At 45.3% G+C, this 57,671-nt stretch carries 58 protein-coding genes and 1 other annotated feature (2 of these 59 only partly in view); of the genes, 45 read left to right on the plus strand and 13 right to left on the minus strand.

Annotation, left to right across the window (positions count from 1 at the left end):
• The 9 genes from MKX36_RS09780 to MKX36_RS09820 form a co-directional block, all read left to right on the plus strand.
• Positions 1-429, plus strand: partial view of a dipeptidase gene (locus MKX36_RS09780; RefSeq protein ID WP_117289508.1) — the 3' portion only. It extends 639 nt beyond the left edge of the window; only the last 429 of its 1,068 coding nucleotides appear in the window; its start codon lies off the left edge, out of view; its stop codon occupies positions 427-429.
• A gap of 187 nt (positions 430-616) precedes the next feature.
• Entirely contained in the window at positions 617-1,702 is a 1,086-nt protein-coding gene (locus MKX36_RS09785; RefSeq protein WP_117289506.1) for a low temperature requirement protein A, read from the plus strand.
• A 144-nt stretch (positions 1,703-1,846) separates the two neighbouring features.
• On the plus strand, positions 1,847-2,419 hold the full coding sequence (pduL, locus tag MKX36_RS09790; protein WP_016821010.1) for a phosphate propanoyltransferase: 573 nt from the start codon (positions 1,847-1,849) through the stop codon (positions 2,417-2,419).
• A 298-nt stretch (positions 2,420-2,717) separates the two neighbouring features.
• Positions 2,718-4,271, plus strand: a complete 1,554-nt coding sequence (gene miaB, locus MKX36_RS09795; RefSeq protein WP_019687016.1) for a tRNA (N6-isopentenyl adenosine(37)-C2)-methylthiotransferase MiaB — start codon at positions 2,718-2,720, stop codon at positions 4,269-4,271.
• An 83-nt stretch (positions 4,272-4,354) separates the two neighbouring features.
• Complete coding sequence (locus MKX36_RS09800; RefSeq protein ID WP_016821012.1) at positions 4,355-4,807, plus strand: RicAFT regulatory complex protein RicA family protein; 453 nt, start codon at positions 4,355-4,357, stop codon at positions 4,805-4,807.
• A gap of 122 nt (positions 4,808-4,929) precedes the next feature.
• Positions 4,930-5,352: a PaaI family thioesterase gene (locus MKX36_RS09805; protein ID WP_340864576.1), complete on the plus strand. Its 423-nt coding sequence runs from the start codon at positions 4,930-4,932 to the stop codon at positions 5,350-5,352.
• 65 nt (positions 5,353-5,417) lie between these two features.
• Positions 5,418-6,206 carry an NUDIX domain-containing protein gene (locus MKX36_RS09810; RefSeq protein WP_013370763.1) on the plus strand — a complete coding sequence of 263 codons (789 nt, stop codon included), beginning with the start codon at positions 5,418-5,420 and terminating at the stop codon, positions 6,204-6,206.
• Positions 6,207-6,273: 67 nt separating this feature from the next.
• The gene (locus MKX36_RS09815; protein WP_017427958.1) at positions 6,274-6,840 is read left to right on the plus strand and encodes a cysteine hydrolase family protein; all 567 of its coding nucleotides are present in this window, start codon (positions 6,274-6,276) and stop codon (positions 6,838-6,840) included.
• 126 nt (positions 6,841-6,966) lie between these two features.
• Positions 6,967-8,430: a nicotinate phosphoribosyltransferase gene (locus MKX36_RS09820; protein ID WP_019687018.1), complete on the plus strand. Its 1,464-nt coding sequence runs from the start codon at positions 6,967-6,969 to the stop codon at positions 8,428-8,430.
• Between the two features lie 64 nt (positions 8,431-8,494).
• Here the strand turns inward: MKX36_RS09820 and MKX36_RS09825 are convergent, their stop codons facing one another.
• The gene (locus MKX36_RS09825; RefSeq protein WP_016821016.1) at positions 8,495-9,010 is read right to left on the minus strand and encodes a MogA/MoaB family molybdenum cofactor biosynthesis protein; all 516 of its coding nucleotides are present in this window, start codon (positions 9,008-9,010) and stop codon (positions 8,495-8,497) included.
• A 263-nt stretch (positions 9,011-9,273) separates the two neighbouring features.
• Here MKX36_RS09825 and MKX36_RS09830 point away from each other — a divergent pair, with 263 nt between their 5' ends.
• The 3 genes from MKX36_RS09830 (at position 9,274) to MKX36_RS09840 (ending at position 12,970) form a co-directional block, all read left to right on the plus strand.
• Entirely contained in the window at positions 9,274-9,603 is a 330-nt protein-coding gene (locus MKX36_RS09830; protein ID WP_016821017.1) for a four-helix bundle copper-binding protein, read from the plus strand.
• Positions 9,604-9,680: 77 nt separating this feature from the next.
• Positions 9,681-9,939, plus strand: a binding site (T-box leader).
• 61 nt (positions 9,940-10,000) lie between these two features.
• Positions 10,001-11,725, plus strand: a complete 1,725-nt coding sequence (gene argS, locus MKX36_RS09835) for an arginine--tRNA ligase (protein WP_340864577.1) — start codon at positions 10,001-10,003, stop codon at positions 11,723-11,725.
• A 276-nt stretch (positions 11,726-12,001) separates the two neighbouring features.
• Entirely contained in the window at positions 12,002-12,970 is a 969-nt protein-coding gene (locus MKX36_RS09840; RefSeq protein WP_340864578.1) for an S-layer homology domain-containing protein, read from the plus strand.
• A gap of 112 nt (positions 12,971-13,082) precedes the next feature.
• Here the strand turns inward: MKX36_RS09840 and MKX36_RS09845 are convergent, their stop codons facing one another.
• On the minus strand, positions 13,083-15,173 hold the full coding sequence (locus MKX36_RS09845) for an ABC transporter ATP-binding protein (protein ID WP_340864579.1): 2,091 nt from the start codon (positions 15,171-15,173) through the stop codon (positions 13,083-13,085).
• A complete protein-coding gene (locus MKX36_RS09850; RefSeq protein WP_025364676.1) occupies positions 15,173-16,930 on the minus strand; it encodes an ABC transporter ATP-binding protein in 1,758 nt (585 codons plus the stop codon). The genes MKX36_RS09845 and MKX36_RS09850 overlap by 1 nt, the downstream gene beginning before the upstream one ends.
• 50 nt (positions 16,931-16,980) lie before the next feature.
• Between MKX36_RS09850 and MKX36_RS09855 the strand changes: the two genes are divergently transcribed.
• Positions 16,981-17,181, plus strand: coding sequence for a hypothetical protein (locus MKX36_RS09855; RefSeq protein ID WP_340864580.1), 201 nt, complete (start codon positions 16,981-16,983; stop codon positions 17,179-17,181).
• A gap of 334 nt (positions 17,182-17,515) precedes the next feature.
• Complete coding sequence (locus tag MKX36_RS09860; protein WP_016821022.1) at positions 17,516-17,818, plus strand: HesB/YadR/YfhF family protein; 303 nt, start codon at positions 17,516-17,518, stop codon at positions 17,816-17,818.
• Between the two features lie 133 nt (positions 17,819-17,951).
• On the opposite strand, the gene MKX36_RS09865 is transcribed toward MKX36_RS09860, so the two are convergent.
• The 3 genes from MKX36_RS09865 to MKX36_RS09875 form a co-directional block, all read right to left on the minus strand.
• Complete coding sequence (locus MKX36_RS09865; RefSeq protein WP_013370774.1) at positions 17,952-18,464, minus strand: hypothetical protein; 513 nt, start codon at positions 18,462-18,464, stop codon at positions 17,952-17,954.
• Positions 18,465-18,603: 139 nt separating this feature from the next.
• Positions 18,604-19,047, minus strand: a complete 444-nt coding sequence (locus MKX36_RS09870) for a DUF441 domain-containing protein (RefSeq protein ID WP_013370775.1) — start codon at positions 19,045-19,047, stop codon at positions 18,604-18,606.
• Positions 19,048-19,069: 22 nt separating this feature from the next.
• Positions 19,070-20,041 carry a YpdA family putative bacillithiol disulfide reductase gene (locus MKX36_RS09875; protein WP_016821023.1) on the minus strand — a complete coding sequence of 324 codons (972 nt, stop codon included), beginning with the start codon at positions 20,039-20,041 and terminating at the stop codon, positions 19,070-19,072.
• 260 nt (positions 20,042-20,301) lie between these two features.
• Between MKX36_RS09875 and MKX36_RS09880 the strand changes: the two genes are divergently transcribed.
• From MKX36_RS09880 to MKX36_RS09890, 3 genes are all read left to right on the plus strand, one after another.
• The gene (locus MKX36_RS09880) at positions 20,302-20,898 is read left to right on the plus strand and encodes a DUF2087 domain-containing protein (protein WP_013370777.1); all 597 of its coding nucleotides are present in this window, start codon (positions 20,302-20,304) and stop codon (positions 20,896-20,898) included.
• A 472-nt stretch (positions 20,899-21,370) separates the two neighbouring features.
• On the plus strand, positions 21,371-22,468 hold the full coding sequence (gene rsgA / locus MKX36_RS09885) for a ribosome small subunit-dependent GTPase A (protein WP_016821025.1): 1,098 nt from the start codon (positions 21,371-21,373) through the stop codon (positions 22,466-22,468).
• An 82-nt stretch (positions 22,469-22,550) separates the two neighbouring features.
• Positions 22,551-22,889 (plus strand): L,D-transpeptidase, encoded by a 339-nt coding sequence (locus tag MKX36_RS09890; protein ID WP_340864581.1) that lies wholly within the window; start codon positions 22,551-22,553, stop codon positions 22,887-22,889.
• 31 nt (positions 22,890-22,920) lie between these two features.
• On the opposite strand, the gene MKX36_RS09895 is transcribed toward MKX36_RS09890, so the two are convergent.
• A complete protein-coding gene (locus MKX36_RS09895) occupies positions 22,921-23,943 on the minus strand; it encodes a flagellar motor protein MotB (protein WP_258957356.1) in 1,023 nt (340 codons plus the stop codon).
• A gap of 215 nt (positions 23,944-24,158) precedes the next feature.
• Here MKX36_RS09895 and MKX36_RS09900 point away from each other — a divergent pair, with 215 nt between their 5' ends.
• The gene (locus MKX36_RS09900) at positions 24,159-24,308 is read left to right on the plus strand and encodes a hypothetical protein (RefSeq protein ID WP_016821028.1); all 150 of its coding nucleotides are present in this window, start codon (positions 24,159-24,161) and stop codon (positions 24,306-24,308) included.
• Between the two features lie 128 nt (positions 24,309-24,436).
• Here MKX36_RS09900 and MKX36_RS09905 read toward each other — a convergent pair whose 3' ends face one another.
• Positions 24,437-24,676, minus strand: coding sequence for a hypothetical protein (locus MKX36_RS09905; RefSeq protein ID WP_013370782.1), 240 nt, complete (start codon positions 24,674-24,676; stop codon positions 24,437-24,439).
• Positions 24,677-25,065: 389 nt separating this feature from the next.
• Here MKX36_RS09905 and MKX36_RS09910 point away from each other — a divergent pair, with 389 nt between their 5' ends.
• The 12 genes from MKX36_RS09910 (at position 25,066) to MKX36_RS09965 (ending at position 39,881) form a co-directional block, all read left to right on the plus strand.
• The gene (locus MKX36_RS09910; RefSeq protein ID WP_013370783.1) at positions 25,066-25,386 is read left to right on the plus strand and encodes a hypothetical protein; all 321 of its coding nucleotides are present in this window, start codon (positions 25,066-25,068) and stop codon (positions 25,384-25,386) included.
• Positions 25,387-25,453: 67 nt separating this feature from the next.
• The gene (gene essC / locus MKX36_RS09915) at positions 25,454-29,449 is read left to right on the plus strand and encodes a type VII secretion protein EssC (protein WP_340864582.1); all 3,996 of its coding nucleotides are present in this window, start codon (positions 25,454-25,456) and stop codon (positions 29,447-29,449) included.
• Positions 29,450-29,465: 16 nt separating this feature from the next.
• Positions 29,466-30,308 carry a hypothetical protein gene (locus MKX36_RS09920; RefSeq protein ID WP_340864583.1) on the plus strand — a complete coding sequence of 281 codons (843 nt, stop codon included), beginning with the start codon at positions 29,466-29,468 and terminating at the stop codon, positions 30,306-30,308.
• Between the two features lie 5 nt (positions 30,309-30,313).
• Positions 30,314-30,850, plus strand: coding sequence for a WXG100 family type VII secretion target (locus MKX36_RS09925; RefSeq protein ID WP_013370786.1), 537 nt, complete (start codon positions 30,314-30,316; stop codon positions 30,848-30,850).
• 256 nt (positions 30,851-31,106) lie between these two features.
• Entirely contained in the window at positions 31,107-31,382 is a 276-nt protein-coding gene (locus tag MKX36_RS09930; RefSeq protein ID WP_007430133.1) for a WXG100 family type VII secretion target, read from the plus strand.
• Positions 31,383-31,584: 202 nt separating this feature from the next.
• Positions 31,585-33,630: a hypothetical protein gene (locus tag MKX36_RS09935; protein WP_340864584.1), complete on the plus strand. Its 2,046-nt coding sequence runs from the start codon at positions 31,585-31,587 to the stop codon at positions 33,628-33,630.
• Between the two features lie 85 nt (positions 33,631-33,715).
• Positions 33,716-34,468: a vWA domain-containing protein gene (locus MKX36_RS09940; protein WP_013370788.1), complete on the plus strand. Its 753-nt coding sequence runs from the start codon at positions 33,716-33,718 to the stop codon at positions 34,466-34,468.
• Positions 34,469-34,480: 12 nt separating this feature from the next.
• Positions 34,481-35,317: a hypothetical protein gene (locus MKX36_RS09945; protein WP_016821033.1), complete on the plus strand. Its 837-nt coding sequence runs from the start codon at positions 34,481-34,483 to the stop codon at positions 35,315-35,317.
• Positions 35,318-35,582: 265 nt separating this feature from the next.
• Positions 35,583-36,392, plus strand: coding sequence for an SDR family oxidoreductase (locus MKX36_RS09950; RefSeq protein WP_017427968.1), 810 nt, complete (start codon positions 35,583-35,585; stop codon positions 36,390-36,392).
• A 404-nt stretch (positions 36,393-36,796) separates the two neighbouring features.
• The gene (locus MKX36_RS09955) at positions 36,797-37,330 is read left to right on the plus strand and encodes a PadR family transcriptional regulator (protein ID WP_045243837.1); all 534 of its coding nucleotides are present in this window, start codon (positions 36,797-36,799) and stop codon (positions 37,328-37,330) included.
• Positions 37,331-37,335: 5 nt separating this feature from the next.
• The gene (locus MKX36_RS09960) at positions 37,336-38,718 is read left to right on the plus strand and encodes an MFS transporter (protein WP_340864585.1); all 1,383 of its coding nucleotides are present in this window, start codon (positions 37,336-37,338) and stop codon (positions 38,716-38,718) included.
• Between the two features lie 788 nt (positions 38,719-39,506).
• Positions 39,507-39,881: a DnaJ family domain-containing protein gene (locus MKX36_RS09965; RefSeq protein WP_025364688.1), complete on the plus strand. Its 375-nt coding sequence runs from the start codon at positions 39,507-39,509 to the stop codon at positions 39,879-39,881.
• Positions 39,882-39,945: 64 nt separating this feature from the next.
• Here MKX36_RS09965 and gluQRS read toward each other — a convergent pair whose 3' ends face one another.
• Positions 39,946-40,941 (minus strand): tRNA glutamyl-Q(34) synthetase GluQRS, encoded by a 996-nt coding sequence (gene gluQRS, locus MKX36_RS09970; protein ID WP_340864586.1) that lies wholly within the window; start codon positions 40,939-40,941, stop codon positions 39,946-39,948.
• 342 nt (positions 40,942-41,283) lie between these two features.
• Between gluQRS and hrpB the strand changes: the two genes are divergently transcribed.
• The 5 genes from hrpB (at position 41,284) to MKX36_RS09995 (ending at position 47,663) form a co-directional block, all read left to right on the plus strand.
• The gene (hrpB, locus tag MKX36_RS09975; RefSeq protein ID WP_340864587.1) at positions 41,284-43,812 is read left to right on the plus strand and encodes an ATP-dependent helicase HrpB; all 2,529 of its coding nucleotides are present in this window, start codon (positions 41,284-41,286) and stop codon (positions 43,810-43,812) included.
• Between the two features lie 119 nt (positions 43,813-43,931).
• Positions 43,932-44,516: a general stress protein gene (locus tag MKX36_RS09980; RefSeq protein WP_017428324.1), complete on the plus strand. Its 585-nt coding sequence runs from the start codon at positions 43,932-43,934 to the stop codon at positions 44,514-44,516.
• 270 nt (positions 44,517-44,786) lie between these two features.
• Positions 44,787-45,959: an acyltransferase gene (locus MKX36_RS09985; RefSeq protein WP_340864588.1), complete on the plus strand. Its 1,173-nt coding sequence runs from the start codon at positions 44,787-44,789 to the stop codon at positions 45,957-45,959.
• Positions 45,960-46,276: 317 nt separating this feature from the next.
• Positions 46,277-46,639, plus strand: a complete 363-nt coding sequence (locus tag MKX36_RS09990) for a helix-turn-helix transcriptional regulator (RefSeq protein ID WP_013310011.1) — start codon at positions 46,277-46,279, stop codon at positions 46,637-46,639.
• Positions 46,640-46,658: 19 nt separating this feature from the next.
• The gene (locus MKX36_RS09995; RefSeq protein ID WP_193190043.1) at positions 46,659-47,663 is read left to right on the plus strand and encodes a Gfo/Idh/MocA family protein; all 1,005 of its coding nucleotides are present in this window, start codon (positions 46,659-46,661) and stop codon (positions 47,661-47,663) included.
• 115 nt (positions 47,664-47,778) lie between these two features.
• On the opposite strand, the gene MKX36_RS10000 is transcribed toward MKX36_RS09995, so the two are convergent.
• Positions 47,779-48,348 carry a TraR/DksA C4-type zinc finger protein gene (locus MKX36_RS10000; RefSeq protein ID WP_016821044.1) on the minus strand — a complete coding sequence of 190 codons (570 nt, stop codon included), beginning with the start codon at positions 48,346-48,348 and terminating at the stop codon, positions 47,779-47,781.
• Between the two features lie 143 nt (positions 48,349-48,491).
• On the opposite strand from MKX36_RS10000, the gene MKX36_RS10005 reads away from it, so the two are divergent.
• From MKX36_RS10005 to MKX36_RS10030, 6 genes are all read left to right on the plus strand, one after another.
• The gene (locus MKX36_RS10005) at positions 48,492-48,869 is read left to right on the plus strand and encodes a DivIVA domain-containing protein (protein WP_016821045.1); all 378 of its coding nucleotides are present in this window, start codon (positions 48,492-48,494) and stop codon (positions 48,867-48,869) included.
• Positions 48,870-48,966: 97 nt separating this feature from the next.
• On the plus strand, positions 48,967-49,401 hold the full coding sequence (locus MKX36_RS10010; protein ID WP_013310015.1) for an Rrf2 family transcriptional regulator: 435 nt from the start codon (positions 48,967-48,969) through the stop codon (positions 49,399-49,401).
• A 24-nt stretch (positions 49,402-49,425) separates the two neighbouring features.
• Entirely contained in the window at positions 49,426-49,926 is a 501-nt protein-coding gene (locus tag MKX36_RS10015; RefSeq protein ID WP_340864589.1) for a metallophosphoesterase family protein, read from the plus strand.
• 35 nt (positions 49,927-49,961) lie between these two features.
• Positions 49,962-50,288 carry a (2Fe-2S) ferredoxin domain-containing protein gene (locus MKX36_RS10020; RefSeq protein WP_017428329.1) on the plus strand — a complete coding sequence of 109 codons (327 nt, stop codon included), beginning with the start codon at positions 49,962-49,964 and terminating at the stop codon, positions 50,286-50,288.
• A 129-nt stretch (positions 50,289-50,417) separates the two neighbouring features.
• Positions 50,418-50,696, plus strand: coding sequence for a hypothetical protein (locus MKX36_RS10025; RefSeq protein WP_025364693.1), 279 nt, complete (start codon positions 50,418-50,420; stop codon positions 50,694-50,696).
• A 106-nt stretch (positions 50,697-50,802) separates the two neighbouring features.
• Entirely contained in the window at positions 50,803-51,405 is a 603-nt protein-coding gene (locus MKX36_RS10030; RefSeq protein WP_340864590.1) for a nitroreductase family protein, read from the plus strand.
• A gap of 389 nt (positions 51,406-51,794) precedes the next feature.
• On the opposite strand, the gene MKX36_RS10035 is transcribed toward MKX36_RS10030, so the two are convergent.
• The gene (locus MKX36_RS10035) at positions 51,795-52,466 is read right to left on the minus strand and encodes a TetR/AcrR family transcriptional regulator (protein ID WP_243208200.1); all 672 of its coding nucleotides are present in this window, start codon (positions 52,464-52,466) and stop codon (positions 51,795-51,797) included.
• Positions 52,467-52,645: 179 nt separating this feature from the next.
• Here MKX36_RS10035 and MKX36_RS10040 point away from each other — a divergent pair, with 179 nt between their 5' ends.
• The 3 genes from MKX36_RS10040 to MKX36_RS10050 all read left to right on the plus strand — a co-directional run bounded on the left by MKX36_RS10040 (position 52,646) and on the right by MKX36_RS10050 (position 55,970).
• Positions 52,646-53,611, plus strand: a complete 966-nt coding sequence (locus tag MKX36_RS10040; protein ID WP_330721395.1) for an aldo/keto reductase — start codon at positions 52,646-52,648, stop codon at positions 53,609-53,611.
• 49 nt (positions 53,612-53,660) lie between these two features.
• Complete coding sequence (locus MKX36_RS10045) at positions 53,661-54,641, plus strand: aldo/keto reductase (RefSeq protein ID WP_107734197.1); 981 nt, start codon at positions 53,661-53,663, stop codon at positions 54,639-54,641.
• A 405-nt stretch (positions 54,642-55,046) separates the two neighbouring features.
• Positions 55,047-55,970 carry an NAD(P)/FAD-dependent oxidoreductase gene (locus tag MKX36_RS10050; RefSeq protein WP_167440913.1) on the plus strand — a complete coding sequence of 308 codons (924 nt, stop codon included), beginning with the start codon at positions 55,047-55,049 and terminating at the stop codon, positions 55,968-55,970.
• A gap of 10 nt (positions 55,971-55,980) precedes the next feature.
• Here MKX36_RS10050 and MKX36_RS10055 read toward each other — a convergent pair whose 3' ends face one another.
• Positions 55,981-56,310 (minus strand): hypothetical protein, encoded by a 330-nt coding sequence (locus tag MKX36_RS10055; RefSeq protein ID WP_250247184.1) that lies wholly within the window; start codon positions 56,308-56,310, stop codon positions 55,981-55,983.
• A gap of 143 nt (positions 56,311-56,453) precedes the next feature.
• A complete protein-coding gene (locus MKX36_RS10060; protein ID WP_014599691.1) occupies positions 56,454-56,774 on the minus strand; it encodes a winged helix-turn-helix transcriptional regulator in 321 nt (106 codons plus the stop codon).
• A 291-nt stretch (positions 56,775-57,065) separates the two neighbouring features.
• Between MKX36_RS10060 and zwf the strand changes: the two genes are divergently transcribed.
• A protein-coding gene (gene zwf / locus MKX36_RS10065) for a glucose-6-phosphate dehydrogenase (RefSeq protein WP_017428334.1) crosses the window boundary here: on the plus strand, positions 57,066-57,671 show its start. Its footprint extends 897 nt past the window's final position; 606 of the gene's 1,503 nt are visible here — the first part of the coding sequence; its start codon is at positions 57,066-57,068; its stop codon lies off the right edge, out of view.

The raw sequence follows: 57,671 nt of genomic DNA on the forward strand, positions 1-57,671 counted from the left end.
CAAGGCTTTTGGGAAGTGATGGAGGAGGCGGCCTTACCGCCCATCGCTTCGCATTCGAACGCCTTTGCGAGATGTGCTCATCCCCGTAACTTGCGGGACGAACAGATTCGGGCGCTGATCGCCCGCAACGGACGAATTGGGTTGACCTTTGTCACGATGTTTCTGAAAGAGCAGGGTACAGTACACGCTGAGGATCTGTTACCGCACATTGAGCACATTTGTTCATTGGGTGGTGAAAGACATTTGATGTTCGGCTCTGATTTTGACGGTATCGAGGCCCATGTGAGAGGACTGGAGCACGCGGGGAAATATCCGGCTTTTGCAGAACTACTGCTGAAACATTACTCTGAGGAGCTGGTCAAGGGATGGCTTGGAGAACATGCACTAGACTATTTAAGAACAAATCTGCCATCTAAAATGTTGTCCTAAATAGCTTAATATCGCAGTTGTTTTCGGCTGAGCATTTTCTTGACAAAGCGAGAACGATTACGAAATAATTGGAGCATCCGAGGATTGCATGGTGCTAAAATAACGCTTTCCGAAATTGGGCATACGTAGAAGCGAGCCTGAAAGCACCATGCTATACTGCCATACTAGAGGGGAGCTCCGTTACATAATGCTGATAAAAAAGGTTACCTGGCTTGAACTCTTTTATGATTTATTGTTTGTAGCAGCTGTGTCCAAGGCAACTCATGTTTTACTACATGTTGAGCATGGTAGTGTTGGTTGGCATAATTTAGAGAAGTTTATTTTGATTTTTATTCCGATCTGGTGGGCATGGGTGGGGCAAACAGTCTATAACAATCGTTTTGGTCAAGACAGTATAACGCATCGAATTTTTATGATTTTGCAATTATTTTTTGTGTTAATCATGACTGCTAGCCTTAATATAGATTTTGATGCGTATTATGTATCTTTTTTTGTTGGCTATATTGGCTTAAGAGGTTTGACTGTCGTTCAATATTTACTTTCGGCCCCCAAGGAAGCGGCTCATAAACAGGAAACAGCTCGTTTTTTTGGAACCTATCTTTGGGTTGGGATAGTCATCTCTAGCTTCTCCCTTTTCTTCGACTCGTGGGTACGATATTTGATTTTATATACTGGTATTGCTGTTGATATCCTCGTTCCATTAATCGGTCGTAAAAAATTGGTGATCACACCTATCCATACAGAGCATCTGTTGGAGCGTTTTGCACAGTTCACCTTAATCCTGCTTGGAGAATCAGTGATAAGTATACTTTCTGTTTTACAATCCGATCATTTCACGATCTCTTCCATTGGTTTTGCTGCTTTGACATTTGTATTGGTCATCGCAATCTGGTGGCAATATTTTGAGAATATAGAGAAGCGCGTAGACAAATCCAAACAAACAGCAGGACAGACTATTATCTATGGTCATTTGTTTATTTATCTTTCTCTTAGCATGCTTGCGGCTTCCATACAGCTCTTATTTTTAGGGCAAGCAGCCTATACTTTTGTGCTTTGCTTTACTTTTGCTTCTGTTTTTATTTATTTTTTGTCAGTTTTGCTGGTATTCCATCAGTACAGATTGAGTCATCTTAAACCTCGTCTCAGAGTCATTCTTTTCTTAACTGGAATCCTCTGTGCGCTGTTTATTCTGAATTTATTTATTGTAGTTCCTCATCTCATCGTAGCTGAGATCATGCTTTTCTTTCTTCTGTTTGCAAAAATGACGGTTTGATCCCAGTTTTATATGGACGATATGTATGGCTGGTTAGGGCGAAAAAGGGAACTTTATGCACTATCCTTTTCTTTCTTGTCGAAATAGGAGTATAATAGCATAGATGTGTAAAGTATTGTATAGAGAAAAAGGAGTGACCACACGATGACTAAAATCGTACCTGTCGGCGTTTCCGCCCGTCATATTCACCTGACTCAAGAGCATATTGAAATCTTGTTCGGAGCAGGCTATCAATTGACTGAATTTAAACCTTTGTCCCAACCAGGACAATTTGCCGCAAATGAAACGGTAGCTGTAATTGGTCCTAAAGGCCAATTTGATAAGGTTCGCATTTTGGGACCAGCTCGTCCAGCTTCCCAACTGGAAATCTCTCGCACAGATTCCTTTGCTATTGGTGTAAAGGCACCTGTACGCGAATCCGGTAGCATTGATGGTACACCAGGAATCACAGTGAAAGGACCAGCCGGAGAAGTGGAACTGCAAGAAGGCGTTATCGTAGCAGCCCGCCATATCCATTTCCATACATCCGATGCAGCTAAATGGGACATTAAGGACAAGCAGTTGCTGAAAGTACGTGTTGGCGGCGAACGTGGCCTTGTATTTGAAAATGTTCTTGCACGTGTGTCCGATTCTTTTGCTTTGGATATGCATATTGACACGGATGAAGCGAACGGAGCCGGTGTGAAAAACGGTGACACTGCTGAAATCGTAGACTAATACACGTATTGAATACACAAGTTGTAAAAGTCCGATTCTTGCAAAAGAGTCGGGCTTTTTTTATATACTATAAATACACCAATGCTCACCTTATACATAAAAAACTTTGTGCATCACACTGCATCTGATTCGTATCCGGGGATGATCTATGGCTATGACCTATAAATCATGCTATAATTTAGTGTAATGCCTTTTTCAAAGGTTTTTTTGGAGCATAAAATAAAATAACCAACTGCCTAAAGATACAGTAAATCACAAATTAGCTCGTGAAATAGATGGTGTAAGGAGTGACCAGCGAATGGCTAAGGAAACAAAAGATTACTCCAAATATTTTGATTTCTCGGATGCGAAGATTATTTCTGAAGATGAGCATAGCAAAAAGATTCGTATTCGCGGACGTGAAATCAACATTATGGCGGAGCCGAACCATAGAAAAGAAAAGCAGCGTGGTAAAGAGGACGTACAGGTATTGTATGATAACGCAGTCCCGGATGAGCTAAAGCATATCGGTGAGGGCAAGCATTATATCGTATATACATTCGGTTGCCAGATGAATGAGCATGATTCCGAAACAATCAAAGGTTTGCTGGAGCAAATGGGCTACCAGGCAACCGAGGATCGGAAGGAAGCAGACATCATTTTACTGAACACCTGCGCTATCCGTGAAAATGCGGAAGATAAAGTGTTTGGTGAGCTGGGTCACCTCAAGCATCTCAAAACAGAAAAGCCAGGACTTTTGCTCGGAGTGTGTGGCTGCATGTCGCAGGAAGAGAATGTCGTGAACCGCATTATGCAAAAACATGGTTTTGTCGATATGATCTTTGGTACCCATAATATTCACCGTTTGCCTCAGCTCGTTAAGGAAGCACTCTTTAGCAAAGAAATGGTGGTCGAAGTGTGGTCCAAGGAGGGCGACATTATCGAAAACCTGCCGAAGAAGCGCGAGGGTATGCGGGCTTGGGTAAACATCATGTACGGCTGTGATAAGTTTTGCACCTATTGCATCGTTCCCTTCACACGTGGTAAGGAAAGAAGTCGCCGACCAGAGGATGTTATTGCTGAGGTGCGGGATTTGGCCCGTCAAGGATTTAAAGAGATTACCTTGTTGGGTCAGAATGTCAATGCCTATGGCAAGGATTTGAAGGATATGAATTACAGATTCGGAGATCTGATGGATGATATGCGCAAAATCAATATTCCGCGTGTACGTTTTACGACCTCTCATCCGCGTGACTTTGACGACCATTTGGTTGAAGTCCTTGGTAAGGGTGGCAATCTGGTGGAGCATATTCATTTGCCTGTACAATCCGGTAATACGGATATATTGAAGAAAATGAACCGAAAATATACTCGTGAGCGTGTTCTGGAACTGGCCGCGAAGATAAAAGCAGCTGTTCCGCATGCTTCTCTGACAACAGATATTATCGTCGGTTTCCCGGGTGAAACAGACGAACAGTTCGAAGATACTCTATCTTTGGTGCGTGAAGTGGGCTATGACTTTGCCTACACATTTATTTATTCACCACGTGAAGGCACACCAGCGGCTTCGATGGAAGATAATGTGCCTATGTCGGTAAAAAAAGAGCGTCTCCGGCGTCTGAACATTGCTGTGAATCAAAACAGCCTTCGCTTTAATAGTCGATTGCGTGGCGAAGTGGTGGAAGTGCTGGTGGAAGGCGAGAGCAAAAATGACAGCAACGTGCTTGCTGGTCGGACTCGTTCCAATAAGCTGGTTCATTTTGAAGGATCGAAGGATCTGATTGGTTCCTTTGTCCAAGTTAAAATTACAGAACCTATGACCTTCTACATTAAAGGTGACTTGGTTCAAACGCCAGTAGCGGTTAACGGATAAAAAGAATAGTCTAGCGGGCTGCATGCGGTTTGAATAAAAGGCTGCGTGCAAGACCATCTAAGTGAGAAAAGGAGCGATGGACAATGACAGAGGAGCGGTTGCAACAAACAGAACTTCAATCGGCGGCGCGCCAGCATGATCATTTGGTCAATCGCGATATGATATTGGCAAAGGCCAAAGAGTTGGCGGGTATTCTGGGCAGCAGTGAGGAAGTACAGGTGTTCCGGAAAGCAGAAGAAAAGATTCAGGATCATGAGCGCATCCAGCAACTGATTGCAACGATGAAGAAGAAGCAAAAGGAAATTGTAGCATTTGAATCTTTAAAGAATCAAAAAATGATTGCTAAAATAGAGGCTGAACTTCAGGAGCTACAGGAAGAGCTTGACGGTATTCCAATTGTAACAGAGTTTCAGCAGAGCCAGGTGGAAATTAATGAGCTACTGCAAATGGTGATCACGGCCATCCGTGATACGGTTGCTGAAAAGGTGAACGTAGAAGAGGGGAAGGTCACTTCCTCCTCTAATTGCAGTGACTAGAATAAGATTTGTGGTGTGGAGGCTTAGCTTCCACGCCTTTTTTTCGGAAGCAATTAGTCATCGTATATGTTCATGGGACATCAAGAAAATTGCGACAGCATAGAAGGGATGGAAGAGAGGGAATGGACAAGTTGCGTAAGATGCTAGAAGGTGAAGATAATACCTTTTGGGAGTATTTAGGATGTGAGCTGATCACAGCTGATGCTAACGAGGCACATATCGCTTTGGAGGCCAAACAACATCATACCAATGTGATGGGGATTGTACATGGGGGGGTGCTCACTTCATTGATGGATCAGGCGATGGGGATGGTCAGTATGGCTTCAAGAAATATGGATCCATGTGTAACAACGAACCTGAATGTTCATTTTTTGTCAGCCATGGGACAAGGACGACTGGACGTTAAAGCACGGATTATTCATCAGGGAGGCCGCACTATAACCACCGAGGCAGAAGTAAGGGATAGCGAAGGTACACTCGGTTGTACAGCTACAGCAACGTTCCGAGTGTTGCGTCAACAAGCAAGTGAATCAGGCAAGGCCTAACGCTTGACAAAAATTTTTATTATGTCATAATGAATTTATCAAAACGATATAATATGGTGATGCCAATGGATAGCAATCGTATAAACGAAGAGGCGCAGAAGGCGTCTTATAACATTAAGAAATACCGTACCCCGGATGGTGCTCCGGCGGATATCGTAATGTTTACTTTAACGAAGCGTGAGCGCAAGACGGTAACAAAGACATTGCCGATTCGTGAGCTGAAAGTGATGCTCATCAAGCGCCGGAGTTGGCCGTTTGCGGGACGCTGGGCGTTGCCTGGAGGGTTTTGTCAAGAAGATGAATCCATATATGGAGCGGCCAAGCGGGAACTGTTAGAGGAAACTGGTGTAGACGGCGGGCATCTGGAGTATTTGGGCGTATATAGTGGACCAGGCCGTGATCCGCGCGGGTGGATCATATCGCATGCTTTTTTTGCGCTGGTAGAGGAATGGATGCTAGAGCAACGGCAGGCGGCTGATGATGCTTCTGAGGTCGGGTTATTTACGATCAGAGAAGCGTTGGAGGAATTGGAGCTGGCGTTCGATCACCGGGATATCATAGTCGATGCTTATCGCAAGATTCAGTTGCAGATGCTTCAGACAACGATAGCCAAGCAGTTTTTACCGCCACATTTTACACTGGGTGAATTGTATCAGGTGATTCAGAGCGTCGTACCGGATTTCGAAGAGCCGAATTTTATTCGCAAAATAACATCGACTCGTAGCAGACAGGGAATACTGGAAGAGGTTCGGGATGAGAACGGTAAACCGCTGAGTTCCAATCAATATTCACAAAGACCGGCCCAGTTGTATCGCTTTAGTGATAGAGTACCGCGTTTATCTATCTATACGTAACGTTTAATGGTATAGATTACGCATAGAGCGTACAATCTCACTTTGAGGATAAGGAGCTGACTGTACGATGAAAGCACTGATTGTTATTGATTACACGAAAGATTTTGTGGATGGTAGTCTGCCTGTGGGGCAACCCGCGATTGAGCTGGATGAACGGATCACAGCCATCACGCAGGCCTATGTAGAGCAAGGGGACTTTGTTGTCATGGCTGTTGATTTACATGAGGAGAATGACCCTTATCACCCGGAGAGTAAGCTGTTTCCTCCACATAATATACGTGGAACCGATGGACGACAATTGTATGGTAAGCTTCATAGCCTATATGAGCAACAAAGTGATCGTATCTACTGGTTGGATAAAACACGGTACAGTGCTTTTGCTGGTACAGATCTGGAACTCAGGTTGCGCGAACGCGGGATTCTGGAAGTACATCTGATTGGTGTGTGTACAGATATTTGTGTGCTGCATACGGCTGTAGATGCTTATAACAAAGGTTTTGCTATTACCGTATATAAGGACGCTGTGGCGAGCTTTAATCAGGCGGGACATGACTGGGCTTTGGGCCATTTTGAGGGAAGTCTTGGAGCCACGGTATGGTCGGCTGAAGATACGCTTTTGCGCCAGAAGAAGTAAAATAACTGAATGATTGTGCACCAATGTCCGATAACAAAATGGAGTCGGATATTGCTGAATCTGGGCAGATAAGACGGTATGCCGTCACCAAGCCAGGGACCAGGGACAGTCAGAGAGGATGATACGATGAAGTCAACGAGCCTCGCATTACATACAGATAAATATCAGATTAATATGATGTACGCCCATTGGGTGAACGGAAGTCACCAACGTAAAGCTGTGTTCGAGGCGTATTTTCGTAAGCTCCCTTTCGGTAATGGATATGCCGTGTTCGCTGGTCTGGAACGCATTGTGAATTACATCTCAAATTTGCGGTTTACAGAAGAGGACATTCGCTATCTGTCAGAGCAGGAGGAAAAGTACGATCCCATGTTCATGGAGGCATTGCGCCAGTTTAAGTTTGGCGGAACGGTCCATTCGATGAAAGAAGGGGCGCTTGTTTTTCCAAATGAGCCTCTGGTCCGTGTTGAAGGAACAATTATGGAAACGCAGCTTGTCGAGACGGCGTTGTTGAATTTTATGAATTACCAGACACTCATTGCGACAAAAGCATCGCGTATCAAGCAGGTGGCCAGTGACGATACACTGCTCGAATTTGGTACACGGCGTGCGCAGGAGGCAGATGCAGCCATTTGGGGAGCGCGTGCAGCTTATGTTGCAGGTTTCGATGCGACTTCTAATATGCTGGCAGGCGAACATTTTGGGATTCCGACAAAAGGAACACATGCCCATTCATGGGTACAAACCTTTATGACGGAGCAAGAGGCGTTTGACGTGTATGCGAAGGTTTTGCCAGATCAGGTTACATTGCTGGTAGATACCTTTGACACGCTGGAGAGCGGTGTTCCTCATGCGATTCGGACAGCAAAGATGCTGGAGAGTCAAGGCAAGCGTATGAATGCCATCCGTTTGGATAGCGGTGATTTGGCTTATCTATCTATTCAGGCCCGGGAAATGCTGGATGCCGAAGGTTTGGATTACGTACAAATTGTTGCTTCCAACGATTTGGATGAAAATACGATTTTCAATCTAAAAGCCCAAGGTGCACGTATTGATGTATGGGGTGTAGGAACACAGCTGATTACGGCTTCAGATCAACCTTCATTAGGCGGAGTGTACAAGCTGGTTGAGCGGGAAGTAGACGGTGAAATGCTGCCGACGATTAAGATCTCGGGTAACCCGGAAAAAGTATCTACACCAGGCAAAAAGGATGTATACCGCATTGTGGATAAGAAGAAAGGGAGAGCTGTAGCTGATTACATTTCTTTCCCGGATGAAGAACGTCCGCGCAATGGTAAGCGCCTGAAGCTGTTTAACCCTTTGCATCCATATATGAAGAAGTATGTTGAAAATTACGAAGCTGTACCGATGCTTGAACCTATTTTTATAAATGGACAGAAGGTATACGAGCTTCCCGAACTGGATGAAATTCGTGCCTATCATGCTTCACAGTTGAAACTGTTTTGGCCAGAATATTTGCGGAAGCTGAATCCTGAAATTTATCGTGTTAATCTTAGCGAGAAGGTATGGGAGCTGAAGCAAAAGCTGATTGATAGCTACATGCAGCCCGAAGTTGAAGAAAAAGAATAATGTGAAAAGGCACCTCATTCATATGGGGTGCCTTTTTGTGTCGGCGCATGTGTGGAATAAGAGCTTATTTATAAATTTCTCTCATCACATGTCGCAGTTCAGGGACAATAATGCGTTCCATTGCCAAACGAACGGCTCCGCGGGAGCCAGGCATAGAAAACACAGCTGTCTGGCCCACAGTACCCGCTACAGCCCGGCTTAATATAGCTGCTGATCCAATGTCCTCAGCAAAGCTTAAGTAACGGAAGATTTCACCAAAGCCAGGTAGTTCCTTATCCAGTAAAGAGGAGATGGCTTCATATGTAGTATCACGCGGAGAAATGCCAGTACCACCTGTTAAAAGTACAGCCTCGATGTCCTCATGTGCTGCAGCTTCGGTTACCAACTGTCGGATACCCTCATAGTCGTCTTTGACGATAACATATCGAACAACCTTATATCCATTCGTTTCTAGTAGTTCCTTGAGCAGTCGGCCCCCAGTATCGGTTTCCATGGTTCGTGTATCAGAGACGGTCACGACCATGCAGTTAACCTGCTGCGGAGACTCCCGTCGGTGCTCCTCTACAGATGTTATGTTCATTACAATGTTCACTCCTTGATTCATGGTTAAGCATATTCTTTTTTTACAATAGAGGAAGGACCGACTGGATGCAAGTCAGAAACGAGGGATAAAAAGTTATGTGATTAATATCCTTGCGCTTGCACCTTGGAATATAGTACACTTCCTTACATAAGTCGGGATTTTCTGGGTTTATTTTGTTGAAAGCGCGAACATCAATTGATTAATTTCAAGGCTCAGCGGGTAATAGTACAGCAGGATCAACAACTGGGAGGTAATGTATTATGAATCATTCATACCAAAAATGCGTGGATGCTTGCCTGGAATGTATGAACGCTTGCAATGTATGCTATGTAGCAAGTTTGAAGGAATATGATTTAGCTATGCTGCGTGAATGTATTCGAGTGAGTAGGGAATGCGCAGAGATATGTGGGTTTGCTGCTCAAATGTTGCAGCGCGGAACGGATTTTGCCGAGGAAATCTGTGAGCTATGCGCCAAAGCCTGTGAGGTATGTGCTGCTGAATGCAGCAAGCATTCCCATAATCATTGCAAACATTGTGCAGAGGCCTGCCGTCATTGTGTTGAGGCTTGTCGCCAATTGGTGGCAGTGTAATTACATATACAGAACTAGTCCCTGAAGAGGGAATAAAAGGTTGCTTTCTACTAAATAGGTTTGTATAATGGTGGGAATTAACGTCAAGGAACGGGAGAGTAGCAACGGAACCGTATCATTACAGCGAGCCGGAAGAGGTGGAAGCCGGTATGAAATCCGATGTGAAGCGCACCCGGGAGACGGTTGATCCAACGATAAGAACTTCTAGTAGATCAACCCGGCTGACACCGTTATTTGTCAATGGAGTGAAATCGCGATTTGTGTAAGCTAGCTTTATCTACACAACCGATTTACAAAGAGTGGTACCGCGGGGATATCGAAGTTCTCGTCTCTTGATTATATCAAGAGGCGAGGGCTTTTTTTTTGTTAGATCCTATAAAAAGAAGGAGAGAGGAACATGTTGTTGATGATTGCTACCCAAGCTATTTTAGCTCATACGGGCTTGGAGGAGAAAGAAGTTTTATCTTTATTCGAGGTGCCTCCGCAGCCTGAATGGGGAGATGTGGCGTTTCCCTGTTTTGTGCTGGCTAAGAAATTTCGAAAGTCTCCACAGCATATTGCAATGGAATTGGCAGAGCTAGTAAGCCATGAAGCGGGTCTAACCGCTACAGCATCGGGTGCCTATGTAAATATTACATTGGATCGATCTGTTCATATTCCACCGATGCTTGCTGAATTGAGCAAGACTGAGTTTCTGAATCCCAATATTGGGCATGGACAGCGAGTAGTAATTGATATGTCCTCGCCCAATATTGCCAAACCATTTGGTATCGGTCATCTTCGCTCTACTGTTATCGGTGCCGCCTTGTATCGCATACTTGGTGAAACCGGATATGTACCGATTAGTGTGAATCATCTAGGGGATTGGGGGACACAATTTGGCAAGCAAATTGCGGCCTATAAAAGATGGGGCAATGAAGAGCAGCTACAACAGGATCCGATCGGGGAATCATTGAAGCTATATGTCCGTTTTCATCAGGAGGCTGAGCATGACCCGTCTTTGGAGGATGAAGGCCGCGAGTGGTTCCGACGTTTGGAGCACGGGGATACTGAGGCTCAACAACTATGGGAGTTTTTTGTTGAAGTCAGTCTGGGTGAATTTGATCGTATGTACCAACGTCTTAACATTTCGTTTGACCATGTGTTGGGGGAAAGCTTTTACAATGATAAGATGCAGGCAGTTGTTGCCCAATTAAGAGCAAAAGGATTGCTGGAGGAAAGTGATGGGGCACTTGTGGTTCGTCTGGAAGACGAGCAGCTACCGCCGTGTCTTATTTTGAAGAAGGATGGGACTACCATTTATCCCACCCGTGATCTGGCAACAGCGATTTATCGTCATGAAGTGATGAAGGCTGATCGGCTGTTGTATGTCGTTGGCGGGGAACAGAAGTTACATTTCCAACAGGTATTTGCGGTGCTCAAGCATGCAGGGGAGGCATGGGCAGAGCAATGTGAGCATGTACCGTTTGGTTTAATGCGTTTTGCAGGCAAAAAAATGTCCACAAGACGCGGCAAGGTGGTGAAACTGGAGGAAGTGCTGGATGAAGCTGTAGCGCGTGCTCAAGCCATTATTACGGAGAAGAATCCCAATTTGCTGGAACAAGAGGCAATAGCAGAAGATGTCGGCATCGGAGCGATTATTTTTGGCGATTTAAAAAATAACCGTCTGAATGAAGTGGATTTTTCGTTGGAGGAGGCATTGACCTTCGAAGGTGAGACTGGCCCTTATGTGCAGTATACCCATGCGCGTATACGCAGCCTTCTGGAGAAAGCTCGCGCTCGCGCTGAGGTTGATTCTAATTCCAGTGACAACGTCCTTGGTCAAGAAGGGCATTCTCCTGAATGGAATATCGTTTCGGATGAAATGCTGGGTGACGCAGGCTGGACCTTGCTTAAGCAGTTGGATCGCTATCACGGGCAGCTGATACGTGCTGCTCAGCAACTGGAACCTTCGGTTATTGCTAGATTTGCATTGGATACAGCACAGGCGTTCAACCGTTTTTATGCTAAGGAAAGGATTGTCGATGGTGGACAGTGGCGCATTCAGTTGGCGGAACAGACTGCAGATAAGCTGGCAAGTACACTGCGACTTCTTGGACTGAAAGCCCCTAACCGGATGTAAGCTACCACAAGTGGGTATTTTTGTTAGGTTCACTGCTGCTTTTGCTAGCTAAAATTACTGCGAATTAGCTCTTTTCTCTAAAAGGCGCTGCAAAAGGAAAACTATCATAGACACTTTTGGGTTTGCATGGAGATGGTGAGCAGAAAAGAGCAAGACGGGTTACACTAATCGCAGGGTATTCCAATGTTTTGCAACCAATTTGTGCATATTTGAAACATTTGATGGTTTTATTGCGTCCGTAAGTATAGAAGCAAAGTAAACATGGAGGTGTATCTCATGATCAAAAATAAAAGCGTGGCAGCTGCGCTGCTTGTCGTCTGTTCATTGGCTGTGGCTACGTCGGCTTCTGCCTTTCGTGATATAAAGGGACCTGAGCAGGAGAAGATCGTAAGTTCACTTCAGAACAAAGGAATTATTCAAGGGATAACCAAGGATAAGTTTGCACCGGATCAAACGCTCACGTATGCACAAGGAGTACACTTGGTTGTTCGGGCGATGGATCTTCAGGTTATGCCTGATTTTACAACGGGCTCCTTTGCAAACATTCCGACTTCCGCATGGTATGCCGATTCCTATCGGATTGCAGTCCAGCACCAAATCCCTCTGTCACCGGATATTGATCCAAGTACCCGCATGACTAGGGAGCAATTCGCGAATATTCTGTATAAAGCAGTGAGTGCAACGGGGGAATATCCAACGGTCCGTATGCTTATTAACATAGCAGATGGCAAAAAATTAGACCAAGAGTCGAACGAAGCAGTTCAATTTCTTTTGTTGACCAAAATTGCAACATTGGATGAAAAGAGTAACTTTAACCCGGATCGTAAAGTAACGCGGATGGAGGCAGCAGAAATGGTCTATCATGCATCCGAGTTTGTACAAAATCATAAACCGGTGCAAGCCACTCCGGAAAATCCAGCTGAGCCTGTAGATTCAGATCAACAAACCAATATTAGCATGAGCATACAGAAGGCGAATGACCAGCAGAACAAAGTAACCATCACTCGTCTTCAGGCACCTAATCCAGGTTACGGTATTGAAGTGGATCACATCGACTACGTAGATGATACGAATGCGGTCATTTACTACAAGCTGACGAGTCCAAAACCAGGGGAAATGAACATTCAAGTCATTACAGATACCCACACCAGTACATTGATAGATAGTAAGTATAAGGTTACGCTCAAAGCAGTCGATGGAACAATGCTTCCTCCCACAGGTACAGGCACGTCTGTAGCTAAATAAAACGACAAGATATGTCATATATAAAATAAAGCCAGCGAGTCCCCAATATGAATGGAGACCGCTGGCTTTTTCATGCTAAATATTAATTGTTAGCCCCAGGCTCTAGTATTATTTAAGCTTTAAATGCGACTTTACCTGTAAGCAAGTCATTTTGCGCAGAAGGTGTAGCTGAGGAAGACGCAGATTCTGCTGCAACCGTTCCTGACTGAAGTTGATACATTTGGAAGTAACGGCCGCCTTGGGCCATAAGCTCGTCATGGCTACCCCGTTCAACAATTTCACCCCGATGCAGCACCAAAATTTGGTCTGCACTACGAATGGTGGACAAACGGTGGGCAATGATAAAGGTCGTACGTCCCTTTTTGAGCACTTCAAGAGCAGATTGGATGAGCGCTTCCGTTTCGGTATCAATATTGGCGGTAGCTTCATCCAGAATTAAAATGGCCGGATCAAAGGCTAACGCGCGAGCGAAAGAAATAAGCTGACGTTGCCCGGCGGATAAGGTGCTGCCTTTTTCAATAACAGGCTCATCAAATCCTTGGGGCAAATGGGCTAGCAGTTTGTCGGCTCCAACGTCATTCAGCGCTTTATTCACCTGCTCTCTCGTAATTCTACTATCTCCGAGACTGACATTAGAGGCTACCGTACCTGTGAACAAATATGGGTCTTGAAGCACAATACCCATATGATGGCGAAGCCATTGCTTAGGAATACTTTTGACAGGCGTTCCGTCAATGGTGATCGTTCCTTTTTGCGGATCATAGAACCGGAATAGCAGGTTGATAATCGAGCTCTTACCTGATCCGGTATGCCCGACAAGAGCAACCGTTTGGCCGGGCTGTGCTGTAAAGGAAATATGCTTAAGCACATCATCCTTTTTGTAGGCAAAGGAAACATCATTAAATTCTACCTGGCCTTTGTAACGCGGCATCGTACCATCTGTCACCGGCTCTCCAGTTTCGTCCATCAATTCAAATACGCGTCCTGAGGATACGATGGAAGTATCCAGTACGGCGAGCTGGTTGACCATCCCCGTTATAGGTTGGAACAATCGACCCAGCACATCGACGAAGGCATACAATACCCCTAGTGATATCGCACTACCTGTAGTACCAAGCGCCGCAGATCCAAAATACCACAACACGACAGCGAAGGCGAGGTTTCTCAACACGTTGACCAAATTGTGCGAAGTAAAAGCGTTCAAATTCAGCATTTTATTCTGATGCTTCATATAGTCATCATTTAACTCTTCAAACTCTTGCTGTGTTTGTTTCTGATGCCTGAATACACGAATAATGGACATCCCCTGAATGGATTCATTAATAATCGCATTAATCTCGCTGAGCCTGGATCGGATGATCGTGTTATAGCGGGTTGCAACCTTGCGGTACAATACAATCCATAAGATCAGCAACGGTACAATAAATAGAGAGATAAGACCCAGTCTGAAATCCAGTAGAAAGAGTGCCACATATACCCCTGTCATCGTTACAATCCCTGAAGTGAAGTTTGAGAGTACAGCCACAAACAAATCTTTGACTGCCTCCGTGTCATTCGTAACACGGGATACGACCTTGCCTGCGGGTAAGTTATCAAAAAAGTAAACTGGCAAGCGCTGAATGTGTGCATAGAGATCAAGCCGAAGCTTCTGAATGACTTTGTTCGCCGAGGATTGCAGCCAGTATGTTTTGCCGAACTCGGCAAAAATCGAAACGACTAAAAAGAAGCAATACCACCCAATCAGCTGAAAAATGCCGGGCATTTCCGGTTTGTAAAAGCTATACAGCTCATCAGCCGTTAGAGCCTTAGCTTTATAATGAAAGGTGTCGGAGCCGCGTGTCACGGTCAGCGTACCGTTCGTAAAGGATCGGTTACCATCCGCTACCTGGACGGAACCATCGACAAATACAAAAGATCTGCCGACTTGTAAAATCCTCGCTTCGCGCCCTTTGGTCTCCCCGGCCTCAAAGCGATCTTCACGTTTAAAATGGGTTCCAGCATAACTTATAGTGCCGTCCACACTAGTCGTTTCATAAAATGGTTTTTCAATAGCGAGCATGTGGTCGTCAATCATCGTTTTGGCGATGAAGGGACCGGCCAGCTCAGCGGCTACTCCAATAGCCAGGGCGATGAGAGCGGCAATAAAACCCGCTTTGCTCGTCAGTGCATACTGGAACAGCCTTTTGCCGATATTGGGTTTCATTAGGATACCTCCCCTGAGGTCAGATCAGATTCCACTTGTTGCCGTTCATATTGTTGTCGGTACCATCCGTCAGCTTGAAGCAGCTCATTGTGGGTTCCTTCCTCAATAATACGTCCTTGCTCCAGCACGACGATCCGATCTGCATGCTCTACAGCCGATAGACGGTGGGTGGAGATCAAGGTTGTTTTACCCGAGCGTTTATGACGGATATTGTCAATAATACGTGCTTCCGTGCGGGCATCTACTGCTGATAGTGCATCGTCGAGTACTAGAATATCCGGATCACCGATAAAGGCGCGCGCAAGCGAAACGCGCTGCTTCTGACCGCCGGACAGGGCGATGCCTTTTTCTCCGACGAGTGTATCCAGCCCATCGGACAGGGTTCCCAGATCCTGATCAAAGGCGGCCGTACGAATCGCTTCCATGATGTAATCATCATCGGCCCCAGGCTTTCCGAACTGAATGTTCTCGCGCACCGATTTGGAGAACAAAATTTGTTCTTGCGGCACGTAGCCAATCCAGCTGTGTAATTGTTCCGCTGCAATATCCTCCAGCCGAGTGCCGGAGATTAAAATATCACCACTGCCAGTCGGATATTCATGCAATAGCTGTTTGAGCAAAGTGGATTTTCCACTGCCCGTTCGACCGACGACACCTAGTGTTTCTCCACGTTTGAGCTCCAGATTAACATGTGACAGATTGTCAACCGTGGAGGTAGGATAACGAAAAGTCACGTCTTTCATAGTGATGGATTCGGGATGATCCACTGGAACAGGTTGGGCTACATCCTGAACGTCTGGCTGGACATCGAGAGTTTCATTGACCCGGTCCAGGGAAGCGCTACCGCGCTGCATAATGTTAATCAGTTCGCCAATGGCAAACATCGGCCAAATCATCATTCCTAGATACATGTTAAAAGATACCAGTTCGCCTAGCGTGATATCGTTATGAAATACCAGATAAATACCATACCCAAGTCCGATAACGTAACTAAGTCCTACACATAAACGGATTGTTGGTTCAAAGAGAGCATCCATTCGGGCCACTGCCAAGTTTTTACGAAACACATCCTCAGTAATATCGGCAAAACGTTTTTCGTCCATTCGTTCTTGCACATAAGCCCGAATGACACGGATACCAGCCACCGACTCCAGCACCTGGTCGTTCATATCGCCAAATGCATCTTGTGCTAGTGTGTAACGCTCATGTACGGCTTTACCGTAAATACTCATGGCCAGCGCAATAAAAGGAAGGGGCAGAATGGCCGCCAGTGTTAGCTTCCAGCTAATCAGGGTGCCCATGGCAACCAATACAACGGTAAGGTAGACAGTGGAGTCCGTTAATGTCAACATACCGAAGCCTGCTGTACTTGCGACAGATCGAAGATCATTCGTGGCACGAGCCATCAGATCGCCTGTACGATTGCGTTCAAAAAATGGAGGGGTCATCCGCAGCAGATGATTCATAAAACGTGTGCGCAATAGGCGCTCCACCAGATTAGCACCACCAAACAGCTTGTGCATCCATATGTACGTAATGTAGTAGATGACGGCAAGAATGCCTATGATGTACAAAATATAACGCCAAAGCGAGGACCAGGAAATCGAACCGCGTACAATCTCATCAATGGCGCTGCCTAGCAGCCGAGGTGGAGCAAGCTCTAAAACGCCAACCGCAATCAGCAAAAACAATCCAATGGCGTATCGGCTTCGTTCTCTTTTAAAAAACCAGCCTAAATTTTTGAGTACTGAGAACAAGAGGAATCCCATCCTTTCATGTCAAGTTCATTCGAGAGTTGTGTACCATTTTGAAGAAACAACAGCGGCTTGCTGCCACAAGTACGATTCGGCAACAGGCGCAAAAAAGGCATACCGTCCACAGACGATATGCCTTAAATCTCAATATCATATGGCGTGCAGGTATTTTCAGCACACTCACCACTGAAAAACTGCTCAAACGCAGGCAGCCACTCGTATTAAACCATACAACAGAAATGGCCCAATTCTAAAGGATGCGACAGGGGAGATGCTCCGGTATGAAGTTGTTTTGTTTGTAGATGTGGGTGAAATACAATCATAAATTTTAGCACCGGAAACACTCCTTTCTTCCTCAAAATGGGGTTATTCTTACATGAGTTATCGTTCAAATTGGTAATAAATTTCAAAATGGATCTCGTATGGTTGAATCTTAACACCCTTTTTTACGAATTGTCAAACCTTTTTCAAAAAAATGTATATGACTTGTCCAGGAAGCCGCATGGGGAGAGACGGTTGGTCGTTATTCCAAAAGATGCTATGATATAGTTAACAGGACGTCATTGTACAAGGAGATGAGCATAACGCATGAGCATACAGGTAACTGAACCTGCGGCACAGTGGTACATTAAGGAGCTCGGTTTGAATCGTGGAGATTCCATCCGTTTTTTTGTTCGCTATAGTTCCGGCGGTGGGTTGCATCCAGGCTTTTCTCTGGGAATTGCCGTAGAGCCTCCGCAGCACCCTGCATTACAGCATGAAGCGGCTGGCATTACGTTTTATATGGAGGACCAGGATTACTGGTATCTGAAGGGCCATCATCTGGAAGTTAAGTATTTGGAGGAACATGACGACATTATTTACACCTATGAAAAGGATGAACAAGCTTAATGCCTCCACGTTAAAAATAGCATGCCAGTAATGGTTTATGGACATGAAAAGCGGCGGAGTATCGTGTGGCAGGGGATGAACCTGCACATGATACTCCGCCGCTTTATTGTGGTTAGGGCAGGATGCCGCATTGTTAAGGGTTGTTAAACATCGGACCATCGACTGCAAAATCAAAATCATCAATATCGTACACATGTACAGGTACGGAAGCTTCGATAATGCGGTGAATCCAGTCCAGTTGATCAGTCAGGATGGGTAATGCTTCACGCTGAGCTGTCAACACCAGTTCGGTTTCAATCGGATCAAAATATTCTCCGTAATGCGCCGTATCAACAGCATTAATGACAATGAGTGATGTATTGGCATCGAATAGGATTGGCAAGCTTTTCGCCCAAGGCATCTGAAGGGCACGCCGAATTTTTTTCTGATTCAACGGTTCTTCAAAATAACTGATCAGCTCACTTACCTTTCGCTTCACATGTTGATCATCCATAGGGTTATCCATGAGAGGCTCTGTACTGTCCTGGAATTCGTACAGCTCTAGCAGTGATGTGTAAGGCACTATATATTCCACAGGGGCGGGAGATGTAAGCAGCTGGCCGTATATAGCCACCATTACAGCTTCCGTTACAAATTGTCGAGACATCGGTCAAGCCTCCTGCATTTACCAAATTATGCGATTTGAGTATAACACAAAGCGGGACTGAATTCAGCCAGATATGCAGATTGCCATCATTCATTTGTATATTTGTTGAACGGCTCTTTTTAATCCTGTGTCTAGAAATTTAGGAGCGACCGATTAATAAGGAGAGCAGCCCGGCAGCAATCAGAGGTCCAACAGGAACCCCTTTAAAGAAGGCAACGCCAATGACGGTCCCGATCAGTAGACCTGTCACAATAATAGGCTGTCCGGACATCAAAGTTACTCCGCGGCCGCCAAGGTAGGCTACCAGAATTCCGATACCAATCGCGAGCAGGGACTTCCAGTGCAGGAAGGACTCTGTCACCTGATTGATGCTGATTTTACCGCTGGCTAGCGGGGTCATGACCCCAATCGTCAAAATAATAATTCCGATCGTCAAGCCATACTTTTCAAGCCAGGGGAAAGCAGTATGAAAGCTGGTTACCCGCAGCAGTAGTAGTACTACCATAGCAATCGTCACGGTTGAGTTGCCACTGATAATTCCAAGGCCAGCCAGTACCAGTAGGATAAGTGAGCTGTAATCCATTCAGTTGTTCTCCTTCGATCGTTTAACTTTGGATATGTTCGGCGATTTGACGCCCGTGCCAGCGACCTGTTTCGATAAACACTTCATTGGCATTGCTGCCTGAAGCGATAACTCCGGCGACATATATACCTGGGATGTTAGTTTCCATCGTGGCAGGATTAAATTCGGGTTTGTCCAGATCTTCAGCCATGTGGACTCCGACAGACTCCAGTAGTTTTCGTTCTGGGTGAAATCCAGTCAGTGCCAGTACAAAATCATTTTCGAGCTGGAATGCTTCTGTGTTCATCGGAGTGACGATAACATGGTCTGGATGAATTTCAGTAATGCGTGCGCCTAAGTGCAGTGTGATCTTCCCTTTTTGTACCATACTGTCGAACAATGGACGAACCCACGGTTTGATATATGGAGACAACTCATTACGACGATAAACCATATCAATCGTAGCCCCGACCCGCACCAATTCCATTGCAGCATCTACCGCAGAGTTACTACCGCCGATGACTGCGACCCGGGTTCCTGTATAGGGGTGGGCTTCGCTGAAATAGTGAGTGACTTTATCCAATTGTTCCCCGGGAATGCCCAGATAGTTCGGATGATCAAAATATCCCGTAGCCACGACGACATAGCGTGAAGAATAGCTCTTGGTTATTTCCCGTTTGCTTAGAGTATGTACGGTAAATGTACCGTCTTCCTGCCGCTGAATGGATTGAGCCTCCTCATAATGCTGAATGTCCAGGTTATAATGTGAGGCTACTTTGCGATAGTACGCAAGTGCTTCATGACGAAAAGGCTTGTCATTGGGAGTGCTGAACGGAACATCACCGATTTCCAATAGTTCAGCGGTGCTAAAAAACTGCATATTTGTTGGATACAGAAAAATGGAGTGAACGATGTTGCTTTTTTCAATAATGATCGTACGCAAACCTCTGCGGCTGCATTCGATTGCAGCGGATAGTCCGCAAGGTCCGCCACCGATAATGATTACGTCGTGCATTTGGATGAACCTCCAGTTGTATTAGTTTATTTCGTCAAACGGATCTCAGAATTGATGCAAATAGCTCAGTGTGTGAGAAGTTTTCAAATAATAATCCTACCGTAATGTGTGCACAATATCCAGCCGTTTTCAGAAAGAGATGATGGAAGAGAGAATTGACAGAAACATTTGATAAACATATAATTAGATAATTATCTATTTAGGTTAAGCGAATTTGCTTGCATAGCAAATCTGTAGTAGTGAAAAGAGGTGCAGTTACGGTGCAACTAGATAAAATGGTCAATTATCATAAAGCACTTGCGGACCCAACGCGTATGCGAATATTACTCCTTTTATCCCGTGGTGAGATGCATGGTCAAGCTTTGGCGAAAAAGCTAAATCTGTCACAGCCTACGGTTACGCATCATGCTTCCAAACTCCGAGAGGTCGGGTTGATTAAGGAACGCCGTGATAAAAACACAGTGTATTTTACACTGAACCCAGAGCTGATTCGGCAGCATGCCGAGGCGACAGTGCGTTTTATTTTTGAAAAAGGAGAGGAAGAGGAAGATATGTCCGAATTGAATGAAACGCTGGAAGCAACGGTTTTACGCAATTTTTTTGCCAAGGACGGCAAGTTGCGTCAAATTCCTGCCCAGTATAAGAAAAAATTGATCGTACTACAGATGCTCGCCGAAAAACTGGAGCCAGGGCGCATCTATCCTGAACGTGAACTAAACGAGTGGATCAAGCAATACCATGAGGATTTTGCGACGATTCGGCGTGAACTGATCATGCATCAGTTTATGTACAGGGAGCGAGAAATGTACGAATTGAACCCGCGTGAAATGTGGACACGATGGGATCAGGTACGTTAAACAAAACTTGAAATAGTTTAAAATGTTTAGAATCAGCCTTGACAGACAATTGATGGACTTGTATGATAAAGGAAATTTTAGGAGGAGGCGATGTTATATGCGTACGAACATGAGTGAATGGGTTCAGCAGCAGAATGACTTGTCTCCCGCACGGACGATGCACGGCTAAAGACTGTTAGATCTATAGTCTTAGCTCAGCAGTTGGTTGGACAGTAGAACCAACGAAATCCGCAGGGAGTGATTCCCTGCGGATTTTTTTATGGTCAAGTGTTTTGTTATCCGGTTGTTGGTTTCGAAAGTAGTCCGTGTAAGACTGCTTGCATAAGTGAACGAACGGATCACATCGCTTGAGCTGTATACCTTCCGCAGGGGTTTCCCTGCGGATTTTTTGCGTTGTTTGCTTGCGGAGAGAAAAATGTACACCTATTGAGTAACACCAAAAAAAATTAAACATGATCTCAGGAGGAAAATAATGAGTATACATGAATACGGTTGGTCTGATTACTGGAACGGTTTGTGGGACCAATGGAAGCAAAACTATGAGGAACGAGCAGGAAACACGCAGATACGCCCTGCCCGCTTGATTGCCGATTATGGACAAAAGGTGAAGCTTATTACGATGGATGGGGAACGCTGGGGAGCCGCTTCAGGTAAGCTAAGACATGCTATTGTTGACCCGGCGGAAATGCCGGCTGTAGGGGATTGGGTGGCCATCACCACGTCGGACGAAGTATCGGATGCAGTAATCCATGCTGTCTTGCCACGCAAAAGCCAAATATCTAGACAGGCCGCAGGCTTTGAGACGAAGGAGCAACTGATCGCGACCAATGTAGATACGCTTTTCCTTGTTAATGCGCTGAATCATGATTTTAATATGCGCAGATTAGAACGGTACTTAATCATGGCCTGGAATAGCGGAGTAAACCCGGTTGTCGTGTTGAGTAAGAGTGACCTTTGTGAAGATGTCGAACAGCGGGTTGCAGAAGCGGAAGGAGTTGCTCCTGGAGTACCCGTTATCGTAATTTCTGCTTTGCAGAACGAAGGCAGAGAGCAGCTGGAGGCGTTCCTTGAGCCTGGGTGTACGGTTGCTTTGACTGGCTCTTCCGGTAGTGGCAAATCCACAATAGTGAACTGGCTATCCGGGGCTGAAGTTCAACTGACACAGGATGTGAGGGAGGAAGACAGCCGAGGCAGGCATACAACCACACACCGACAGCTTTTTCCCATTGCAAAGCAAGCCGTTCTGCTCGATACACCCGGTATGCGCGAGCTTAATCTATGGGATGATTCCACGGGTGTAGCTCATACCTTTGCTGATATTATGGAAACAGCTCAGCAATGCCGTTTTGCCGATTGCAAGCATAAGGGAGAAGCTGGATGTGCGGTGGAGGAAGCTATCCAAAAAGGGAAATTATCGGAATCCAGAGTGAACAATTATCGCAAGATGCAGCGGGAACTGGAATATCAGGCACGCAAGGAAGCAGACCGACGTAGAAAAGATAGCCGTTCAAGTACAACTCCGGGCCGCAGGGATCAGCGAGGTGGTTGGCGACGTGATGTGGAGTGGTAAGGCGAGCTGTCATGAAACATCATTTGTAGAAATTTAAGAAAATCTATGTGGTAGTCGGCATATGGTGTAGAGGGGGGAACATATGCCGAACTACAGCATTGTGGTGGATTTATCGGATCGTCGTCTATATTTAAAAGATGGAAGTCAGATCGTTCTTAGTTATCCAGTCGGTATTGGGAAGGTGGCTACACAAACACCGCATGGGCATTTTACGATTATTAACAAACAGCCCAATCCGGGCGGTCCTTTCGGAGCGTTCTGGATTGGGCTGTCCAAGCCGCATTATGGCATTCACGGCACCAATGAGCCATGGTCCATTGGCAAGTTGGTGTCACATGGCTGCATTCGAATGCATAATAAGGATGTACTGGAGCTTCAAGAGAAGGTAAGTATAGGGACGCCGGTCACGATACAGCCATAACAGCTAGATGATATAGGATTCCTTTGGCTGCCTAGTACGATTTGGGTTGAATTTGGACACGGGCTTCAATCCGTTTGGAGCCCTTTTTGTCGTCTGCGGATTTAACTAATGATCCCGCAAGACGCTCTCCTTTTGTACCGTAAGCCTGTTTGGCGTTGATCCACATATCTTCGTTCGGCTCGAAACTTATGACCAGGGTGTAGCGGTTAGCAAGGCTCGGCTTTTTGACCCTCATGCTGAAGGAACCATCAGGCATGACCTTGGTTTGATCATCGTAGCCAAACTGCCATCGTCCCGGAAAATCAATTGTGAGCTTGACGTCCGAACCCTCGAGCAAATTGCTACGCGCATATACGTGATAATAATTTCCTTTTTGCCTCACATCGGGCTTAATCCACACTTGAGGATTACCGTAGTCCTTTGGTTTGTTCCAGACAGGCTTAATTAGAGGGACATGGCGGTCTTGTTCAGGATCAAACTCAGCACCTATCCGAATTTCTTGCAAAAGTTGTTCGTTTTCTTCGTATTGATATACATAAGGGCCTTCTAATTTGTTGCCACCACTACCATACAGATTTCTTATTTCTTTGTCTTGGTCATCTGGACGGAACAGAACAGTCAGATCCATACTTCCCTGTATACCAGGTCGGTGTACTTGAAGTACAAAACTTCCGTCCTTTTGAATAGTTGTCTCGTCCGTATATCCGGTTAACAGAGAGTTTTTGACTGCAAGATTCCCTTTGATCCGTGCTCCAGCCGGCAGATTGGAATGCCCTGTAACCTTCACTGTATTTTTATCTATACTTACGTCACCTGATATTTCGACATAGCTGCTGCCTTGCTGGTGGACAGGTGCATCGTTGGCAGCTCGTTCATCAAGGGATGATGCAGCTTGGTTCGGATTACCTGTCACGGTATAGGCACGTGCTTCAGCTTCGTGTTGGGCCATACTTCGAGTTGAGGCTTTCTCCCTGCTGCATGCAGCCAGCATAGTTAGGATGAAGAACATACATAAAAGGTTCCAGCTTAATTTGGTCATTATGTGCTTACTCATGGTTTTTGCTCGCTCCTTGTCCGTAGCTTCCAGGCTAAACTGATAAAACTTTCGAAACTTTATGTATTTACCCTATTTAAAGGGTATGTAATCCCGCCTGCTTTATCCTAGTCAAATCGTACGTGTTTAAACAACAGGTGGAATGGTTAAAAATGGATAGCCGGATCATCCCCTTGAAAAGCAGGGGCAGCTTGCTGTAAAGGAGCCTGAGTCATATGTCCATTGACCGTTTTATCTTAAAAAAGCTGGACAACTGCCGGGAAGAACATACACGCGCTAATTTACTAGAACTGTTTAGAATACGAATTGAGAAGGCGCAGAAAAAGGAACGAGGCGGTAAAAAAGGTTATCGCAGAATACTATAAATAGAGTCTGATCAAATGCATAGGCTGCGGTAAGTCACATGTAGCATGTTTCATAACCGCTGATTTGGAGAGGGTGCTGAAATGCCCCTCTCTTTTTTGTGTCTAATGCAAACAAAAAAAAGTCCCTCTTAATAGAGGGACAATGCCAATGAATCATTTTCACTAACGCTATGCAGGATGGCTTCACAACCGACAATCTCTATACTGATCAAAGAGTTAAGACATTTTTGAAGGGCACGCTTGCCACTGGAGATTTTGTTCTCCAAAGTATTACTTAGAAGTTTTAAGGTTTTTTGTACCGGTTGCTTATTTTCTTGATTGAAGTATACGGGAATACGTTTGTTTTGAAATGTAATTAATGTTCTCACAAAAATCACCTCACCTGAGTTATTTCATGGCTTTATTGTAGTGCCCGTTTCTTAAAATTACCTTAAAAACACCTTATAAAAACATAAAGGTCTGAAAAATTTACAAAGTGTTCACAACAATTTGGGTAACAATCGAATTTAGTTCTACCTAATCGACAAAATGACGTAAGCACACGAATGAAATTTGTAAATCCCTATTTTTGATTCATATGACTCTACTATTAATTTTAAGTATGACTATAGTCACTGTTTTATTTTGAGCGTGGGCATTTTGTAACAAATTGACAGTCTAATAGGCGGATGCTACAGTTACGATAGCCATATTTCCGTAGAAATAGGCTTTTTGCGTGAGTATTGCTGTATAAATTAAGGATCGGGAGGGATGACAGATGATCCTGACCGTGCTTTCAGGACGACAGGAAACAGAGTGGTTTGATATTGAGGTGGCAGATGAATACTCGGTAGAACATTTAAAATTGATGCTGGGTGTGCGTATTTTTGGTGAGCCTCCGGCTGAAGGCATGCAATATATTATGGAAGCAAAGTTCCCGGAAGGGCTTTGGTTCAGAGTGGAGGATAACCAGCTACTCACAGGAGCAGGCTTACGGGAAGGCTGCACCGTGCGCATTCAGCGAGCTTTTTCGACAACTCAGGACGAGGCGCCTGTATATGGAAGGCGTTCTTTGTTTCAAACTGAAAAAAATGGGTAAATACACACATGAAATAATATGAAACCTTGGTAAAATGAAATAGTAAGCGAAAAGGGGGACTTTTGTCTTGAATGTATTATACCAGCGATCCCCGAGATTAAGACCGGCCCTCCGAGAGGAGAAGCTAGAGATTTTACGGCCTCCGGCTGAGCCGAGCAAGCCGTCTTTTTCTATTATATCTATACTTATTCCGTTAATGATGACGTTGGTGACTATAGGCTTTTATGTATATATGAGCAGAACAGGCAAGATGGGCAACAGTAACTATTTGATGTTCCAGATGGTCACGGTGGTCATGATGCTTACATCTTATACGATTCCTTTTTTCGTCTATTTAAATAATAAGAAGGAATATAAGCGCAAGTTGGAGGAACGGGACCGCATGTACCGGGAGCAGCTCCAAAAGCATCGTGAAGAACTCAAAATGAAACGCGAAGAACAAGTTCGCACGCTATATGAAATTCACGGTGATCCGCAAATATGCACTCAAATCGTAAAAAACCGCAACAGTTCTCTTTGGGAACGATCACCGGAGGATGAAGATTTCTTGCAGGTACGTATCGGGACTGGACAAGTTCCCTTTCATATTAAACTGCAAATTCCACGACCTGACGGTTATGACCGAGATCCTTTGTTGGGAGCTGCAGATGAACTGGAAGAAGAATTTCGTTTGGTGGACGCTGCTTCCATTACATTGCCACTGTTTCAATCCAAAGTGATCGGATTGGTCGGCGAGCGGGAGCATACCCTGGCTGCGTTAAGAGTCATCTTGGCACAAGTAACGGTTCGTCATTCGCCAGATGAAGTGAAAATCGCCTCCTTCTATGATGAGCGAGAGGAAAGTGAATGGACTTGGATGCGCTGGCTCCCACATGTGTGGGATGATGACCGAATCCAGAGAATGATGTCAGACCGCAGTAGTAGCGCCCATCAATTAGCTGACTTTCTGTTTGCTAGATTGAACCGTCGAAAAAATAATCGCAATGAACGTCAGGGCAAAGGGATGGAAGCCCCGTGTTATGTGATTGTTTTATCTGACACCCAACTGATTGAGGAAGAACCTTTGTTGCCGTTGTTGCTGGAGGACGGTCGAGCCATAGATGCGTGTACAATTGTGCTGGCTTCTCGTAAAGAAGCTTTGCCAATGCAGTGTCAGCTGATCGTGGAAGCTTCCAAGGAACAGGGTGTATACGCCCTTAAATCAGAATCGGCGGAGGTTGAACAGCAAAGTTTTAAACCGGATCGTTTGTCCAAAGAGGAAGCCGATGCACTGGCGCGGTACATGGCGCCTATTCGCTTGAAGCGTTCTTCGGCTTCTGATATTCCCGCTGTTCTGCCTCTTTTTGATATGATGAGTGTAGCAAGTGTGGAAGAACTGGATGTGGCAGACCGGTGGCGACGTAACCGCCATCCTGATACATTACCTGTGCCGATGGGCGTGCGGGCAGGTGGCAAAAAGATTATGATTAACTTGCATGATAAAATAGAGCGTCAAGGGCATGGGCCCCATGGCTTGATCGCTGGTACGACAGGTTCAGGGAAAAGTGAGGTTATCCAGTCTATCGTAGCCTCGCTCGCTGCTGAGTTTCACCCACATGATCTTGCTTTTATGCTGATCGATTACAAGGGTGGAGGCATGTCCAACACGTTCGTTAACTTGCCGCATGTTGTGGGTACAATCACGAACCTGGACAATAATTTGATTGAACGTGCTAAAATATCTCTTAAAGCAGAACTGGTTCGTCGACAAAAGATATTGAACGATGCAGGCAATTTACAGCATATTGATGAATATTACAGACTACTCCGGCAGCGGCAGGAACAACCGCTGCCTCATCTGGTTATTATTATTGATGAATTTGCACAGTTAAAGCGGGATCAGCCAGAGTTTATGGACGAGCTAATCAGCATTGCCGCGATTGGGCGGACATTAGGTGTCCATCTGATTTTGGCGACTCAAAAGCCGGCAGGTGTTGTCGATGATAAGATTTGGAGTAACTCCAGGTTCCGCATCTGCTTGCGGGTGCAAAGCGAAGGTGATAGCCGTGATATGTTGAAAATACCGAATGCCGCGTGGATAACGAAGCCGGGACGAGGATATTTTCAAGTGGGTAGCGACGAAGTGTTTGAAGAAATGCAATTTGCTTGGAGCGGTGCGCCGTATATAGGCAACAGAGACATTTCTTCTGCCTTACCTGTTCATGAAGTGAGACTGAACGGCAAACGTGAAGCGCTATTGACGGGCGGAGAACGGGCAAGCTCAGGCTTAAAAGGAGAAGAAGCTCCTAAACAGCTTCAAGTATTTATTGATTATATTGCAAAAGAAGCAGCTAAGGCAGGAATCGAACGTCTTCAGGGACCGTGGCTTCCGCCGCTGCCAGAAATGTTGGATTTAACTAATCTACCGCAATGTACCGAAATAGATAGTACATCATCATCGTTGGAGCTGAAGTCTCTTATTGGGCTGGTCGATGATTTGCCGAATCAACGGCAGGAGCCGATGTATGCGTCGCTGGATCATGGTCATTGGGCTGTGTATGGCATGCCGGGCATGGGAAAAACGACCTTTTTGCATACGTTGCTGATGTCCACGGCACAGCGTTACGCTGTGAATCATTGGAACGGTTATATCATTGACATGGGTCGAACCATGCGCGAATTTGGAGAGCTTCCACAAATCGGTGCTGTTATGATGGCAGAGGAGGATGACCGGATTAAACGGTTGTTCCGCTATTTGTTCAAGATGGTGGCCCTACGCAAGGAAATGCTTTCTGAGGCTGGCGTCAAAACAATAAGTTCTTTTCGACGTTCTGCTGTTGAAGATGTGCCGCAAATTGTCGTAGTTATTGATGGATATCTTAATTTTCGTAATGCGTATCCGGATGAAAATGAACTGCTGGAATCACTCTTGCGTGAAGGAGGCAGTCTAGGCATCACCTTCATCATTACAGCGAACCGGATTACCGATGTGTTTGAGAAGTTCCGCAGTAACATACCTAATGCTGTTTCTTTCGAATTGGCTGATCCTAGTGACTACTATTATGCGGTAGGACGACCGGCCAAAACACCAGGACCTTTAATTCCGGGCCGGGCTCTGGTTAAAGGGCATGTTCCTCCGCTGGAGTTCCAGACGGCACTGCCTTCACCAGGAGAAGATGAAGCGGAACGATCAGCACAACTACGTCGCAATATCGCTGGTATTGCGCAGGGATGGAAGGGTAAGCACGCACCGGCCATTCTCCCATTGCCTGAGCGGATTCCGTTGCTGGAACTGCTTCAGCAGTGGGATCGAACGAGTGGACCATCAGGTGCGCTTCCTTACGAAGTACCTGTAGGCCTACAGAGTGACGATCTTGAGCCTTTTCTCCTAAATTTAAAAGAAGGGCCTAATTTTATCGTAGGTAGTCCAATGGAGGGTGGAAAAACCTCCTTCCTGATGAGTTGGATTATATCGCTCGCTTATTACACCTCGCCGGATCAAATGCAAGTCTATACGATCGATACACGCTATGGAGGTGGGGGACTATCCCGATTACGGCATCTTCCTCATGTCAAGGCTGCTGCCGAAAGCGAGGAAGAAATGGGACCTCTGGTACAACAGGTGCATGATATCGTTCAACAACGGAGCAAGGATGGAAATGATCCCGAACTGCTCCTGGTCATTGATGATGCGGATATGTTAAGCAAGCAACTGAACGATTTTATGATAAAGGATCAGCTTTCCGCCATTGTACGGTTGGGACGTGATCGCAATGTGCATGTCGTGCTATCGGGTGTGCCAGCTGATTTTCCTACCTTTGGTGTGGACTGGTTTAATGATGTCAAAGCAAGCCAAAGCGGTATGCTTTTTGGAACACTGGATTCGAATGATTTATCGTTCTTTCGTATCCCTTATTCAGAAGCGAATGCCGCTGCTGGTGGCCTAAAAGTCCTGCCTCCTGGGCAGGGATACTACGTACGACGCAAATTTACCAGGATAAAAGCGGCGATTCCCTTCTCAGAGCAAATGAGTTGTGAGGATTGGATAACGAAAATTCGTGACCGATGGCATGTTGTAGTTTGAAGGGAGGTGGCTCATAATGTTAACGTTTCAAGCTTCCAAGCAGAAGTTAATAACCCTCAAGGCAAAGGAACTGTTTTTTCTGGCAGGCGTATTGGGTTCTGACAGACTGCTTGGGGTGGAAGATCCGTTTAAGGGCTATCTAGCAGAGGAGTTGGCGGAAGAGTGGGAGCAGGTCAAAGCTGCTCTTCTGGAAAAAGGTTATCTGAAGCAGGCCGATAAGGGTAAAGAGCTGGCTATGCCTCCTACCGTTTTTTCAAGAGTTGCTATCGCGGGATTATCCAACAGGGCTTGCCGTATACGCTATGTAAGGGGAGGTAAGCAGTTTGAAGGCTATCTTCATTGCACGAATGAGCGTGTGGTGGAGCTTGTGAAATCTGTTGACGAACCCGATGAATATCGTCTGTACGATCTGGGTAATGTGGAAAAGGCTTGCGAAACATTGATTGATAAAATGGGCTGGGTTGATCGGCTTGTACCTGAATCTCCCGCGCTTATGTTTTCCAAGCAGGCCTTTAATAAAATTTACGAGCAATCTGCAGGAGAAAGTTTGCCTCAAATCAGCAGTAAGCTAACTGAGGCTAGCGGAGATGAAGAGGGAGCAATGAGACTGGCTCAGTCTTTGAGTTCCCGTGTAGCCGAGGGAGAATTGCAATTGCTGGTCTGGAACGGCAGAGAGTGGGAGTCACAACGGGCAGCTTTTGTCCTTTGTCCTGCAATGAACTGGATATTTCGGATGAGCTCTGCGGGTAACGGAGACTGGTTAATTGCAGCTATGGCTTCGAGAGATCAGTTTGTGGACTTATTATTGAATTGGTTGAAACAGTCGGCAGTGGCTGAAGAAGTGACAGAAGAAGGGTGATGGATATGCGCATTCGAGTTGAACCGGATGTGCTTCGGGGGCTTAGCGGGCAGCTACAGCATGCGGCGGAGCAAATTCAACAGTTAACAGCAGGTTTGGAGCAGGCGTTACAATCGCTGGATTGGGATGTATCTGCACGTGAGGCGATCTTGAATCAGTGGATGCAAGCCAAACGAATGTCAGAACAGATTCATGCTTATCTCCATACATCAGGTACACAACTGAACCGAAAGGCAGAGCAGTTTCAGTCTGTTGACCACAACTATCAAACGATTCTGCCATTTGCCAGCCAACCATTGGGACGACCCGTCACGATGCTCGATTGGTCGAATCAACAATCACCGTCTATTCTGCCTGGGCAAGCTTCGGAAGGAAGCAGTCTAATTTCAAACCCGCAGTCTGTCGTACATGCTATTGCAGGTGTACAGCCTTCGGATGTGGGCACCTTGCATCAGGATATTCTGAAGCAGGCGTCTTCTAGCAGTCCGCAGGATTGGTATTTTACTGATCCGTCTATAGCAAGAGATCAGCCTGTCGCTTAGTTCGGATCGTTCCGGGATATTTGGATCGGCCTGTAATCCATATGAATTTGTTATACCATTCCCGGTTTTATGGGACTAATATGGGACTTATTAGGTGGTTGTTTTATTAAGATTGTACTGTTAGATGCTGTTTTATAGTTAAAAAGTGGGATTATTGCAATTAGGTCCTTTGCCTTTTGTATGGGATTAAATAGCCATAGTACAATTTGAACCAGCTAAACAAAAACATTTTTTATCATCAAGGAGGACGCAAAAAATGGCAGGACGCATTTTAATTACCCCAGAACAGGTTGATCAGGTAGCTAACCAATTTAAACAAAGTGGTGAGCAAAGCCAGCAGATCGTTTCCAGTTTGACTCAGTCCATCTCCGGTATGGAAGGTCAATGGGAAGGTATGACTAAACAACGCTTTTTCCAAGAGTTCCAAGAAGCAAGCAAACAAATGCAAGCTTTCGTAACGACTTTGAATAGCATTAGCCAAGAATTGACAGCTATCGCTAACAAATTCCGTACGGTTGACCAAGCGAAATAAGTTGTCGTGCCTGATCGGCATTAACTTATCATATATCACTCTATAATGAAGCAATATGTGAACCTATTCCTCACGGTTTGGCACAGATTGTATAGGAAAAACCGGGCGATCTTCGGATACCCGGTTTTCTTGCCATCCATAGACGTATATAATAAGGTGAGGAAAACTAGCATACTGAATGATATAAGGAGAGGGATGTTTCATGTCTTTTCAACCGAATCCGGGAGACGAATTGATCATAAATGGCACAGCTTATGTGGTTGGACGACATCCCGCTGCACCCGGTTTAGCCTATGCACAAGCAGGGAGGCAGGGAATTGTATACCAGCTGATTGCCAAAAACGGAGCACCGCATGAGGCGAAAGCCCTTAAAGTGTTTTTTCCGAAGTTCCGCATCCCGGCTATGGTTTATCAATCTGAGCATATGGAAACATACGGGGATATTCCCGGTTTGCAAGTATGCAAGCGTGATGTGCTCACTCCAGAAAGAAACGGAAGTCTGATCGCTGAGCAGCCTGATTTGCTGTATGCGGTGCTGATGCCATGGGTTCATGGTATGACATGGTTCGATTGTCTCACAGATCAGCGTCAGCTTGAGGCTTCCGATAGTCTGGCTTTAGCCAGAGCACTGGCAGGGATCGGTTCAGCGATGGAGCAAAAAGGATTGGCGCATTGTGATTTATCAGCGCCCAATGTTATGCTTCCGTTTTTTTCTGAAGTGGAACTGCCTGAAGGCACGTCAGCTGTGGAATTGGTAGACGTGGAGCAAATGTATAGTACCAAAATGGATCGTCCAGATGCACTATTGGCAGGATCGCCAGGGTATGCTGCACATCGTACCGTTCACAGCGGGTTATGGAGCGCGTATGCAGACCGTTTTGCAGGGGCTATCATTATTGGAGAAATGCTAGGCTGGTCTGACCGTGTGGTGGTCGATAAAGCGTGGGGCGAAAGTTATTTTGATCAACATGAAATGCAGACGCCTTGCGAACGTTATTTTATTTTGCGGAAATCGCTTGAAGCCCGCTGGGGCAGCAAGGTGGTAGAACTATTCAGCCGTGCTTGGGATAGTCAGGATCTAAGCAGTTGTCCTACCTTTGGCGAATGGCTAGTTGTACTTAATGCCGTTACTGAGCAGGAAATTCTGGTGGAGGATACAGAAACGGAGCCAGTTGGGACAGATACAGTCGGTGTGGCTGCTGTGAGCGGCGCTTCCAGTGAAGCGGTATCCTCGTTGGCAACACCTGCCCCGCTCAAAGCTGAACAGGCTGAAATGTTAAATCAGGCTGCCCTAGAGCAGGGAGAGCGTGGAGTAACGGACAAGCTGTTTCGACAGGCACGTGAACTGGAGCAGCAGAACAAACCTGCTGCAGCGCTGGAAGTATATCGTTCGTTGTATCACTTTGTAGAAGATGGCAGCCCTCTGCATGTAGAGGTGTCGGCTGCGATCACAGGACTGGAGGAGCAGCTGAACCCCAAGATGCCAGAGCAACCTGATAAATCGAAAGCCTGGTATCGCTCCAAAATGTTTATCGTGACAGCATCGGCCGCAGTCGTTCTTTTGGCAGCGGGAATCCCAACTGTGAGTATTCTTGCGGATCAGTCTAATCAGCGACAAATCGAGGCTGCAAAGCAAGAAGAGGCATTGAAGGCTGCAAAAGCAGCCGAGGAAAAGTTGGCTGCTGAGCAGGAGGCCGCTCAAAAATCGCTAACGGAGAAACAACGGCAGGAAGCTGAACAGCAGGCCAAACAACAGGCTCTTGCTGCTCAAAAGCAACAGGAAGAGCAGAAGAAACAACAAGCCCTGATCGCTCAACAGGTTAAATATGAAGCTTATCTCGCCCAAAAGGAACAAAACAAGCAGGCTGCTGCCAAGTTGGCGAAGCAAAAAGCATATGATCAACAGGAAAAATATGAAAAATACCTGGCCTTGAAAAAGGAGCAGGAAGCTCGTGCTGCCAAGGAAGAAGCAGCTCGTAAAGCAGCAGCTGAGTCGGAACAAAAGCGAAAAGATGCTGTACAGGCACGTAACAAGGAGAATGTTCTCCAGCTTATTTCCCTCTATAACAAGGCGTATGCTTCTCAGGAAGGTGGAAGCACCGCGAAGGCCAAGAGCTTTGCCAAACGTTTTAGAGCATTATATGATAGCAATCCTTCTTATTATCGTTCAGTAGGTGAAGTGGGCTATCGGGCTTCCTCTATTTATAACTTTTTAGGAGATACGAATTTTAGACTGCCTAAAATTTGATGTTTCATATGTTTATATAATGGCGGAATGATAGATTAGGAAACAGATACAGATCGAAGGTAACTGAGGGGAGCATGTACAAACCATGAATTATACAATACAGGCTTCACAACGTACTCCCGCCCTGATCATTTACCTGATTGACATCAGCGCGTCGATGAATATGCTGATGGAAGGGCGGCGGCGTATTGACGTTGTATACGAAGCTATATCACTGGCGATCCGACAGATGGTTTTCCGATCGACCAAGGGAAATCGGTTGACTGCGCGCTATCGGATTGCAATTTTGGCTTATAGTGACGACGTATATGACCTGCTGAATGGTGTCAAGGGAATTGATGAAATCGCGGCTATTGGTTCGTTGCCTGATTTGACACCCAAACGATTCTCAGATTCAGCAAAGGCTTTCCTGCAAGCTGAACGTATTTTGCAGGCGGAATTACCAGGGATGCAGGATTGTCCTGCACCTTTGGTCTGCCATATGACAGATGGTGTTTCTACAGGCGATGATCCGGAACCGATTGCGAAGCGCATTATGAACATGAGTGTACCAGATGGCAATGTACTGGTGGAAAATATATTTTTATCCGACAGGTTGCTGGAAACGCCTATTCAGGACCCCCGTCGCTGGAAAGGTCTGACGCATAATACGCCTTTGCAGGATGAACATGCTGTGAAACTGCGTAATATGTCTTCTGTGCTTCCTGAAAGCTATCGGGAAATGCTGTTTGAGGCAGATTATCAGTTAGGTGAAGGAGCCATCATGATGCTGCCTGGAACCTGTGCGGAACTGGTGTCTATTGGTTTTCAAATGTCAGCTGCAACGCCTGTACGGTAAGGAGGTAAAAGCATGAATCCACTGCTGTCCCTGCTCCCCACGAGCAAAAAAAAGGGATTGAATGCAAGGCTGACTCAGCAATTTGCTTACATAAGCTCTCAGACAGGCGATCAGCCTTTATCATCTCATCACAGTCGTTTTATGTGTCGTTATGGCTATGGAAGGTCTGCTGAATCTGCCAGTATGGGAGAAAGCGGACAGGATTTTGCCGCAGTACGTATTCATAAATCTGTCTGTTGTTTTGTCTTGTGTGATGGTGTCGGGCTCAGTTACCGAGGAGATTTTGCAGCTCGCTATCTGGGTTCTTCTTTACTGGATTGGATGGAACAGAGACAGGATCTGTCTGCTAATCAATTAAGGGAGTATCTTGAGCGTCTGGCAGGTGCAGCTACTGAGGAACTGGATCGGCAGCCTCTGGATCACGAATCAGGCTTAATGCGTTCAGTATTGGAAGATAAACGTCGACAGGGAAGCCAGTCCATGTATATTTGCGGTAAAATCGAACTGCCGAAACGAGGTACCCGTGGTCGTCTCCGACTTGCCTGGCAAGGGGATTCACGTTTGCGATTGTGGAACGGTACGGAAGAAATCAGCGAACTATTTGATCATACCTTCTCTACTGCGGAACGCTGGTCTACAAGCCGTGGACCGATTGGAGGGAAGCCGCATTGGTACGAAAGAAGCATACCCGCAGATATGCCAATGAGATTACAGGTATACACGGACGGTTTGTCCGATTTAGATCCTATTCGCGAACCTGTCCCTGATGAGCAGATACAGGTATTACTTGATGCGTCTCATACCGGGGGACTTGATGATGATGCGGCATTTATTGAGCTGCAGTGGTAAATGAATAAGCCAAAGGACGTATGCATCCATATCGATGGTTGTAGAACGTCCTTTTTTGATGGATACATAGAAAACTGAGAATAGGCAAGATATTTACGAAATGTAACGAGAGAGAAGAAGAAAAGATGCACTAATGCACGAAATATTCGATCTTTTCCTGAATATCGCAAAGGAACAGCAAAAAATGCGCAAAAATGGTGATTATAAAGTATACCCTTTTGGGTAATCTTGTGATTATACAGATTATTGAAAGGGAGCGATAAGTATGAGCTATACATATGCAGGAGGCGCGCGCTTTGAAGGCAAAACTGCTCTAATTACGGGGGCTGGTTCTGGTATTGGCAAGGCAACGGCTATTCAAATGGCTAGAGAAGGAGCAAATGTCGCTCTTTTTGACGTAAGTAATGATCGCATTTTGGAGACGGAAAGAGAAATTAATGCCATACGTGAAGGGTCAGCCCGGGCTTTTGACGTGGACATTGCCGATCCGGTGCGTGTTGAAAAAGCAGTGCTGGAAGCGGTTGAATTGTTTGGCGGGCTGCATATCATTTTTGCCAATGCGGGGATTAACGGGGTCGTCGGACCAATCGAGGAGCTGAGTATTGAGGATTGGCGGCAAACCTTGTCAACGAATCTGGATGGCACCTTCCTGACGGTGAAGTATACAATACCACATTTGAAAAAGAACGGTGGCGGCAGCATTATCATTACCAGCTCGATTAATGGAAATCAGCGCTTTACCAGCTTTGGGATGTCAGCCTATAGCACATCAAAGGCAGGTCAAACTGGTTTTGCTAAAATGGCGGCCCTAGAGCTGGCCAAGTTCCGTATTCGTGTCAATGTCATTTATCCAGGGGCCATTTCGACGAATATTGATGAAACCACGGAGAAATCGGAAGGGTTGAAGCAGATTACCATCCCTGTGCAATTTCCCGAGGGAGATCAGCCGTTAGCAGATGGACCGGGACAGCCCGAACAGGTTGCTGATTTGGTAACATTCTTGGCCTCTGATCATTCGCGTCACATCACTGGCGCACAAATTGTGATTGATGGGGCAGAGTCGTTATTGTTTTAGAAAATGGAGTATTCTCTGGGGCAGAGAAATGTTTGTGGTATCCTGTGTGTACTATATTGGTTACGGTGCGAATGTGAAGCTCACATAAAAAACAGATTCTTCGCACCTCGGAATTTGTCGAAATAAATTTATATTCACTTTTATCGTTAGAAGTCAATAGTGGATTCAAGCTTTTTAAGCATCGTGTTTTTCGAAAATGCAGGAATTGATACCTTAGGGTATTAATTCCTGCATTTTTGTTGTCGCACTCTATACGCGTGGGATTGGAGTCATCATATCGCTACCATTCGCGGTCGGTAGGATGCTTTGCAACATAGCTTTTAAATTTCTTATACAAATAACTCGCATTATATATCTAAAAGATATATGATTGATGTATCTAAAAGATATATTGGAGGATTAAAATGATGAACGAATTTTTTATTTTAGGTGAATTAATGGAAGAACCGCAAAGTGGTTATAGTTTACGTAATGCATTACAAGCCACTTTAGGACGTCATAGAAAAATTAGCTATGGCGTGATTTATCCCCTACTTGAAAAATTAGAGAACAAAGGTTTTGTACAAATAACTAATGTAGAATCAGACGGAAAAAATAAAAAAGTTGCTACTATTACAGATAAAGGAAAGGAACGTTTTTTTGAACTAATGAAAATGCCTGTTCCAAGTGGGGCTCACAATGCTGATATCTATTTAATAAAGCTTGATGTGATGCAGCATCTTGCTCTAGATGAACAAATACAACTATTAGATCAATTCTATCAGGAACAAAAAGATATCGTAGAAGATACGCAAGACGCGCTACAAGAATTAGCTGAAGAAGATTCAAAAGATCACTGGTATGCAAGTAAGAGGTTTGAGTTACGACTACAGCAAGCAAATGTGGCAATTGAATGGATTGAAAAATTTAAACACGAATTAAAGAAAGGAGGGTGGTAAACAGAATGACAAAAGAAATAAAAATAGCCTTGTTAATGGCTGCGAGTCTCTTTATGGAGATTTTAGATGGAACAATTGTAACTACCGCACTACCTAAAATGGCTCAATATTTTCATACAGGTTCGGCAACAATTGCTTTACTCATCAGTGTGTATTTGATTACAGTTGCCGTTTTTATCCCTTTGAGTGGATGGATGGCTAATCGATTCGGGAAAAAGAAGATTTGGATTATTGCTGTTATTATTTTTACACTTAGCTCATTAGGTAGTGCAGTAGCACCAAGCTTCACTTTCCTTTTAATAATGAGAATTATACAAGGAATTTCTGGTGCTTTATTGACACCTACAGCAAGACTGATTGTATTAGAAAAGACACCGCCCTCACAGCTATTGAAAATGTTTAGTTATCTCATTTGGCCTGCTCTTGTAGCACCCGCAATAGCACCATTGATTGGCGGATTTATTGTTACTTACTGGAGCTGGCAGTGGATTTTTCTGATCAATGTGCCAATAGGTTTAATTATCGTATTAATCGGTATAAAATTAATCGATGCTGATAAGATAAATAAAACAACAACTTTTGACTTTTTGGGATTTTTAGAAATTACCTTTTCATCCAGTATAATTCTAGTTGGAGCAGAGCTAGCCACTCACGGAAAAAATTATTGGCTTAGTGCAATAGGATTAATTGTCTTAGGCGTGATACTAGGATTTATAGTATTCAAGCACTTGAAAAAAGTAGACAATCCACTATTTTCACTTGATGCATTAAAAATAACTTCTTTTAGAATCTGCCAAACAAGTGGTTCTGTTTTGTGGCTATGTGTCGGGGCATTGCCATATATCCTCACAATTTTTTTACAAACGGTCTTTCATTGGTCAGCAGTAAAAGCAGGTAGTTATGTGTTATTTATTTTTATTGGAAATATTGGAATCAAACCTTTTACCAATACAATTATTCGTAAATTAGGCTATCGTGGAGCATTATTGTCATCATTTGTGATGATATTTATTACATCAATTGCTTTAGCTTTCATTCAAATTAATACTTTTCCTATTGTGATCATGTTTCTTGCATTAGTCTCAGGTGTAGGACGATCACTAGCCTTAACTGCTTACAGTGGACTGAGTTTCTCTGAAGTAGACACTAAAGATCGAAATAGTGCCAATACTTTGAATGCTGTCGTTTCAACATTAGCTCAAGGGATGGGAATATCACTTATGACAGTTGTTGTGGGTTTATTACAAATCTTCTTCCCAATTACTATCGCATATGAACTAGGTTTTGTGTTTCTTGGTCTATTGATGATATTCCCAGCAATTGAAGTACTGTTTCTACCTAAAAATATTGGTCATGCAACAATCGGCGTTGCATATGTAAAACACTGAGTATGTTCTTGTATGGTTCTAATCTTCATCTCTTATCGTCTTAGAGTGGGTTTTGTCGGGAATGTTAGTGATACCCCTCACTTCGTGTACGTGCATGGATGACATGAAAAAAGAAGTCTCGTATTGTGACCCGCCCAGCAGTAAATAGTACAAATTCCTTTTTAACGGATTCCTTGTTCAACAAATTGCCCCTTACTTTTGTGCAATAATTAACTAACATTGCTATGGTTGAAGTATAACTTAAGATAGGAGTTGCTTATGAGAAGTTTCATGAGTAAGTTTCTTAAGCGTTATGCATCGATTTTGCTGAGCTACGCAATAGTTATAGGATTATTTTACGCTTTGGGGTATAAGATGAGCGCTATGGGCTTCTTTGCAATTTTCACAGGAATTGTGATTGGATTAATAATCAACTTTGTATTATCAAAGCGAGAGAAATAAACCTATGTATCCCTTGATTGCATCCACATCAGGGGATTTTTCATGTTACTAAAAGATCGAATAGAGTTTCTGAATGGAATTTCTATATCTTTTACTGGTGAGAATGCACATAGAGAAATGAATTCAGTCATTGTCAACACTATGGAATACTTTACTTGGATCAATCCAATCATTTTAGGATGTCGCTCGTCCAACATGTCATGTCTCATATGTGCTTGGGATCGAAGAATAATCGGTTTTCTCCTACAGGAATACAGGACAACCTCATTATATGTAAGCAACAGTGGCAAAGGACTCCCGGTTTATTTAATATAGATTGTACATAGGACGCTTATTACAAGGAGTGAATGAGAATGTTCTCTAGAATGGCAGAGCAGAAGATTGCCGAGGCGATGGCCAAAGGTGAGTTTGATCATTTGCCGGGAGAGGGCAAGCCACTGGTGATTGAGGATTTGTCACATGTTCCAGAAGAGCTGCGGATGTCGTACAAGCTGTTGAAAAATGCAGGTATTTTACCGGAAGAGCTACAGCTGCAAAAGGAATGTGTTCAGCTACGTGATTTGCTTCACGCTTGCCATGAGGCAGGAGAGCAACAGCGCATCAGTCGCAGGCTGACTGAGAAATCACTTCGTCTTCGTATGCTGCTGGAGGAAAGAGGGCTGAATATGTCGTCTGTATTTTATGAATATGAGTCTGCTGTGCGTCAGCGACTGGAGGAATAACAGCGAGAGGAGCAAAGGGCAGAATGCCCTTGTCCATCCACTTTGCTTTCTGTGTTTAATCTCATTACCGTTGCAGTGCAGATAATTTCGTGAGGCATTGTTTGGTCAGGATGACTGGCTCCCGAGGCAGCTTGTCCAAATGAAAGCCATCGATTAAATCCATAGCCTTCACAGGCTCAGGAGAATCCAGCAGTCCGGAAAAGTAGGCGAGCCAGCCAATGACGGCTTCCGGTGTAATTCCTTGCCGGCGCATGGCTCGGAGCGCTACGCCACCATGTCGTTTGGCCAGTCTACGTCCATCCGGACCCAGGACAAGGGGGACGTGTGCGAAACGTGGCGGCACTAAGCCCAGTGCTTGGTATAACAATAGCTGACGGGGAGTCGAATCGAGAAGATCATATCCGCGCAGCACATCGGTCATATGCATATCCGCATCATCGACGACGACGGCAAGTTGATATGAAAACATGCCATCCGCCCGTTTGATGATAAAATCGCCCCCCTCCGACGCACGGAAGGATACATGACCAGCTACCTGATCATGAAAAGAAATAATATCATCTGAATGCTGCGGTACTTTAAAACGAAGTGAAGGGAGTTTATGCTGTGCTTTAGCTAGAGCTTCTGAAGAGCTAAGGTTACGACATGTCCCTGAATATGCAGGTCCTTCACCCGACAGTCCGTGCGGAGCATGGGCGGCAGCCATAATGTCTGCCCGACTGCAAAAACAAGGATACAGTAAATCTTGCCCCTGGAGTTTCTCCAATGCAGATTGGAAGCGTTCCAGTCGCTGGCTCTGACTGTAAGGACCATAGGGACCGCCAATGTCGGGTCCTTCGTCCCAATCCAGCCCGATCCAGCGCAAATCCTCCATAATTCCTTGCGCCAATGCGCTGCGAGCTCGTGTCATATCAATATCTTCCATGCGCAAAATATAGGTTCCGCCTAGGGAACGAACATGCAGCCAGGATAATAAGGCGGTGCGAGCGTTTCCTAAGTGTATCCATCCCGATGGTGTTGGGGCGAATCGTCCTCTAATGGGTTGGGTTTGTAATTCCATACAAAGTTACCTCGATTCTGTATTCCGTGTTTCCACAATCCGTCCTTTAGCAATCCATATCAACCATATTATAAAACGATCTTGCCGCGAGTGCATCCCGACAAGTATAGGAGATGGCACGGGAAAGTGTGCATACCTGCGATGACCAGACGGCAAATTTAAATATCTGTATAATAGATTTAGAAGAATCATGCACGACAGGTGAGATGAAATCCCTTTGCTGTGGACCAGCTTAACATTTTTTATTCACTTTTCAATAATTACAGATAGTGAAAAATTCACAATAGAGAAAGAATTCAAACTTAGATTCTACGCCTCAAGCGTATCATTGGAGAGATTTCATTGACAGATAAACAATTGCCTATTACGCAAGTCATCCCCGAGCTTAAGCATGCCTTGTTATCCCATTCAGCGGCGGTCCTGATTGCACAGCCGGGAGCGGGGAAAACAACAGTAACACCATTAGAACTGCTGCATGAGCCGTGGCTGGCGGAGCAAAAGATAATTATGCTGGAGCCGCGACGCTTGGCAGCACGTGCGGTAGCAGCGCAAATGGCAAGGGCGCTAGGCGAGTCAACTGGGAAGACCGTAGGTTACCGGGTTCGTATGGATACAAAGGTAGGACCAAGCACGCGGATTGAAGTGGTTACGGAGGGCGTACTGACCCGGATGTTGCAACTTGATCAGGCTTTGGAGGGAGTCGGTCTGATTATTTTTGATGAGTTTCACGAACGCAGCTTGCATGCAGACTTGGGCTTGGCACTTGCCCTGCAAAGCCAGGCGCTGCTGCGACCGGATTTGAAAATATTAATCATGTCTGCCACCCTAGAGGCAGAGCCTGTATGCAGACTGCTAGGGGATGCACCCTTACTGGAGTGCCCAGGCACCGTATTTCCGGTAGAAACCTTGCATATGTCCAAGCCTTCGTCAACCTCATTAGAGTCTTTTACGGCTGAGACGGTAGAAAAGGCGCTTTATGCCCATGAAGGCGATTTACTGGTGTTTTTACCAGGGGCTAGAGAAATTCATAGAACAGAACGAGAACTCATGTCCAGAAATTTACCGGCCTCCGTCAAAATCATTCCGCTGTACGGCAGCATGAAGCTGGAGCAGCAAGATGAGGCAATACGCCCGTCGGCTCCGGACAGCCGTAAAGTGGTATTAGCCACCTCGATTGCCGAGTCCAGCTTGACCATCGCCGGGATTACGGTGGTGATCGATAGCGGACTGTCACGCGAATCAGTGTTTTCCCCGCGAACCGGCATGAGCCGTTTGACCACCGTTAAGGTGTCCAAGGCCTCCGCCGATCAGCGGCGCGGGCGGGCGGGCCGTCTCCAGCCGGGCGTATGCTACCGGCTGTGGAGTGCGCAGGAGCATGCTGCGCTCCCTGATTCCAGCCGCCCGGAAATCGCGGCGGCGGATCTGGCCCCGCTCGCGCTGGAGCTGGCGGCCTGGGGCGTGCGCGAGCCTGCCGAGCTGGCCTGGCTGGATGCCCCGCCTGATGCGGCGTACCACCAGGCCACAGGTCTGCTGCGTCAGCTTGGCTGCCTGGAAGTCGCAGCCGATGGCACAGCAGGCGGCATCACCGCGCATGGGCGCGAGGTATCCGCCTTGGGTACGCACCCGCGCTTAGGACACATGCTGCTGCGCGCAGCAGCCCTCGGCCTGGCCCCAACCGCCAGCCGTCTGGCGGCGCTGCTGCAAGAGCGGGACCCGTTCCGTTCTCATGGCGGAACGGATTTGCGCCCGCGGCTGGATGCCTTGTGCGAGGCGGCTCATGCCCGCAGCACGCACAGCCTGCTGGGAGCGGCAGACGATACGGTGATTCGTCGTATCGTGCAGGAGAGTCGGCAGCTGCTAGCCACGCTGCCGACCACAGCCGCATTGCAGGACGAGCCTGACGGCTCCGCGGCCTGCGGGCTACTGCTGGCCTTTGCGTATCCGGATCGGATCGCGCAGGGCCGAGGGGATGGCCGCTTTTTGCTTAGCGGCGGCCGGGGGGCGCGACTCCGACAAGTGGAGTGGATGTCGCGTTCATCCTATCTCGTCGCCGCCGAAGTGGACGACGAGGGAGCAGATGGCGCCATTCAGTTGGCGGCACCGATTGAACTGCAAGAGCTGATCCAGCATTGCAGCGATTTGCTGCTGGAACAAGCCAACGTGTACTGGGATAGCTCCGCTTCAGCCGTGAGAGCCCGCAAGGTACTTCGGCTGGGCTCGCTCATCTTAAAGGAAACATCCTATGAGCGACCTCCGGCTGAGGAAATCGCGGCTGCATTAATACAGGGTGTGCGGGAACGTGGCCTCAAACTGCTGTCCTGGAATCGGCAAACACTTCAGTTGCAGGCGCGTCTGATTTTTATGCACTTCTCTGCGCCCGAGGATTGGCCTGACAGCTCGGAATCCGCGCTGCTGGATTCACTGGAATCATGGCTGCTGCCATTTGTAGTTGGTGCCAAAAATTTAGCTGATCTGCAACGACTGGACGGTAGTGAATTGCTGCTTGGTAGATTGAATTGGGAACAGCGACAGCAGCTCGAACAGGAAGCACCGACGCATATACGTGTACCCAGTGGTTCTCGTATTCCTGTCGATTATTCGCAACCTGAGGCACCTTCACTGGCCGTGAGACTACAAGAACTGTTCGGCATGAAGGATACGCCCCGTATTGGACGCGGACGAGTTCCGATTGTGCTGCACCTCCTGTCACCAGCCCAGCGACCTGTGCAAGTGACATCCGACCTGTCCAGCTTCTGGAGCGAGGCATATTTTGAAGTCAAAAAGGACCTAAAAGGAAGATACCCCAAGCATTATTGGCCAGATGATCCACTAGAAGCTGTGGCGACTAACAGAGCAAAGCCCAAGCGATAATCGGCAGCCGAACCTGGAATAGACATCATCGCGAATTTTGTAAAATCGTTTAAACGTCAGGATAGTGGGGTAATAAAAAAACGAACCACTCAACAACAACATATTGGGAGGTAACTATCATGGCTAATAACTTAAACGATTATAATGAAAAGAAAATTGTTGGTGTTTTTGATACCGAGCAGGAAGCATCTCGTGCAATTGGACAATTGCAGAGCAAAGGAATCCCAAGCAGTGAAATTTCTGTGATCACACGTGACCGTGACGACTTAAGGACGATTAGTGAAGAGACAGGCACCAAAGCACCGGAGGGTGTGGCTACAGGAGCGGCTACTGGTGGTGTTGTAGGCGGTGTCGCTGGCTTGCTGGCAGGCATTGGTGCCTTGGCGATCCCAGGTATCGGACCTATTCTTGCTGCTGGACCTATCGCGGCTACCCTTACTGGAGCAGCTGTTGGGGCGGGAGCAGGTGGCTTGGTCGGTGGACTGGTCGGACTAGGCATTCCAGAAGATGATGCCCGTCAATACGAGACATACGTCGATCAGGGCAAGATTTTAGTGCTGGTGGATTCCGCTGATCATCACAGGGATGTTTATGATATTTTCCGCACCAATCGTTCTCTGAATGCGGATCGTTACAGAACATATGATGATACGGTGGCAGATTCGCGGACAGGTGCGTACACAGATACTAGAAGGAACCTGTAAACACCGAACGGCTAGTTAAGGACGTGATTTAACAGGCTTTTCTATCTCCTTTGTATACAGGTTATTTCTACAGCAGCAGTCTCCCCGAGAGGGAAGACTGCTGCTTTTATGTGTTACCTACTTATTGAAACCACCTAAGTCAGATGATGCTTGGCTTGCATTGGCACGTTTATCCTCCTATATATTTTTATAGAATTGTCGTTATAATAGATTTGGGGATTTTACAAAAATCCTGGATTTATAAATTGCTAGATGCAACAGGAGAGTGACATGAGTCAAAAAGAGAGAATTTCCGAAGTTGCTTTGCTGAGAGGACTGGCTTTTGCAGCCGTTGTTCTTCAGCATTCCGTCGCACACTATGCGGTTGCGCAGGGGGCGCGCATCCAGGACGGAGTTGTGATGACACTATTACTGCTGTGTTCCAAATTTGCAGTGCCTGTGTTTGTGTTTATTACTGGAATGGTGTTATTTTACAATTATGATGGAGCCTTAAAATATGGAACGTTTTTACGTAAACGATTCATGGACATCATTGTTCCTTATATTATATGGTCTCTTTTATACGAGTTGGGGAATCAGCTTGCGCAAGGTGGAGGATTTATTCACCCGTTAGATTTTGTCCAGAAGCTGCTGAACGGGAAAAGCAGCTATCATCTATGGTATATCGTTATGATTATCCAATGTTATGTGTTATTTCCCGTGTTTCGTTATGCTGTACGTCGTTTGTCCGCGCTACTGCCTTCAACATGGCGACCCACTGCATTGGCTGGATTCAGCGTACTCTATATTTTGCTTATGTTCGCGGTTGGACCCGTATATCAAGTGATGGATCAGCTCCAGCTTCCCGTCATTTCTTCTTGGTTTACCATATATGCTGACCGGAATGTGATCTATTTTTTCTTTTATTTTATATTAGGAGCGGCAGCCGGGATGAACATCAAGCGTTGGAATGCTTGGGTCATCAAGGCACAGTTGGTATACTGGCCGTTGTTTATCGTGATTACAGGGTACTTGCTGTATGAGATGATTGGTCAGTTCCAGACGCCGCAAGGTACGGTTCTTTCCTTTAATTACTTGTCTCTGCTACGTCCGGTCATGGCTGTATATTGCATCACGTCTATTTTTGTAGCTTATCGGATAGCAACGTGGATTGCTCACAAGAGAGGGCGTGCGGCGAGGGTGCTAACGGCCATCGGAACATTGTCCTATGGAGCGTATCTGATGCATGCCTTTATGTTGCGCGCAACCTACTATTTTGATAGTGCGTTGTTTGCCGATTGGAGTCACGTTCTTCGTACATTGGCTTCATTTGTTCTTTGTATGATCTTTTCCATTGCTGGAACATGGGTGCTGGCACATTTGCCTTTGGGTAAATGGATTGTGGGTCTTCGGATTCGTCCTCGTCCGGCAGGAAGTCCGCCAGCCATACAAAAGCAAGCTTGATTCAGCGATCAAGTTACATTATTTCACAAAAAGTATCCCGAAGCCCTCAGAAGAAGGCCGAGGGATACTTTTTTAAGTGGTATTATTCTATTTCAATACATGAAAAATTCACAATAGAAAATCATAAAATCACCCTCAGCGCTACGCACACTACTCTAGAATGCTTCATTCCATAGTTCTCGTCATCTTAACACCAGTCACAAGGGAGGGAGAATTCTCGTAAGCTCTCATATTTATGAAAGGAAATAGTCTATGGACGCAGAGTGGTTTATAATGGAAGATAAGAGACTTGAATAAGGTGTAGAGGAGGTTGTGAAATGGCGTTTATGATATCCCAGCGGGCTTTTATCAAAATTTATCTGATCACAATGGTAGAGAGGCATCGCGGATATGGATATCAGATGCTCGAATCGATGAAAGATGAGTTTAGTGGTTTCGGATATGTTCCGCCTCAAAGCGAGGTCTACCGGGCACTGCATGAACTGGTTCAGGAAGGCGTTTTTTACCGTACCAAACGATTAAAAGGAACAGACCCGCGTGTAGATTTCCAGGAGATTGTGCTCTATCATTTCACAGACGATGGAGAGGAGAAAGCTCGGCTGTACAAAAAGCAGGTCAAAGCCGACCTGGACCGTTGCTTAGGTATGCTGCATAAAGCGGAACAAGACAACTATTCCTGACGACGAAAGGATGAGAATGATGGGTAGAAAGCTGAAATGGGGAATTTTAGGCACGGCGGAGATCGCCAAAATCGCTGTAATTCCGGCGATTCAGCAATCCGAACGCGGAGAAGTACTTGGAATTGCTAGTCGTAATGCGGATAAAGCCACTGAGGCCGCCCGGGAGTTCGATATTCCGAGAAGTTATGGAAGCTATGACGAGCTGTTGGCCGATCCCGAAATCGGAGCAGTGTATATACCGTTGCCGAACCATCTGCATGAAGAATGGACCATAAAAGCAGCGGAGGCCGGCAAGCATGTTTTGTGTGAAAAGCCATCTTCTCTTAGCTCGGCCGGGACAAGCCGTATGATTGAAGCATGTCGCCGTGCAGGAGTGACTTTTGCAGAAGCTTTTATGTATCGCTATCATCCCAAACATCGAAGAATTAAGGAAATCATCAATAGTGGGGAAATTGGTGACATTCGCGGCATTCATTGCACGTTTACATTTAACAATACCGATCAGGCAGATAATGTGCGCTTTAATAAAAGCATGGGCGGTGGCTCGTTGTATGATGTGGGCGTATATCCGATATCAGCCGCTCGTATGTATTTGGATCGGGAGCCGGAGGCAGTGACGGTACATGCTTTATTTTCCCCGGAGCATGACAACGTTGATATGATGGCCTCCGGTCTGCTGGAATTTCCGGGTGGAGTCAACCTTACTTTCGATTGTGGCATGTGGGCAGCCAACCGTTCCAACATGGAAATTCTCGGCAGCAAGGGTACGATTGCGATGCCCAAAATGTTCGGTTGGGAAAGAACGTCTGTCGTACCACAAATTTTCGTTCACGTTGGTTCGGTTACGCGTGAGGAACGTCTAAAGGGTTTTAATTCTTTTGAACTGCAAGCTGATGCTTTTGCCGAAGCCGTGCTTGACGGTATTCCTTTGCCATATGAGCCAGAAGATGCGGTTAGTAATATGAAAGTGATCGACGCCTGTATTGAATCAGCTCGCAGTCGTAAACGGATAGAGATTGGATAAGCAGGATTACCGTATTCCCAGAAGGCATAAAAAGGCAGCCTGTCCCAAGGACAAGCTGCTTTTTTAGATGAACCAATACATAGGTATTTTTAATGAGTCTTTGCACATTCGAGCATTACATATTTTCATCATAATCTGTAACATCACGCTTGGCGGCTGTCGCAGGCGAATTCGATGTGCCGTATTTTTCTACTGCGTCCCATGCGCCCGCATCGTCAAATCGTCCTGCATTCCGTTGGCGAACCTCACCTGCACCTTTGGGCGGCGGAGTCATAACCTGTTCCTCGATTGGACGGTCATTCGATAATTCCCGTGTTGGCGTGTGCTCGACGGTATAGGCTGTATATGGAATGGCTTGTAACCGTTCAAAAGGAATTTCTTCGCCGCTCTCCACACATATTCCATACGTCCCATCTTCCATCCGTTGCAGGGCTGCATTAACCTGCTCCAGTTCGTTTTCCAGCGACTCGTTAATCGCCAGGTCACGGGATCGTTCAAAGGTTTCCGTCCCTATATCAGCAGGGTGGTTATCATAGGATGAGAGTTCCCCTGTGGAATCTGTCAGTGTTTCTCCCAATTTCGTATTTTCCTGACCATTTTGTTTAAAATGTTTTTCTAAGTCCTTTTTCTGCTCCAATAACATATGTTTCAGCTCTGCAAGCTGCGAATCGTTCAAATGGTTCATGATCATCTCTCCCCTTCATGGTGTGTATGAGTGGCGTGTATGCTCTTTTATACCCGTTCATAGACCCTAGCAATCAGCAGAGACTTTTATTCCCAGCCTAGAATGTGATATAAAAAGAATAGTGTGTTAAGGAGGGAAAACCGATGGATGAACATATGAAGCGTCGTCTGGATAAGCAAAAGCAGTTGTTTAAACAACTGGGCATTCAGCTGGACGCGCTCTCCATTCATGAGAAACAGTTCAAAAATAAAATGCGCGGCTATGATCCGGATGAGGTGGATGCCTTTCTGGATGAAGTAATCAAGGATTATGAACGCTTTTATGCGAATATAGCCGACCTGATGGACAAGTGGCAGGAGCAGCAGGCAACCATACGTGATTTGAAAAGTGCACCCAAGCCTGCCACCGACTTTAATGCACTTGACCGACGTCAACTGGAGGATATCATTAAGCAGTTGGAATATAGTGTGCGCCAATTAAAAGTGAGAGTACGCCCTGAAAATGACTATTTTCCGGAGTAAGGAATAGTTAGCACTGTGTCGTTGCCTCTATTGTGGTATGATGGAAACATGCATTTTACCAAACAATTAATGAGGCACACATATAAAGGTGGTTAACATGAGTACCCATTTTTCCGTTAGTATCCATTGTCTGCTTCTTCTTGCCGAAGGGGCACCCGAGCGAATGACTTCGTCACTTATTGCTTCCAGCATCAATACCAACCCGGTAGTTGTAAGAAGAATTATGAGCCGACTTAAGCAAGCGGGTCTGGTGGATTCGTCACCAGGAGCGCGCGGCTTTCGTCTAAGCATGTCGAGTTCAAACATTAATCTGAAAATGATCTATGAAGCGACCAAGGATGAAGGTCCGTTGTTTGCCATTCATACTGACAGCAATCACAATTGCGAGGTTGGCAGGAACATAGACGCTTTGTTGGATGGTTTATACACCGTGGCAGAGCAGAAAATCCAGGCGTTTTTCGAGACCGTTACGTTGCGAGATCTGGAGCAGGCGCTCCAACAGCGGGTTGGGCAACAAAGTTCATCCGTGTGAAGACGCTGGTAAGGAGAAATTGATATGAAAATCATCGTACTTTCAGACACTCATATGCCACACAGAAGCAAAACGCTGCCTAGTCGGCTTGTGCAGGAGTTAAAAGGCAGTGACCTCATTCTCCATGCCGGAGACTGGACGGATTGGTTCGTATATGAACGTCTAGCTGAATTTGCGCCTGTGAAGGGCATTGCCGGAAACAATGATGGAACCGACATCGTGGAGCGTCTAGGCTATCAACGAATCGTTGAAGTCCAAGGCAAGCGGCTCGGCATGGTTCATGGTCACGGCTGGCGCGGCTCAACAGAAAATATCGCACTGAATACATTTAAGGGAGAAACATTGGATTGCCTGATTTATGGACATTCGCATATTCCTGTGGTCAAAAAGATAGATGATCTGCTTGTCCTTAATCCGGGGTCTCCGACGGACAAGCGCGGTGAAGACGAATACTCATTTATCGTGCTGACGATTGAAGACGGGCAGTTGGAAGCACAGCTTGTTCTTTATCCAGATAAACATTGATATAAAACCAACAACTGTTGATTAAAGGGGAAGCTATGGCTATTTTTGATTTAGAACCAATGAAGCATCATGTCTTGATCTGCAATGGAGGCACATGTATGCGACATGAAGGCGAAGAAGTTACACAAGCAATTCGGGATGAAATTCGTAAACAACATGCAGAAGCCTATATTCATACGACCAGAACTCGTTGTAATGGGCGCTGTCATGATGCTGCGGTTGTGATCGTATATCCGCAAGGAGACTGGTATGGTCAAATGACCCCCGCCTCAGGTACAGAGCTGGTGCAGAAGCTCGTAGCGGGAGAGAAGCTGGAACCTCATCTTTTTCATGAGTGTACACGTAAATCCAGCTCGGAATAACCCAGTCAACGATCTACAAGAGCATGAGTAGAGAAAATCTTTCGGAGATTTTCTCTTTTTTGCGTTTAATCCCCAACCTGAAAGGTAAAAGTATACTGTGGATACCAATCCGATAGGGAGGGAAGAAAGATGAACCCATTTGAAGATAAGCTACACGGTGAGAATGAGCAAAAAAGCCAGACGGGGAAAGAGACAACGGAATCTAAACATCAGGAACAGCCGATTAATCGTGATCATGCAGAGCAGTATCCGACAGATCAGGAAAGCTTGTTCGACCGTTTTGAAATCGAGCAGACGGTAGATGCCATTCCCGTAGAGGATTTAAAGATGGAAAGACAAGAGGAGAGAGACAAGGATGTAACCAAGCACACCTCTTCTAGTGAGAAAAAATATAATGGCGGCGTATAATTTTCGACTAACTGGTAATATTTAAAAAGAAATCTCTTGACTTTAAGATATATACGATGTATATTAAGTTACGAAAAGTAATTAATTTTTCTCAGGAGGTAACAAAATGACTAAAGACTTCTTCACAGCTCTGAAAGACAGACGCTCCTATTATGGCATTAGCAAAGAACAAGTAATTTCTGACCAACGGATTCAAGAGATCGTAGAGGAAGCTGTGAAGTACACACCTACCTCTTTCAATTCCCAAACTTCACGCGCTGTAGTGTTGCTCGGAGAGCATCATGACAAACTGTGGAATATTACAGAAGATATTTTGCGGGAAGTGGTAGGCAATGAAGAACAATTCAAATCTACTGCTGAGAAAATGAACGGTTTCCGCAGCGGTTACGGAACGGTCTTGTTCTTTGAAGACAACAACGTGGTAGCTGGTCTGCAACAACAATTCGAAGCGTATGCGGACAATTTCCCAATCTGGGCCAATCAATCTAACGGTATGCTGCAACTGGTTGTATGGACGGCTCTGGAGCAAGCAGGATTGGGCGCATCTCTTCAGCACTATAATCCTTTGATCGACGAAAAAGTGAAAAATGAATGGAACATTCCTGAGCATTGGAAACTGATTGCTGAAATGCCATTTGGTAAACCGACATTCCAACCAGGTGATAAGGAATTCCAGCCGATTGAGGAACGCGTAAAAACATTTAAGTAAGGGTTTTGCGGATTTTCGTATAACCTATAACCAATATCCAATAAAAAAAACCGCCGCCGGCGGTTTTTTTTATTGGATATTCATGCTCACCTTTTTACTTTCATATAGTACAGCCTGCCAATTCATTTAAGCGGAAATCCGGGCAAGCCTCACCGCCTTCGGCACTCACCCGAATATCTACTAAGATTCATACCGGTACGTTAAGGGGCGAAAATTCGCCCTTTCGGGATCGACTCTTATGCGGCAGTCAAAATGGGCTACTGCAAGTCCAAGCGGCTGGAATTTCACCAAACGGTTATGAACAACAAATCATAGAAGTAAGTGAGACGATAAACGAAAAGGAGGAACTGGAAGAATTGATGCAGAGGGTGATTGATGCTCACTATGAATCAAAAAAGATTTTTTATAATCTTTTGAGCCAAATACTCAATTCTCGGCATCATGACTTCATCATCGACAGCTGAAATTTTTTCGGGTTTAAATAACTGAATTTTCTTTAATTGATAATAATCATATAAAATTTGTTGAATGGTTATTTGGTTTGTCATTAAATATTTGACATTAAACAGACTTCGAAGAAGTTCATCCTGCATGATTAGCAGCTTGCCATTGATATTATAAAAAATGCCTTTTCGAACGCCTTCTTCATAGAAAGTCAATACTTGCTGTTCTCGCTGCTTCATGGCTTCATTCAATCGATCATAAGAATCTGGATAACTATTTTCGAGTTCATTTAAGAAAACATCTGTAAAGTATTCGACAAGCAAGACAGATTGTTCAAATATTTGTTGGAATCGAATACCAAAATTTTGATCTGAATCTAAAGAATTTGAAGTCAGTTCATTCATGTAATCTACAAAACCATCCACGATGTATAAGATTATTTCTTCTTTAGTTGAGAAGTATTTATATAAAGTCGCTCTGCTAATCTCCATCACTTTTGCGATTTCATCCATTCGAGCAGATTGAAGGTCATTTTTTCGAAAGTAAGGAAGGATTTTTGTAATAAGCTTATTTCGCGTCTCATTCATTTTATCACAATTGTTAATTTTGCTACTCAAATCATAAACCCCCATGTTCATTGTAATCTGAATATATAATTATACCCTAAATCCATAATAACAGATACATCACATATTATTTTGATTAAATAGACGTTTTTTATATAAAGTGTTTAATTTATATACTTTGTGTGGTAAGATGAATGGGCAGTTAACTACTTAAAGTGAGGATGATTTAAATGAAAACGCAGAAACTTGGCCATAGTGATCTTGTTGTTTCTTCTATTGGATTGGGTATGATGGGAATGTCTCCGGGTATTTATGGAACCATAAATGATGAAGAGTCTATTAAAACGATACATCGAGCTTTAGATCTTGGAATAACGTTGTTTGATACCGCTGATACGTATGGCAAAGGACATAATGAGGAACTTTTAGGCAAAGCACTGAAGGGGCGCAGAGAGCAGGCGATTGTCGCTACTAAGTTTTCATTTGGACCTGATTGGGAGTTTATCGGGGGACATCCTGATTACATTAAAAAAGCAATCGATGAAAGCTTACGGCGTCTTGATATTGATTATATCGACCTCTATTATCAGCATCGAGTCGATCCTGATATCCCAATCGAAGAGACGGTTGGTGCTATGGCTGGTCTAGTTAAAGCAGGAAAAGTACGTTATCTTGGTCTTTCTGAAGCCGGCGCATCTACGATTCGCCGAGCACATGCGGTACATCCAATCTCCGCATTACAATCGGAATATTCTCTTTGGAGTCGGGACATTGAAGAGGAGATTCTTCCTACCATTAAAGAACTGGGAATTACTTTTGTAGCTTACAGTCCTCTAAGCAGGGGATTCATCACCGGCGAACTTCGAAAATTTGAGGATCTTGATGATAATGATTTTCGTAGATATCTACCTCGTTTTCAAGGTGATAACTTTCAGAAAAACGTTGATATAGTAGACAAGCTTAGTGAAATTGCTAAAGAGAAAAACTGTACTGTCCCACAATTAGCGCTAGCCTGGACAATGGCCAATGGCGCGTTGCCAATTCCAGGTACGAAACGCCGAAAATATCTAGAACAAAACGCATGTGCTGTTGACATTCAGCTTACTTCTGAAGATTTAGCCCGTATTGATGCTGTTAGTCCAACAGCATATGGTGAACGTATGCCTGAGCAAGGAATGAAACAAGTTAATTTATAAGAAGATATTGACACCATATCATTTAATTTAATAGAAAGGCGTGAATCTTTTGAAGAAAAGAATGCTAGGCAAAAGCGGCTTGGAGGTTTCGGCACTTGGACTAGGCTGCATGGGTATGTCCGATTTCTACAGTGGTCGTGACAAAACAGAATCGATCCGTACACTGCACGGTTCTATCGAACTGGGTATAAATTTTCTGGACACGGCGGATATGTATGGCGTAGGTGATAACGAAGAGCTCATCGGCAAAGCCTTGAAAGGGCTGCGTAGCAAAGTCATTCTGGGAACAAAATTCGGAGTTGTGCGAAGCGATGACGGTGCAAATCTTGGCGTGAATGGTCGTCCCGAATATGTTAAAGCGGCTTGCGACGCCAGTCTTCGCCGACTTGGCACAGACTATATCGATTTGTACTATCAACATCGGATCGATCCTGATACTCCTATTGAAGAAACGGTTGGTGCCATGTCCGAACTGGTACGTGAGGGCAAAGTCCGTCATATTGGGTTGTCTGAGGCCTCCGTGGCAACTATTCGGCGCGCACATGCGGTACATCCCATTACTGCTTTGCAGTCGGAGTATTCGCTCTGGAGTCGCGATGTAGAAGATGACATTTTGGCAGTATGTCGCGAGCTCGGGATTGGTTTTGTCGCCTTCAGTCCGCTCGGGTACGGATTTCTAACAGGTCAAATCCAAAAGTTCGAAGACCTAGCGGAAGACGATGCCAGAAGGTTCTCGCCCCGTTTTCAGGGGGAGAATTTCATCAAAAATCTGAATCTCGTAAAGCTTATTGAAGAAATAGCCACCGAGAAAGGCATTAAGCCCTCCCAATTGGCATTAGCTTGGCTAATGGCACAAGGAAACGACATTGTTCCAATTCCAGGAACGAAACGTAGAAAGTACTTGGAGGAAAATGCCAGTGCTACAGAAATAATGCTTACACAAGAAGATTTGAAGCGAATCGATGAAGCAGTTCCTAAGGGAGCTGCATTCGGAGCTGCTCATCTGGATATGAGCGCTCTTGATGCTTAATCTTACTGTTCACAAACAATTGGTAATATTGGGATGAGCTATAATAGAAAGTATGACCATTATCAAGCCCAAGGGGCCTGTTAATGGTTTATAACTTCTTAACTCTAGAGTTTGAGAAAGAGCTATAGCAGAGATATTAAAAGGTATTGGCCATTTTTATAAACAATGATCACAATAGTATAATGATTCAGATTCGACCTGAGAACAGCACTGCAGATAATCCTCAGTGCTGTTTGCCATTCCATTTTTTAAGGAGTGTGACCTTTGGAATACATAGAGCACGAGGTTAATTCATCCGTAAGTGGGTGATATTATGTTTGAAATTGGATGAGAAGTTTACATAAGTGTGATTGCTTTTTTTGCAGATGTTTAGCATTTGCGCGTATTTGAAGGAGGAATTAGGACATGAACTACGATTGCATTATTGTCGGTGGGGGAATTGCCGGATTGCAAGCAGCCATTCAATTGGGCAGATACAGCAGTCATCGGGTGCTGGTGATCGATTCGGGCTATGGTCGATCTACGCTGTGCCATCAGTATCATAATATTTTGGGCTTTCCTGATGGGATTTCTGGTGAAGAGCTACGACGGCTTGGACGTAGTGAAGCCACGAGGCTAGGCACTGAATTTGTTGATGGTAAGGCGATAAAAGCGACCAAGAGAGATGAGCTTTTTGACATTGAAATGGAGACAGGGTCAGTTTATACGTCAAAAACGCTGTTATTGGCCACAGGGCTGACGGACCGTTTTCCAAAGCTGGAAGGGCTACAAGCCTGCTTGGGCAACAGTGTATATGTGTGCCCGGACTGTGACGGGTATGAGGTCCAGGATCGCAGTACAGTCGTCATGGGGGCGGGCAAAGCGGGAGCTTCCATGGCCTTGATTTTGTCGGCACGTACCGATCACCTTGTCTATGTCAATCATGAGCGTTCAGAAGTACCGGACGAGCTGATCGTGAAGCTGCGGGAAAAAGGGATTGAATATAAGGAAGCAACCATTTCTGAGATTATCACGGGACAACCGGGCTGTTTTGAAGGAGTGCGGCTGGCTGATGGACAAGTGGTTCGAGCAGAGCGGGGCTTCTTAGCCTTTGGAAGCAACCATGTTCATTCAGAGCTGGCGGAGCAACTGGGTGTGCATCTGCTGCATAACAAGCATATTGAGACGCATCCCCGCAGCAAAATGACAAACGTGGAAAATGTTTGGGTGGCCGGAGACTTAGGGGCTCATGCCGAGCAAGCGACGGTTGCAATGGGAGAAGGAGCTATGTCAGCGATCTGGATACACAAGGTATTATCTGGTATGAAAACAAAAATACCGCAACTCTGAGAGCTGCGGTCTAGAACGATGGGCGTGTACTTGGTTGAAGATGAGGCTCGAAGCGTCTTAGTTGATCGCTCATGCCATACTTGCGTAAAATTTCCGTCTGTTTGTTACCGATGAGATCAAAATGAGGATAGGGCTGACGCTGATGTATATACTGGGGGTCCAATCCGTTGAGCTTGCACCATGAGCGTAGCTTATTCAAGTCAGAACAGCCCACCTTGGTGACAGTTGTAATGCCTGGAAAGCGGTCATCCAGCCAATAATGCGTTAGAAAAGCAATCTCGCCACGGCTGACCTCTCTTTTCCAGGTCAGTAGTTCCTGTCGGGTGATGCCAAATGCCATCGGTCTCATCCTTTCCTGGCTCATTACTGAAATCATGAGCTATTGCGTGGTTGTCCCATTATTTTCGTCCTATTGCTTGTATTATGATCCACATGGAGTAACACAATAACAGGAGAGCGTGTTTGGCGATCTCCTGTTAGCGGTTAGAGCCATCTTTCGGCCCAGCTCTCCACACCATTCAATGCATCACCTAGCTCTTTACCCTTACGTGTCAGCGAATATTCGGTACGCACAGGCCGCTCTGTGATGACATTGCGAAGGATTAGGCCGGAAAGCTCTAGTTCCTTGATGCGCTCGTTGAGCATGCGTTTGCTAAGATCAGGTATGGAGACTTGAATTTCACTAAATCGTTTGGGATGTTCCATCAAAGTATGAATGATGAGAGCGGTCCATTTTTTGCTGATGATCTGAAAGGACTGTTCCACCTTACCGCACAAAAGCTTAGGCTGCCTGTCGTCGCTCATCTGAATCCCCTCAATTTCATTGTTGTTTTAAACAGTATACTAAAAGTAACTCTGTATACCAATAGTAACTATAATGCATTGTATCAACTGTGACAATTTTAACAGTTTTTTCTCTTTCCTATCGTCAATCATACCACAGAAAACGTTATCATTACAGGATATATCGAATGTTCACGATTTCGCTAAAATTTGATTGACTTGCCCCTTATTTTGGGTGTATTATGGGTTACGTTAATTCCTCAGGTAACTTTTAATAACCTCATCTTTTATAATGGGAAGAAGGAATATTTCATGGATTCAATGACATTTGTCTTATTTGGAGCGACAGGGGATTTGGCCAAACGCAAAATTTACCCTGCCTTGTATAATTTGTTTGTAGAAGGTAAAATTCCGGCTTCCTTTTCTGTAATTGGGATGGGGCGTCGTGAAGTGGCAGACGAGCAATTTCAAAGTAATGTAGAGCAATCCATTAAGGATTTTTCCAGACATGTGAATGAAGACCGTGCACAGATGGATCAGTTCTTAAGTGCTTTCCGTTACAGCGCATTGAACGTTAACCACCCGGAAGATTATAAAAAGCTGCTACAGCTTGCTGAGCAACGTGAAAATGACTTGGGAATTCCGGGGAACCGCATGTTTTATTTATCGGTGGCACCGGAATTTTTTGATGTGATTGCCCACAATATTCGGGAAAGTGGTTTAGCTGAAACGAAGGGTTGGAAACGACTCATTATTGAAAAACCATTTGGGCATGATTTGGAATCGGCACGTGAGCTGAATGATCGCCTGAGCAGAACTTTTGCTGAGGATGAGATTTATCGTATTGACCATTACTTAGGTAAGCCCATGGTTCAAAACCTGGAAGCCTTGAAATTTGCTAATCCATTGCTTCAAGGG

This window comes from Paenibacillus sp. FSL W8-0439, from assembly GCF_038008995.1.
Taxonomy (GTDB): domain Bacteria; phylum Bacillota; class Bacilli; order Paenibacillales; family Paenibacillaceae; genus Paenibacillus; species Paenibacillus polymyxa.

Coding starts and splice junctions, on each gene's coding strand:
- MKX36_RS09785 (WP_117289506.1), top strand. CDS start 617: ATGCTGATAAAAAAGGTTACCTGGCTTGAACTCTTTTATGATTTATTG.
- pduL (WP_016821010.1), top strand. CDS start 1,847: ATGACTAAAATCGTACCTGTCGGCGTTTCCGCCCGTCATATTCACCTG.
- miaB (WP_019687016.1), top strand. CDS start 2,718: ATGGCTAAGGAAACAAAAGATTACTCCAAATATTTTGATTTCTCGGAT.
- MKX36_RS09800 (WP_016821012.1), top strand. CDS start 4,355: ATGACAGAGGAGCGGTTGCAACAAACAGAACTTCAATCGGCGGCGCGC.
- MKX36_RS09805 (WP_340864576.1), top strand. CDS start 4,930: ATGGACAAGTTGCGTAAGATGCTAGAAGGTGAAGATAATACCTTTTGG.
- MKX36_RS09810 (WP_013370763.1), top strand. CDS start 5,418: ATGGATAGCAATCGTATAAACGAAGAGGCGCAGAAGGCGTCTTATAAC.
- MKX36_RS09815 (WP_017427958.1), top strand. CDS start 6,274: ATGAAAGCACTGATTGTTATTGATTACACGAAAGATTTTGTGGATGGT.
- MKX36_RS09820 (WP_019687018.1), top strand. CDS start 6,967: ATGAAGTCAACGAGCCTCGCATTACATACAGATAAATATCAGATTAAT.
- MKX36_RS09825 (WP_016821016.1), bottom strand. CDS start 9,010: ATGAACATAACATCTGTAGAGGAGCACCGACGGGAGTCTCCGCAGCAG.
- MKX36_RS09830 (WP_016821017.1), top strand. CDS start 9,274: ATGAATCATTCATACCAAAAATGCGTGGATGCTTGCCTGGAATGTATG.
- argS (WP_340864577.1), top strand. CDS start 10,001: ATGTTGTTGATGATTGCTACCCAAGCTATTTTAGCTCATACGGGCTTG.
- MKX36_RS09840 (WP_340864578.1), top strand. CDS start 12,002: ATGATCAAAAATAAAAGCGTGGCAGCTGCGCTGCTTGTCGTCTGTTCA.
- MKX36_RS09845 (WP_340864579.1), bottom strand. CDS start 15,173: ATGAAACCCAATATCGGCAAAAGGCTGTTCCAGTATGCACTGACGAGC.
- MKX36_RS09860 (WP_016821022.1), top strand. CDS start 17,516: ATGAGCATACAGGTAACTGAACCTGCGGCACAGTGGTACATTAAGGAG.
- MKX36_RS09865 (WP_013370774.1), bottom strand. CDS start 18,464: ATGTCTCGACAATTTGTAACGGAAGCTGTAATGGTGGCTATATACGGC.
- MKX36_RS09870 (WP_013370775.1), bottom strand. CDS start 19,047: ATGGATTACAGCTCACTTATCCTACTGGTACTGGCTGGCCTTGGAATT.
- MKX36_RS09875 (WP_016821023.1), bottom strand. CDS start 20,041: ATGCACGACGTAATCATTATCGGTGGCGGACCTTGCGGACTATCCGCT.
- rsgA (WP_016821025.1), top strand. CDS start 21,371: ATGAGTATACATGAATACGGTTGGTCTGATTACTGGAACGGTTTGTGG.
- MKX36_RS09890 (WP_340864581.1), top strand. CDS start 22,551: ATGCCGAACTACAGCATTGTGGTGGATTTATCGGATCGTCGTCTATAT.
- MKX36_RS09895 (WP_258957356.1), bottom strand. CDS start 23,943: ATGAGTAAGCACATAATGACCAAATTAAGCTGGAACCTTTTATGTATG.
- MKX36_RS09900 (WP_016821028.1), top strand. CDS start 24,159: ATGTCCATTGACCGTTTTATCTTAAAAAAGCTGGACAACTGCCGGGAA.
- MKX36_RS09910 (WP_013370783.1), top strand. CDS start 25,066: ATGATCCTGACCGTGCTTTCAGGACGACAGGAAACAGAGTGGTTTGAT.
- MKX36_RS09920 (WP_340864583.1), top strand. CDS start 29,466: ATGTTAACGTTTCAAGCTTCCAAGCAGAAGTTAATAACCCTCAAGGCA.
- MKX36_RS09925 (WP_013370786.1), top strand. CDS start 30,314: ATGCGCATTCGAGTTGAACCGGATGTGCTTCGGGGGCTTAGCGGGCAG.
- MKX36_RS09930 (WP_007430133.1), top strand. CDS start 31,107: ATGGCAGGACGCATTTTAATTACCCCAGAACAGGTTGATCAGGTAGCT.
- MKX36_RS09935 (WP_340864584.1), top strand. CDS start 31,585: ATGTCTTTTCAACCGAATCCGGGAGACGAATTGATCATAAATGGCACA.
- MKX36_RS09940 (WP_013370788.1), top strand. CDS start 33,716: ATGAATTATACAATACAGGCTTCACAACGTACTCCCGCCCTGATCATT.
- MKX36_RS09945 (WP_016821033.1), top strand. CDS start 34,481: ATGAATCCACTGCTGTCCCTGCTCCCCACGAGCAAAAAAAAGGGATTG.
- MKX36_RS09950 (WP_017427968.1), top strand. CDS start 35,583: ATGAGCTATACATATGCAGGAGGCGCGCGCTTTGAAGGCAAAACTGCT.
- MKX36_RS09955 (WP_045243837.1), top strand. CDS start 36,797: ATGATGAACGAATTTTTTATTTTAGGTGAATTAATGGAAGAACCGCAA.
- MKX36_RS09960 (WP_340864585.1), top strand. CDS start 37,336: ATGACAAAAGAAATAAAAATAGCCTTGTTAATGGCTGCGAGTCTCTTT.
- MKX36_RS09965 (WP_025364688.1), top strand. CDS start 39,507: ATGAGAATGTTCTCTAGAATGGCAGAGCAGAAGATTGCCGAGGCGATG.
- gluQRS (WP_340864586.1), bottom strand. CDS start 40,941: ATGGAATTACAAACCCAACCCATTAGAGGACGATTCGCCCCAACACCA.
- MKX36_RS09980 (WP_017428324.1), top strand. CDS start 43,932: ATGGCTAATAACTTAAACGATTATAATGAAAAGAAAATTGTTGGTGTT.
- MKX36_RS09985 (WP_340864588.1), top strand. CDS start 44,787: ATGAGTCAAAAAGAGAGAATTTCCGAAGTTGCTTTGCTGAGAGGACTG.
- MKX36_RS09990 (WP_013310011.1), top strand. CDS start 46,277: ATGGCGTTTATGATATCCCAGCGGGCTTTTATCAAAATTTATCTGATC.
- MKX36_RS09995 (WP_193190043.1), top strand. CDS start 46,659: ATGGGTAGAAAGCTGAAATGGGGAATTTTAGGCACGGCGGAGATCGCC.
- MKX36_RS10000 (WP_016821044.1), bottom strand. CDS start 48,348: ATGAACCATTTGAACGATTCGCAGCTTGCAGAGCTGAAACATATGTTA.
- MKX36_RS10005 (WP_016821045.1), top strand. CDS start 48,492: ATGGATGAACATATGAAGCGTCGTCTGGATAAGCAAAAGCAGTTGTTT.
- MKX36_RS10010 (WP_013310015.1), top strand. CDS start 48,967: ATGAGTACCCATTTTTCCGTTAGTATCCATTGTCTGCTTCTTCTTGCC.
- MKX36_RS10015 (WP_340864589.1), top strand. CDS start 49,426: ATGAAAATCATCGTACTTTCAGACACTCATATGCCACACAGAAGCAAA.
- MKX36_RS10020 (WP_017428329.1), top strand. CDS start 49,962: ATGGCTATTTTTGATTTAGAACCAATGAAGCATCATGTCTTGATCTGC.
- MKX36_RS10025 (WP_025364693.1), top strand. CDS start 50,418: ATGAACCCATTTGAAGATAAGCTACACGGTGAGAATGAGCAAAAAAGC.
- MKX36_RS10030 (WP_340864590.1), top strand. CDS start 50,803: ATGACTAAAGACTTCTTCACAGCTCTGAAAGACAGACGCTCCTATTAT.
- MKX36_RS10040 (WP_330721395.1), top strand. CDS start 52,646: ATGAAAACGCAGAAACTTGGCCATAGTGATCTTGTTGTTTCTTCTATT.
- MKX36_RS10050 (WP_167440913.1), top strand. CDS start 55,047: ATGAACTACGATTGCATTATTGTCGGTGGGGGAATTGCCGGATTGCAA.
- MKX36_RS10055 (WP_250247184.1), bottom strand. CDS start 56,310: ATGGCATTTGGCATCACCCGACAGGAACTACTGACCTGGAAAAGAGAG.
- MKX36_RS10060 (WP_014599691.1), bottom strand. CDS start 56,774: ATGAGCGACGACAGGCAGCCTAAGCTTTTGTGCGGTAAGGTGGAACAG.